Genomic DNA, 42,782 nt, shown 5'->3' on the forward strand with positions numbered 1-42,782 from the left:
CTTATCAATTAGATTTTTCCTAATGAGATTGATGTACAAGATGTAATAGTATAGAAGGTTCACGATCTTTGGACTTCTCTCGTGCATTCACAAACTCAATGATTGCCATGAATTCTTTTTGTATCTCTTTTGGACTACCCGTTAGATTGTAGAGTTCTAAACATAAATACTCAAACTCAGTAATATGAATTGTAGTCATACCCTCGTCTGGAAATCGTAAGCTAGACAAGCAATCAATCAAAGCATCTCCATTGCGACCATAGAAGTCAGGAAAGCCAAAAAGTGCTGATAAAGTATCATGAAATTGATCCTCAGTATTGATTTTTCTGAAATCAATTTTTAATTTTTTCATGTTCATCATCTTAGTGCGTATTTGAATTTTTAAAGTATTAAATTTAATATATAATTTTCAAAGAAAATTCCGTTTCAATAATGAAAATAATATTACATAAAATAAATTATTTTTGTAGGAGAAAAGAGCCCCAAATAACTTGAAAGATTAAAATGAAAGAAATAGTACATGAATACGGAGCAACATTAGATTGGGTAATCGATTTTGCTGAAAAATTTGGAGGGTATGTTGATGGTAATTATATTCGAGTCCCTGAAGATATTGATACAGGCATTCGGTATGTATTAAATATATTGCCTGGTATTACCGCGATGTATGTCAATATACACCAGTACAAAACGATTCATTTAAAACAACGAAATACAAGACACGATTTTGTAGGTGTATACTATAATATTACTGAAGGAAACGCAGTCATGATTCTGGATGATGTTGTAAATGAAATTGGACGATGGAATTATAGTCTAGCAACAGTAGATAGTGCATTGGACAATGATTTTGTGGTGAGTAGAGGAAGCGATGTCTTTGCAATCTGTATTTTTATCCATAAAAGTTTTTTGAAAGAATTTTTTAGAAATAATAAAGACCTAGCTCATATCGTCAATATCGCATTCGATAATAAACAAAATACAATCATTCGATACGATAGAATGAGTAATGAAAGTTGGAAATTAATTCAGGATTTTAAATCAGTTCCGGCTGAAGGCGCAGAATTCGATTTGATATTCAAAGGAACCGTTTTAATGCTATTAAATGAATATCTAAATAGTATAAATGATAGACAAATAGTATTAGAAAAAGTAGCTCCAGGCGACGTTAACGCTATTATAAAAATCATTACATATTTAGTAGAACATATAGAACTACCATTTATTGGAGTGGATGAACTGGCTCAAATGGCATTCATGTCACCGTCAAAGTTCAAGAAAATATTCAAGAAAATATGCGGAAGCACTGCCCATTCTTTTTTCATGACAAGTAAACTACAATTATCAAAAGAGATTTTAGAAAAAGGAGAACACACAGTTTCAGAAGTTTCAGATCGTTTTGGTTTCTCCAGCAGTTCCGATTTTTCTAAACAATTCAAAAAACACTTTGGAATATTACCAAAAGAATACATCAATCAATTAGAATAATTATGGAAGAAAGATTGGAATTTCACCATCACTTTACATTAACACCAGAATTTCAACAGCAATTTGTTGATTTTTTTGGAGCAACCTTAATTGATAATAGAATTCTATTATTACCCGATAATATAGGAACAGGTGGGTCTTATTTCTTAGAGTTAATACCAGGAGTCTCAGTTATGCTGGTCGATATGACCTTTAAGGTACCTGTGTCTTTTCATCGAGTAGCAGAACCTGAAGGGAGTTTTTGTATTTTTCATTATGATGTAAGTGATGAATATAGCACGTTTATACTAAAAGGAAGATCACAAGAAATTGGTTTTGATTCAAAATTAGGATTGAATATTATAGATTCATCAATTGAAGGAACCTATATCCCTAAAGTTGGAGAACGAATATTTCTCTTGCGATTATTTGTGTCAAAAGACTTTCTAAAAAGTACATTTAGAGGGATCAAATCTGAAAAGATGCGCAATAGAGCCTACGATAGTAAAAAGAATACTATTCTGTTTTATGATCATATTGAAAGTAAGACCAAAGTGATGCTCTATCAATTAAAAAATAAATCCTTTCAAGAAGAAGCCTATGATTTATTATTAGCAGGAGTATCCCTCAGCGCATTGGGATATGAATTATTACGCTATAAAAATTATAAGCCTGTAGTGTCCAAGTTAACAACAGTAGATACAGAAGGGATATTAATAACGAAAGATTACCTAATTGCAAATTTAATTTTAGAATTTCCGGGAGTCGAATTTTTAGCCCAAATGGCAGGGATGTCCGTTTCAAAATATAAAATACTTTTCAAAAAAATATTTAGAGATAGTCCCAATCAATATTTTAAAAATAACAAGCTTTCTTTAGCGAATGAATTACTTAAAAAGAATAATTATAAATCAGTAAGCGAACTGGCCTATGACTTAGGTTATGGGAAACCAAGTTATTTTGCTTCCCTTTATAAAAAACAATTTGGTGTTTCTCCAAGTGATATATTGAGCAATGATAAAGAAGATATAAAAATATAATATATCCTCTAGAAATTTTATAAACCTAGTTTTTCTATAATAAATATGGAAAATCTAGGTTTTTTTATGCCCATAAACCACTTATATAAAAATATCAATTGAAATAGAATTTATATATATATGCCTGTTTAATACTTAATATAGCTTCAATTTGAGTTATTAAACCCTATTATGATGTTTTTTTGTCTTTTTGTGGGTGTTGTCGATACACCATCAAAATATCTTTGCACCATACAAATTAATAGTATTGATTTACGTATTAATCGGTAGAGAGTAGGGATTAATTGTGGCTCCTAGTGGGATGGGAGTCACAATTGCCATTCTACAAAAATCAGAAGAGATAGAATTACAACAAGTGATTCATAAAAGCATATTTTGTCCTATTGTATAGTTTTAATGCCTTCTAGATATAATTTTTCTCTTTCGGTTTGTAGAAATTTGCACTAATGAAATTGTACCGTTTTAATAGTTTGATTAACACAGAAATATATACCTGAATAAACTAAGAACGATAGTAGATAACTAGAATGCTTAGTAAAAGGAGTGTTTATTTGATAAAAGAAAAATGATATGGAATTAGAAGTATTAAAAGTTGAAGTTTGCGAGTTGATTGTATTTGGAGTAATATCCGATTCTTCTAATGAAGAAGTATTGTCTAATGCTATGGTTACTGTTTATAATAGTAATAAAGTGATTGTTTCAAGAGAAATTACTGATGGATCTGGAGGTTACTTATTTAAAGTACCTTTAATAGATAACTATCGCGTTGTTTGCAAAAAACAAGGCTTTAAAAAACAAGAATTTTCTATCTCAGGTTTAGATCAAAATAGAAATCAAATTAATCAATTGAATATCAATTTTGAAAAAGAACACGAAAGTGATACTGTTGAGAAAAAGAGAAAACAATTATTGAAAACCAATAAATACTATGAATTAGTTTAAACCTAAAACTGATTTAATTTAAAATATGAATGAATGATTTTTATAAACGTATTATAAAGACCCTTTTTGCCCCAAGCATTTGTCATTCAAAATAACCGCCTAGACCATACTAAGGCGGTTTTTTTATAAAAATTAAAATAGCAGAACAATCAATGGAATCTTTAGTAGTTCTTAAATTAAACTTGCTAATCCAATTCATCTAAAATACTTACTTCGACCAGTGTTTCTCCTTTAATAAGGAGTAAAACCATTCTAAAATGACCATTGTAAATAATAATAAGAAGAAAAAAGATTTTATAATTCGGAAGAAATACAGCTTAAATAGCAGTTTTTTTGAATAAACAGTTTTTTTAAAGCTTTTTAATTCTTAAATTTTTAAAAGGCATGGAAAGGATTAAGAAGAATGCATTTTTTTTAAAAGAAAAGCATTAAATCTTTCTCAATTACATTCAACCCTGTACCTTTGCATGTCCAGAATAATTCAATATATATGAATAAACAAAGTAAAAGACGCGAAGCGCTATTATATCACGCAAAACCCACTCCGGGTAAAATTCAAGTAGTTCCAACTAAAAAATATGCAACACAAAGAGATTTGTCATTAGCCTATTCTCCAGGTGTAGCAGAACCTTGTTTAGAAATTGCAAAAGACATTAATAATGTATATAAATATACAGCAAAAGGAAATCTAGTTGCCGTTATTACAAACGGTACAGCAGTATTAGGTTTAGGAGATATAGGTCCTGAAGCTTCAAAGCCAGTAATGGAAGGAAAAGGCCTTTTATTTAAGATTTTTGCTGATATTGATGTTTTTGATATTGAAGTAGATGCACGCGACATTGATAAATTTGTTGAAACAGTAAAAGCAATTGCGCCAACCTTTGGTGGAATTAACTTAGAAGATATAAAAGCACCAGAATCTTTTGAAATAGAAAGAAGACTAGTAGAGGAATTAAATATTCCTGTAATGCATGATGATCAACACGGAACAGCAATAATCTCTTCAGCAGCTCTATTAAATGCCTTGGAATTGGCAGGGAAAAAGATTGAAGACGTGAAAATTGTTGTGTCAGGAGCAGGATCTGCAGCATTAGCTTGTGCAAACCTTTATGTGTTGCTTGGTGTTCAAGTGGAAAATATCATCATGTTTGATAAAGATGGTGTTTTAGCGAACTCAAGAGAAGACCTATCTCCATTACAAAGAAAATACGCGAAAGACTTAAAAGCAATTAGTCTTGCAGATGCCCTAGTTGGATCCGATGTATTCCTAGGATTATCAGCAGGAAATATATTATCCCCAGAAATGTTGCTTACAATGGCAAACGATCCAATCGTTTTTGCCATGGCAAACCCATTACCAGAAATCGATTACGATCTAGCCGTAGCAACACGATTAGATATTATCATGGCTACAGGAAGATCAGATCATCCTAACCAAGTGAATAATGTTCTAGGATTTCCTTATATTTTTAGAGGAGCACTTGATGTAAGAGCTACAAAAATTAATGAAGAGATGAAAATGGCTGCTGTAAAAGCATTAGCTTCATTAGCCAAAGAATCAGTTCCAGAACAAGTGAATATCGCTTATGGAGAAACGAAATTAATCTTTGGACGTGATTATATCATTCCAAAGCCATTTGATCCAAGATTAATTACTGTAGTGGCTCCAGCAGTTGCAAAAGCAGCAATTGAATCAGGTGTAGCATTACACCCTATCCAAGATTGGGATAAATATGGAGAAGAATTATTAGATCGTTTAGGGAATGATAATAAAATGGTTAGATTGTTAACGAACCGTGCCAAAACAAATCCAAAACGAGTAATTTTTGCAGAAGCAGATCATTTAGATGTATTAAAAGCAGCTCAAATTGTTTTAGAAGATGGAATTGGTTTCCCAATATTGTTAGGAAACAGAGAAATCATTTTAGAGCTGAAAGAAGAGTTAGGTTTTGATGCCGAAGTGCCAATTATTGATCCAAAAATTAAAGAAGAAGACGAGAGAAGAAATCGTTATGCACAAATTTACTGGGAATCAAGACAACGCAGAGGAATTACGTTATTAGATGCTCAAAAGTGGATGCGTGAACGCAACTATTTTGCAGCGATGATGGTGAATGAAGGAGAAGCAGATGCTTTGGTAACTGGTTATTCTAGAAGTTATCCATCTGTAGTGAAACCAATGATGCAACTAATTGGAAAAGCACCTGGTATTTCAAGAATTGCAACAGCAAACTTGATGATGACTCAACGTGGTCCAATGTTCTTATCAGATACAGCCATTAATCCAAACCCTACAGCAGACGATTTAGCAAAAATTGCTTTAATGACTGCAAAAACAGTGAAGATGTTTGGTATGGAACCGGTAATTGCAATGGTTTCGTATTCTAATTTTGGTTCTTCACCAAATGAAGGAGCAACGAAAGTTAGAGAAGCCGTTTCTTACTTACATAAATATTACCCAGAATTAATCATTGATGGTGAAGTACAAAGTGATTTTGCACTAAATCCAGAACTATTGAAAGATAAATTCCCATTCTCTAAATTAGCAGGAAAGAAAGTAAATACACTGATTTTCCCTAATCTAGAATCAGCAAATATCACGTATAAAATGCTGAAAGAATTGAATAAAGTAGATTCAATCGGGCCAATCATGTTAGGGATGAATAAACCCGTTCATATTTTCCAATTGGGAGCAAGTGTTGAAGAAATGGTAAACATGGCGGCAGTCGCTGTTGTGGATGCACAAGAAAAAGACAAACGAAATAAGCGCTAAAACATTAACTTATTTTATATACTAATTAACAAAATATTTAGTTTATAACGGTATTAAACTGTTTTGATTAAAGTTTTTTGTTACTTTTGGGATTAAGATAATGATATAATGATAGCACATATACAAGGTAAACTGGTAGAAAAAACACCCACCGAAGTCGTAATTGACTGCGGTGGTGTTGGTTACCATATTAATATCTCACTACATACCTATACTTTACTACCTGAGGTAGATAATATTAAATTATTCACATACCTCCAGATTAAAGAAGATTCGCATACTCTTTTTGGCTTTGTGGAAAAGTCTGAAAGAGAAATATTTAAATTGTTATTATCGGTTTCTGGCATTGGTGCCAATATCGCTAGAACAATGTTATCCTCAATTCCCCCGAAACAAATTATACACGCCATTGCAACAGGAGATGTTGCTACAATTCAATCCATTAAAGGAATTGGGAGTAAAACAGCGCAACGAGTTATTCTAGACTTAAAAGATAAAGTCTTGAAAGTGTATGATTTGGACGAAATTTCGATTTCTCAAGATAATAAGAAAAATAAAGACGAGGCATTGTCAGCACTGGAAGTATTAGGATTCCAGAGAAAAGCAGCTGAAAAGGTCGTTGAAAAAATCGTCCAACAAGATGCAAGCGCAAGTGTTGAAACTATTATTAAACAAGCATTAAAAAATTTATAATCTTTGGAAAAGTTTTATTTAATTGATAGTAAAAACATTAGGAGACTAAGTGTTTTTTTTCTTGTTCTTTTTTTTAATATCGGTGGTCTTCAAGCTCAAGAAGATGAAGAGGTTAAAGATACAATTAAACCAGGTTTTGATGTAGGTAAAGTAACATTAGGTAACCCGCCAAGTATTTTGGAGGCTTATACATACGATCCGGTAACAGATCGTTATATCTACACCTATACTTTTGAAGGATTTAATATTAATTACCCGATTATTCTTACACCAAAAGAATACGAAGAATTAGTATTAAGAGAATCTATGAGAAAATATTTCCGACAAAAATCGGATGCCATAGATGGGAAAAAAGAAGGTAGTGATAAAGATAAAAAAGACTTATTACCAAGATATTACGTTAATTCAGGATTTTTCGAATCCATATTTGGAGGAAATACAATTGATGTAAAACCTACCGGTTCCGTCGAAATGGATATTGGTATGCGTCATACCAAACAAGACAATCCATCCTTCTCGCCACGTAACAGAAAAACAACAACCTTTGATTTCGATCAGAGAATCAGTTTGAGTTTAATGGGGCAAGTGGGAACACGTTTAAAAGTAAATGCAAACTATGATACTGAATCTACATTTGCATTCCAAAACTTAATTAAATTAGAATACACACCGACAGAAGACGATATCCTTCAAAAAATTGAAGTGGGTAACGTGAGTTTGCCATTGAACAGTTCTCTTATTAGAGGAGCACAAAGTTTATTTGGGGTAAAAGCACAATTCCAGTTTGGTAAAACAACAATTACAGGGATTTTCTCAGAACAGAAATCACAAACCAAAACAGTTACAGCACAAGGTGGCGGAACAATTCAACAATTCGAATTATTTGGTTTAGACTATGATGCCGATCGTCATTTCTTTTTATCACAATACTTTAGAAATCAATATGATTTTGCTTTAAGAAGCTACCCATTTATTGACAGTAGAGTTCAGATTACAAGAATGGAGGTTTGGGTTACCAATAGACAAAACCGTGTAAGCACCAATGATAATAACCTTCGTAATATTATAGCATTACAAGATTTAGGTGAATCACAATTAACCTATTTACCCAATGGTGGTCAAGTGCCAAACACACAAGTAGTAGCATTAGATCCAGTTCCTGCTGGTTTCTTCGTGAATCCATCACCGAACATACCGTCAAATAATAAGAATAACAAATACGATCCAGGATTAATTACAACTGGTGGAGGTTTGTTAAATAACGCAATTCGTGAAATTGCAACAGCAGGTTCAGGTTTTACAGGAGTTACTCCAAGCGAAGGAACAGATTACTCCAAGTTGGAAAATGCTAGAAAATTAGCAACAAATGAATATACCTACCATCCACAATTAGGATATATTTCCCTAAACCAACGATTGTCAAATGATGAGGTTTTAGCGGTAGCTTACCAATATACTATCGGAGGAGAAGTGTATCAGGTAGGGGAATTTGGTACAGATGGAGTAGATGCAACAAACGTTGGGAATCCGAATCCAGTTACAGGACAACAACCGATTACGACACAAAGTTTGATCTTGAAAATGTTGAAGAGTAATCTAACCAGTGTGAATAAACCAGTTTGGAATTTGATGATGAAAAACGTTTATCAAATACCGGGAGCTTTTCAACTGGAAAAAGAAGACTTTAAATTTAATATCTTATATACAGATCCATCACCATTAAATTATATTTCGGCAGTACCGGGAAGTATTATACCACCGAGTGTTGCTGCAACAACATTCAATACGCCATTATTAAAAGTAATGAATGTAGATCGATTGAACTTTACAAATGACCCTCAAGAAGGAGGAGATGGTTTCTTCGATTTTATTCCAGGATTAACAGTCGATCAACAAAATGGACGAATCATCTTTACAACTGTAGAGCCTTTTGGTAGCCATTTGTTTAAAAAACTTTCAGCAAATAACTCGGAAAATTATGATGCACCAAGTAGTTATAACCCTGATCAAAACAAGTACGTGTTTAGAAGCATGTATAGAAGTACACAAGCAGGAGCATTACAAGACAGTCAGAAGAATAAATTCCAATTAAAAGGTAAATTCAAATCAACAAGCGGCGATGGAATTCCTATTGGAGCATTCAATGTACCACAAGGATCTGTTATTGTAACCGCAGGAGGTAGAGTGTTGTTAGAAGGAGTAGATTATACTGTAAACTATCAGTTAGGTAGAGTTCAGATTTTGGATCCATCATTACAAGCATCAGGTATTCCAATTGAAATTTCAGTAGAAAACAACTCTGTGTTTGGACAACAAACGAGAAGATTTGCCGGAGTAAATATTGAACATAAATTTTCAGATAAATTCTTAGTAGGAGCAACATTCCTTAAGATGACTGAAAGACCATTCACACAAAAATCAAATTACGGACAAGAATCAGTAAATAATACGATTTTCGGATTCAATACAAACTTCTCTACAGAGGTGCCGTTCTTAACAAGATTAGTGAATAAATTACCAAATATTGATACCGATGTACCATCAAATTTCTCTTTCAGAGGAGAGATCGCTTACCTAAAACCAGGTACACCAAAAGCAGATAAATTTGAAGGAGAATCTACGATTTATGTAGATGACTTTGAAGGATCACAAACAACAATTGACATGCGTTCTCCATTTGCTTGGAGTTTAGCGAGTGCACCAGTTGGATTTGGTGGCGAGATTGAAAATGGAAATTTAGATTATGGATTCAAAAGAGCGAAACTATCATGGTATACAATTGATCCTACATTCTATACAGGACAAAGACCATCGGGAATTTCAAACAATGATATCTCATTCAATAGAACCAGAAGAATATACAGTGAAGAGTTATATCCTGTTACAGATATTGCTGCAGGACAATCAACAGTAGTTTCAACACTAGATTTAACATACTATCCTGCAGAAAGAGGACCTTACAACTTTAATCCACTAGCAAATGGTGGAAATACATTACCCAATCCAGCCAACAACTGGGGTGGTATTATGCGTGCCGTAAACTCAACAAACTTTGAGCAAGCAAACGTAGAATACATTCAGTTTTGGGTATTAGATCCATATTTTGGAAATGCAAGTGACACTCCAAATCCATTAAATACAGGTAAAATTGTATTCAACTTAGGAGAAATTTCTGAAGATGTATTGAAAGACGGAAGAAAATTCTATGAAAATGGATTGCCAGTAGCAGGAGGAAACCAAAACGTTGTTACAACAGTTTGGGGTAAAGTACCGGTTTCACAATCATTAATTTATGCCTTTGATACAAATGAGGCCAATAGAACAGTTCAGGATTTAGGTTTAAACGGTCTAAACGATGCTGAAGAAAGAGCTTTATTTCCAGCATTCGCATCACTGGATGATCCAGCAGCAGATAATTATGAGTATTTCTTGAATGCTCAAGGAAATATTATCGAACGCTATAAACGCTACAATGGATTACAAGGGAATTCACCTGTAAACGTTACAAACAATAATAGAGGATATACAACATTACCAGATGTAGAAGATATCAACCGTGATAATACGATGAATACAATCAATGCGTATTATAAATTTAGTGTTGACATTACTCCAACAATGGGAATTGGACAACAATACGTATCCGACGTTAGAGTGACTTCGGTAAGCTTGCCAAATGGAACAACAACTGATGCGCGCTGGGTACAGTTCAAAATTCCAATTTTAGAGGCAACAGATGCCAACCGTGAAGGTGGAATTTCAGATTTCAGATCAATCCGTTTCATGAGAATGTTTATGACAGGATTTACAGATGAAACTACATTGCGTTTTGGGTCTTTGGATTTAGTAAGAGGAGAATGGAGAAGATATACGAATACATTACAACCATTAGATCCAGTGGTAGAAGATGATGATACAGGATTTGATGTATTGGCTGTGAATATTCAAGAGAATGGAAACAGAAGCCCAATAAAATATGTTACACCTCCGGGAGTTGTGAGAGAACAATTGTATAATAACAATACAATTATCAATCAAAATGAGCAATCATTATCTTTAAGAGTATATAAAAAATCACCAGCATCACCAGGATTAGGTGGTTTGGAACCAGAAGATTCAAGAGCAGTATTTAAAAATGTAAGTGTGGATATGCGTCAGTATAAAAAACTGAAAATGTTTTTACACGCTGAATCTTTACCATTAATGTCGCCAAACAGACCAAATGGAGAAACAAATCCATTATTAAACAATCAGATGATAGCATTCATCCGATTTGGTAATGACTTTACAGAAAACTTCTATCAAGTAGAGATTCCGTTAAAGGTAACAGCAGAAGGTGCTGCAATTCCAGAAGATATCTGGCCATTGGAGAATGAAATGGATTTATCACTGTCTTTATTAACACAATTAAAGATTTTGGCGATGAATCACGATTATCAACCGGGTGAGATTTTCTATAAAAATGAGGACGAATTAGATCCATCTGCGGCAAACAAACCAAACAAATTAAAAATCGGGGTAAGGGGTAATCCTAACTTTGGATATGTAAGAACGATTATGGTTGGTTTGAAAAACAACTATACCAATGATATTCGTGGAGAAGTATGGTTCAATGAGCTACGACTTTCAGATATGGACAATAAAGGAGGTATGGCAGCAGTGGCGAGTATTGATGCAAACTTAGCCGATTTTGCAACGATTTCTGCAACAGGTAGAATGAGTACTATTGGTTTTGGATCATTAGAACAAAGCCCGAATGAAAGAAGCCGTGAAGATGCAAAACAATACGATATTGTAACAAATATGAATTTAGGTAAGTTATTGCCTAAAAAGTGGGGTGTTAATTTACCATTCAACTATGCTGTTGGAGAGCAAATTATTACACCAGAATACGATCCATTCAACCAAGATATTAAATTGAAACAATTGATTGATGTAACAACAGATCAAGCGGAAAAAGACAATTTAAGAGATAGAGCGATAGATTATACGAAAAGAAAAAGTATCAACTTTATTGGGGTAAAGAAAGAAAGAGGAGCAGAGCAAAAGCAAAGAGTATATGATCCTGAGAATTTAACGCTTTCCTATTCTTTCAATCAGACAGAACACCATGATTACGAAATTGAAGAAATGTTAGATCAACAAGTACGTACAGCAGTTGATTATAACTTCAATTTCCAACCAAAAGTTGTGGAGCCATTCAAGAAAACGAAATTCATGAAGAAAAGTAGTTATTGGAAGCTTTTAAGTGATTTCAATTTCAATTATTTGCCTACTAATATTACATTCAGCTCAAATATTGTAAGACAATACAATATGCAGAAATTCAGACAAGTTGATGTAGAAGGTATTGGTCTAGATCCATTGTACAGAAGAAACTATATGTTTAATTATCAATATGGATTCAACTACAACTTAACCAAAGCGCTACGTTTCAGCTATACTGCATCAACAAGTAATATTGTAAGAAGTTATTTAGATGAAAATAGAAGACCAGTAGATAGTTATACAATCTGGGATGATTATTGGAATATTGGAGATCCAAATCAACACATGCAACAATTGGTAGTAAACTATGATTTACCAATTAATAAATTGCCAATGTTTAGTTTTGTGAAATCTACTTATTCATATACATCAGATTATAACTGGCAACGTTCATCAGATGCATTGTCAAGATTTGATGATGGAAACGGTACAGTATACAACTTAGGTAACACAATCCAGAATGCAAATTCACACCGATTGAATACCACGTTGAATATGGATTCCTTCTATAAGTATATTGGATTAACTAAATCTCCTAAGAAAGCAGGAGCGCGTAATTTAGATACAAAAGCAGCAACACAACCAGCGCCAGGACAAAAAATCACAAAAGATAAAATACAACCAGTTCGTGAAGGCAGTGTATTTATGGATGGATTAATTGGTGTTTTGACAAGTGTGAAGAATATTCAGATTAACTATACGCAGAATAACGGTACAGTGTTGCCAGGGTACTTACCAAGTATTGGATTCTTAGGGTCTTCAAGGCCAAGTATTGGATTTATATTAGGTAGCCAAGATGATGTGCGTTATAATGCAGCTCGTAACGGATGGTTGACAAACTATCCTGACTTTAATCAGAACTTTACACAAGTATCAACCAAGATGTTGAATCTAACTGCTGCAATCGATTTGTTTCCTGATTTCAAAATTGATTTGAATGCAGATCGTACACACACGAGTAACTATTCTGAGCAATACGATATCACGAATGGTGAATACAATTCAAGATCACCATACAGTTATGGAAACTTCTCAATCTCGACTGTAATGATTAAAACGTCATTCGGTAAGAGCGATGATATTTCGTCAGCAGCATTTGATGATTTTAGAAGTAATAGAATTACGGTTGCAAATCGTTTAGCGACGAGTTATTATGGTACGTCTAACTTCCCAACAGGGACAGATGGATTTCCAGTAGGATTTGGTAAGAACAGCCAAGCGGTATTATTACCATCGTTCTTAGCAGCCTATACAGGAGCCGACGCTTCAGGAGTTTCATTAGGTGCATTTAGAAATGTCCCAATTCCAAACTGGAGTATTAAGTATACAGGATTAATGCGTTATAAATTCTTTAAAGATAAATTCAAACGTTTCTCTTTACAGCACAATTATAGAGCATCTTATACGATTAACTCATTCCGTTCAAACTTAGATTACGATCGTAATCCAGGTGGAGTAGATGCAGGAGGAAATTTCTTTAATAAAATGGTTATTTCGAATATCAACTTAGTAGAACAATTCAATCCATTAATCAGAGTAGATTTTGAAATGAAAAACTCATTCAAAGTATTAGCGGAGATGAAAAAAGATAGAGCATTATCAATGAGTTTTGATAATAATTTATTGACTGAGGTAAAAGGAATTGAATATGTATTAGGACTTGGATACCGTTTCAAAGATGTGGTAATCAATTCAAGATTAGCAGACAATCCGACCAATACAATTAAGAGTGATATCAACTTAAGAGGAGATATCTCTTGGAGGAATAACGAAACGATTGTACGATATTTAGATTATGACAATAATCAATTAGCAGGAGGACAGAATATCTGGTCTGTGAAATTAACAGCAGATTATTCATTTAGTAAAAATCTAACCGCTATTTTCTATTATGACCATTCATTCTCTAAAGCTGTGATATCTACATCATTCCCATTAACAAATATTAGAGCAGGATTCACGCTTCGATATAACTTTGGAAATTAATGTAAAAACATTTTAAAAATATCTAAGGATACTATACATTTGCTAAAAAACAAAACACAATGAATATACCAGCCAATTTAAAGTACACAAAAGACCACGAGTGGGTTAGCATTGAAGGCGAAATTGCAACAATCGGTATTACTGATTTTGCACAAAAAGAATTAGGAGACATCGTTTATGTAGAAGTTGAAACGTTGGATCAAACATTAGATAAAGACGAAGTTTTCGGAACAGTTGAAGCTGTAAAAACAGTTTCAGATTTGTTTTTACCATTGTCTGGTGAAATCATTGAATTCAATGAAGATTTAGAAAGTACACCTGAAACAGTAAACTCTGATCCTTATGGAGCAGGATGGATGGTTAAAATAAAAATTTCTGATGCATCAGAAATTGAAGGGTTAATGTCTAGTGACGCATACAAAGAATTGATTGGGGCCTAAAAACATATTTTTTGGATTAGCCCTGTTTTGGACGATTTTCATTACCTTATTAAGCCTAATGCGTTTTAGTGAGGTTCCGAAGATAGAGGTCGAAAACGTTGATAAATACGTTCATTTTATCTTTTATTTCGGATTTACAATGTTGTGGTATTTAGGATTATCAACTAAATTTAATACTGTAAAGAAAGAAAAGATTGCCGCGATAGCGCTAGGAATAGCTGTTGTATACGGTATTATGATTGAAGTAATTCAAGGAATGTTTACAGTGTCTAGAAACGCAGATGTTTATGATGCAATAGCAAATACATGCGGAAGTATATTCGCTATTCTTGTTTTAGGTATTTATTACAAATTAAAAAAGAAGTAATAAGAACAAGGTGAAATTTCATTCAAGTTCAAAAGTTTTTATAAATAAAGATCCCGCTTCGGTGGGATTTTTTTATTTTTATACTATGGATATTAAACAATTTTTAGATTCTACCTATTTGAAAACAGCGGAGCAAGCAAAGTTGAGCGAAGCTGAGAATAGAGCGGTAGTGAAGCGTTTTGTAGAAGAAGCAATTGAAGAGCAGTTCAAATTGATTATGATTCGACCTGATATGGCTGAAATGTCTAAGAATATGATTCTTTCGGCAAGTTCAAAAGTTCTGGTTGGAACTGTGATTGATTTTCCTTTGGGGCAATCAACATTGGAGAGTAAATTGGAAGAAGCGGCACAAGCAGTTCGCAATGGAGCAGATGAATTGGATTTTGTGGTGAACTATGAAGCTTTTAAAGAAGGTGAAATTGATAAGGTTAAAACGGAAGTTTTAGAATGTACTCGTTTTGGATTGTCAAAACAAAAAGTGGTAAAATGGATTATTGAGGTAGCCGCATTAGAGCCACATCAGATTGTACAGTTGTCCGTTTTGATTAAAAATATAGTGATTACGAATTTTAAAGAAGATTGTTATGCTTCTGTTTTTGTAAAATCATCAACCGGATTTTATGAAACAAAAGATAATTTGCCAAATGGAGCAACCGTGCCGGCAATATTGCTAATGCTCGAAAATGCGTTTCCATTACCTGTTAAAGCAGCAGGAGGAGTACGTAATTATGAAGAAGCAGAAGTCATGATTCGATTAGGAGTCAAGAGAATAGGGACATCCGCTGCGAAAGCTATTGCGAGTGGACAAATCGCATCAGAAGGATATTAAAATTTATGATATTTTAGAGAAAAAGCCTGTTTTGTTTTTCATAAGAAAAGTAAAACAGGCTTTTTTAATGGAATGCGTATTTTTTAATTTAATAAAGTTTAACTTTTGAGGTGCAATAACATTTGACTAACGAAATTTTTTAAAGTATCTTTGCGCCAGTTTTGAAAATTTAAAAAAAGAGCATTGAGCGCTACTGCAAATACTTATACCGCAAAAAAAATCTTCACAGATTTTAAAGAAATCACAAAGGCTAGATTAGCTGTTAGTGTTGTTTTCTCCTCTATTGCAGGTTTTTTATTAGGAGTACCCGATTTACCTTCTTTAAGTTGGACTACATTATTGCTATTGGCAATAGGAGGTTATTGTATGGTTGGTGCTTCCAACGCATTCAATCAAATCATTGAAAAAGATTTGGATGTTTTAATGGATCGAACAAAAAATCGTCCAGTTCCAGCAAAAAGAATATCTAGTAATTCTGCTTTTTTAATCGCATCTGTTTTAACAATTCTTGGTTTAGGAATTTTATATAGTATCAATCCTAAAACAGCAATGTTTGGAGCGATATCAATCTTTTTATATACCAGTGTTTATACCCCTTTGAAAACGGTTACACCGCTAGCAGTTTTTGTAGGAGCAATACCTGGAGCAATTCCATTTATGTTAGGATGGGTAGCAGCAACAAACGATTTTAATATTGAAGCTGGTACACTGTTCATGATTCAGTTCTTTTGGCAGTTTCCTCATTTTTGGGCTATTGGTTGGTTTTTGTTTGAAGACTACGAAAAAGCAGGCTTCTTTATGTTGCCTACTGGTAAAAGAGATAAAGCGACTGCCTTGCAGATTATTTTATATACCGTGTGGTTAATTATAGTTTCAGTTTTCCCAGTTTTAGGTTTTACAGGAAGATTATATATTACGCCGGTATCAGCAGTTATTGTATTCTTATTAGGCTTATGGATGCTTTTCTATGGAGCGCGATTATATAAGCTAAGAACTGCAAAAGCGGCAAGAACCTTAATGCTTGTAAGTGTGTCTTATATAACACTCTTGCAAATTGTATATGTGTTAGATAAATTTTTACGATAATTATGGAAATGTCTCTTCAAGAACATTCAGAAAGAAAAGCAAGATCATATAAAATGATTTTATGGTTTGCGATGATTAGTATGGCAATGATGTTTGCTGGTTTGACAAGTGCTTATGTAGTGAGTAAATCGAGGCCAGACTGGTTGAAAGATTTCCAATTGCCAAGCGCTTTTTTAATGAGTACTATTGTTATTATTATCAGTAGTATTACGTTTCACGGAGCTAAAAAAGCAATTCAAAAAGATAATAGAAGTTTAACAACAACGTTGTTATTAGCTACATTTGCATTAGGCGTTTTATTTGTAGTGTTACAATTTGTAGGATTTGGACAAGTAATAGAAAGTGGTTATTTTTTCACGGGAAGTGAAAGTAATGTAACAACTTCTTTCTTGTATATTGTTACACTTGTACACTTGGCGCACCTATTTGCAGGGCTAATCGTGCTTTTAATTATAATTTATAATCATTTTAAACAAAAATACAATTCAGGTCAAACCCTTGGAATAGAGCTAGGTGTGATGTTTTGGCACTTTCTTGACTTCTTATGGGTATATTTGTTTTTGTTTTTATATTTCTTTAAATAAGAAAAAAACGTAAATTTGGGAACTTTTTAACTAATAACTTTTATGGGAGCGACAGTTACTACACTAGGTACTGAAGGTAAAACTTGGGGCGGAGCAAACGAACCGATGGGTGCAAGCTATGGTAAAATGATGATGTGGTTTTTCATCGTATCAGATGCTTTAACATTTTCTGGATTCTTAGCAGCCTATGGCTTTACAAGATTTAAATTTATCCAAAGTTGGCCAATAGCCGATGAGGTTTTTAACCATTTTCCATTTATGCATGGGGTAGATGCCCCGATGTACTATGTGGCATTAATGACGTTTATTCTTATCTTTTCATCTGTAACAATGGTTTTGGCTGTTGATGCAGGTCATCATTTAAAGAAAAACAAAGTTGTTCTTTATATGTTTTTAACCATTATTGGTGGTTTGATATTCTTGGGCTCACAAGCTTGGGAGTGGAAAAACTTCATTAAGGGAGAATATGGAGCAATCGAAACAAAAGGAGGAAGTATTCTTCAGTTTGTTAACGCAGAAGGAGAAAGAGTAGCACTAGCAGATTTTGCAGCTTCTATTCCTCATGAACGTGTAGCAGATACAAGAGACAAAGGACTTTGGTTTACAAGTGGACCTACTTTACCTACCTATACTGTTGAAGAAGTAGTAGAGGGTTTCAAAGCAAATCCGAATGTTTTAGTGAGAACTGAAATGTTGAACAAGGACAAGCAAAAAACATTATTAACAAGAGAAGAATCATTAGCAAGACTTACTGAGGCAAAATATGTTGTGGAAGGAGCTAATTTAATTAGAAATGAGTACGGTCATAGAACCTTTGCGAATTTCTTTTTCTTCATCACAGGTTTTCACGGATTCCACGTATTTACGGGAGTGTTAATCAACATTATTATTTTCTTTAATGTACTTATGGGTACATACGATAAGAGAAAAAGTTATGAGATGGTTGAAAAAGTTGGACTATATTGGCACTTTGTCGATTTAGTATGGGTATTCGTATTCACATTCTTCTACTTAGTATAATTTATTAAAAGCATAATATTATGGCACACGCACACGAATCTAATACCAAAAGAATTTGGTTTGTTTTTGGTCTTTTATCAGTAATTACAATTATAGAAGTAATATTTGGTATCTATAAGCCGGATTTCATGTTTATGCATTCATTTTTACATTTGAATTTACTAAACTGGTTCTTCATTATTTTGACAATAGTAAAAGCATATTATATTGTATGGGCTTTCATGCATTTAGAAGGAGAAAAGAATAATTTCAAATGGTCGATTGTTGGACCTTTGGTATTTTTAATTATCTATTTAGTGTTCATCTTACTAGTGGAAGGTAATTATATTTTTGATGTGTATAATCAGTCCTACTTTAAATGGATTTTTTAACAGCATATTAAATCACAAAAAAAGACGGTATTACACCGTCTTTTTTTATTTTTGCATAATAATATTATTCTCAAGAAATGAAAAAGTTTATTGTTCTATTCACCCTATTCATATTGCCTATTGTAGCCTATTTGTTTTTTGCAAGAGGAGTCGATAATTTTTCGAAACTGCCCATCGTAAAACCTCATATTGAAAACTTTGGAGAATGGAAATCTTTGTCTGGTGAGAAAGTATCATTAGATGGTAAAATTACTATTCTAGGATTCTCAGGGAAAGATATTGAAAAGAATAAAGGAAACTTTTTCAATCTAAATCAAAAAATTTATCAACGTTACCACGAATTCAAAGATCTTCAATTTGTTGTTATTGCACCACTAGGAACAGAAGGACAGGCAAAACGATTGTTAGATGAATTAGGAGCCTTTACAGATGTATCACAATGGTATTTTGTATTCGCAGAACCTGCAGCAATTCAAAAGTATTACGATGCTCTAGGGTTAGCAGGAAAGCTTGATGCAGGATTAGGTACTCCAAATGTTTATATTGTAGACAAGGAACGCAATCTAAGAGGACGTAAAGACAAAAAAGAATACAAAGAAGGATATAATACTTTCCATCCATCGGAATTAAGTAATGAGATGTTAGATGATTTCAAGATTGTTCTATATGAATATAGAGCTGCCTTGAAAAAGAATCATAATGCAGAGAGACAAATATAACTTCGAGAAACGATAAAAGAATAATTTTTAAAACATACATTTTGAAAAATAAATCATACATAGGAATTTCATTTATCATTTTGGTATTTGGAATTTGGGCAGTGCCAAAAATAGTAGCGAAATTTCAAAAATCGGACCTATATGAAGTTGGCCCAGCACCAAAGTTTGAACTGACGGATCAAAACAATAAGACGATTACCAATGAAGACTATAAAGGAAAAGTATATGTAGTTGAATTTTTCTTCTCTACATGTCCTAGTATCTGTCCGATCATGAATAAAAATATGATTGAATTACAGAAAGAATTTTATGGTAATCCTAAATTTGGAATTGCATCTTTTACAATCAATCCAGAAACAGATACGCCAGAAGTACTTAAAAAACATGCGGACGAATTAGGAGTGAAATCATACAATTGGCATTTTTTGACAGGAGACAAAGACTACATCTTTAATCTGGCTAATAAAGGATACAATCTATATGCGGGTCAGAACAGCAAAGTACCAGGAGGTTTTGAACACTCAGGATTATTTGCTTTAGTAGATAAACAAGGGAACATTAGATCAAGAATGGATGATAACGGTAATCCAATTGTTTATTATGATGGTTTAGAAAAACCAGGAATTGATATGCTGAAAAAAGATATTAAAATTTTATTAGAAGAATAAGAATGGAGAATTCATTAGAGAAAAAGTATAATAAATGGATTGTAATACTATCCGTTGTTATTCCGGTTGTAGTAGCAATTTTATTCAAGGTGAAATTAAATGATTTTGGTTTTGATGTAAAACCATTGAGTTTTTTGCCACCAATTTATGCAACGACCAATGGTATCACGGCTGTACTCTTAATAGCGGCATTGTGGGCTATTAAAAACGGAAAGAGAAAACTACATGAAAATCTAATGAAAACGGCAATAGGACTTTCTGTGGCGTTTTTAGTAATGTATGTGGCGTATCATATGACTTCAGAATCAACAGTGTTTGGTGGAGTAGGTACAATACGTTATATCTATATATTTATATTATTGACACATATCGTTTTGTCAGTGGTGATTATTCCATTAGTATTAATCACGTTTGTCAGAGCGCTGTCAGAACGCTTTGATAAACATAGAAAAATTGCTAGAATTACATTCCCATTGTGGTTATATGTTGCCATTACGGGAGTAGTAGTTTATATAATGATTTCACCATATTACGCATAAACTCTGGATCTGATTTAGGGTAATAATGAAGGATTATTTCCTTCAAAATATTTGAAAGAATGAAATATTATTTTTCGATACTGTTTTTTTTATTTGCGATAGCTACCAATGCACAATGCGCGATGTGTCGTGCGGTTTTGGAAACTGAAGAAGGAGGAATTAAAGCTGAAGCCGTTAATGACGGAATTGTGTATTTAATGGCAGTGCCTTATGTTTTAGTTGGAATCATTGGTATTGCAATCTATAGATTACGCAAAAAAAAGAAAGCAACAACAGTTTAAAGCAATATTGATGAGCAATTAAAGCCCATCAATATTTACTTTTATTTTTCCATTTACGGTTACAAAAGCCAGTATAGCGCTATTGGTCAATTGTATTTTCTTAAATACAATATCGTCCATATTACCATTGATGAATACACCAGGCATCGGAGAATAGTTATTTAGATACACTAACATTTTTTGTTTTCCTTCCTCAAGATTTGGCTGTATAGAATAACGACAACTTTCCTGAATTTTTCGTAAGATATAACCTTGTGCAAACCAGTTTGCCGTTTTGATTAAACGACTTTTAGTATCTAATACATAATCCAATTGATCAAAATAGATTTCTTTGGTTTGCTCATTGTATTGTGGATACCCCGATAAATATATAGTACCGTTTAGACTGCCTAATAAATCTAAGGCAATAATCATTTTACCCCCTTTTTGCCATAGAGCAACATTTTGAACCTTTACCTTTTTACTGCCAGAACCAAATTCCTGACCTTGGAAATTTTTATTTATAACCTTTGATGCATCCGCATAAGTAGAGATAGCTACAATATTAGCGGTTATCTTATCCGGCATTTTAGTAACTGGTTTCAACACAATTTTATCACGATCAAATGAATTTTTTGGTTTCTGACCAATAAAGGTTTCCATGTTGCATTTTAAGCCCATGTCCATAGTGATAACTTCCTTTTTCAATACGGCATTAGTCGCATACATTTCCAAAGGTACTACGCGCAACCAAGAATCATAAGCATTACTCATTTCCACAGGATTTGATATTTTATCCAAAGCATCTAAAACGTTTGGTTTAAAGTCAAGTGATTTCTTAATAGCATCATCTATACTTTTCTCAAGCTTAGATTTGAATAAACGGATAGCAGGATTAATCAGATAGGTAATGGTAACACTTTTTCCAGCAATGTTTACCGTTGGGCTTTCTTGCCAATCCAATGATTTTAATGTGGTATTCGTATTGAGTTTCCAGTTTGTTAAACCTACTTCACTAATTAAAGTAACGACACCGTTCATGTTTATTTCACGAGTATCAAACATAGATATTCCTAAAGCATCAGTGCCATAACGTACTTTGGCCTGAATCTTTAAAGGTAAAATGGTTTTTATTTTTCCATTTTCATCTTTGATTTGAATGGGGGCCTGTTTCCAGATTTTCATTTGAATATTATCATCCGTAATGGCGTTATCCTCGTAGATTACCCCGTTTAATATTTTATTAGTTTGCGTAGCAATGTCCTTGAGTTTGATTGCAACGGGAATACTGATGAAAGAAGTCTCAGATTCATATATAATAGCCGTTGATGTATCAGGCTCAGGTTTTAATGCTGCAATTTTTTGCGTTGGAGAACAACTGTAAACCAATAACAACGTACTGGTTATAACGAAATAAGATATGTTTTTAAACATAGGGAGAGAGCTAATTTTATCGGGTAAAAATAGTAAAAAATGCATTCCAAAAAAGCAGAGTGTAAAAATGACATTGAAGTATTGATAAGAAATTGGTATATACGTTAAAGTTTTATCTTATTAAGAGGTAATTTAGGGGTGATTTAATTTTTATAAAGTCCTAATTCGATGTGTAATACATTAAAAAAAGGCAATAGAAGTTATTGTTTAAAGGGTTATATGACGAATGGAGTTTGTATAAAATCTAGAAGATGCTTTTTTAGTAATCAATAAATACATTAATTTTAGATTTTTATATATGCAAAATATTGGTAAAAAGTGTAACAACTTTCTAAAAATAGAGTCTAACAACTAAGAAGAAGTTTGAATAATCAAGGAAATCCCCCATGGATTCTGCCTTTTTTTGTGCGAGAGCATGTAAAATAAGAACCATTATGATAGAAATAAAAGACTTAGAAAAGTCCTATAAAACAGGAAGTACAGCATTACATGTTCTTAAAGGAATAAATTTTAGTGTGAAAGAAGGTGAGCTGGTTTCTATTATGGGATCATCAGGTTCAGGAAAATCAACATTATTAAATATACTAGGAATATTAGATGAAGCCGATTCTGGGAGTTATGTTCTGGATGGAGTACCTATTAAAAATTTGAATGAAACGATTGCTTCCCGCTATCGCAATCAATTTTTAGGATTCATATTCCAATCCTTCAATCTAATTAACTATAAAAGCGCCTTGGATAATGTGGCAATGCCATTATATTATCAAGGAATAAAGAGAAAAGAGCGCAATGAAATTGCAATGCATTACTTGGAAAAAGTTGGTTTAGCACCTTGGTCACATCATTTACCAAATGAAATGTCGGGAGGACAAAAACAACGTGTAGCAATTGCAAGAGCACTAGCGTCCAATCCAAAAGTACTATTAGCCGATGAACCAACAGGAGCATTAGATACAAAAACATCATATGAAGTAATGGAACTTATCCAAGGAATCAATGATGAAGGGAAAACAATTCTTATCGTAACACACGAACCGGATATTGCTGAAATGACAAAACGTATCGTGAATCTAAAAGATGGATTGATTATCGATGACAGACCAGTAAATCAAATTAGAGCTTCATTATATGTTTGATTTAGAACGTTGGCAAGAAATATTTGAGGCAATCGCCAAGAATAAACTTCGAACTTTTTTAACAGGAGTCTCGGTCGCTTCGGGAATTTTTATCCTCGTAATTTTATTAGGAGCAGGTAGAGGTTTGCAAAACGGTATTGAAAATCAATTTGCAAATGATGCCGCAAATTTGGTTATGATATGGACTTCTCCAACAACCAAAGCTTATAAAGGTTTAAATGCAGGGAGACAAATACAACTTAAAAATCAAGATTTCGAACAATCATCAAGACAGTTTGAGAAAAATATTGATTTAAAATCACCTGTATATAATGTTTGGAGCGGAGTAGTATCATATGGGAAAGAAACGGGAACATACCGTATCAATGGTATCAATCCGGATTATCAGTTTATCGAAAATGCATCATTAGTTGAAGGACGATTTTTAAATCAACTCGACATTAAAAACTACGAGAAGACTGTATTGATTGGTAATAAAGTGAAAATGGACCTCTTCAAGAAAAAAGAAAATCCAATAGGAGCTTTAATCAATATTGCCGGTGGAGTATACAAAGTAATAGGCGTATTCACAGACCCAGGAGGGGAAAGAGAAGAAGCCAGAGTTTACTTACCACTGTCTACTGCACAGCGAGCTTTTAGTGGAGCTGACAAAGTAGGATCTTTGAATTTTACATTGAAGAAAAGAAAATCATTTGAAGATGTAGTTGCTGAATCGGAGTATTTTAAAAAAGGAGTAAGCGATTTATTGAAACAAAAAAATACAATTGCACCAGACGATACAGGAGGAATATTTGTATACAATACCTTAGAAGATGTAAAGAAGTTTTATGACTTAAACAATATGATCCGATGGTTCTTTTGGGGAGTGGGAATTTGTACCATTATCGCTGGAGTTGTAGGAGTAAGTAATATCATGTTGATTATTGTAAAAGAACGTACAAAGGAAATTGGAATTCGAAAAGCATTAGGAGCACCACCAATTTCAATTGTAACAATGATTTTGCATGAGTCAATTTTTGTAACAACTATAGCTGGATTTATAGGGTTAATTTCAAGTCTATTATTGCTAGAACTAATAGGTCCACAGATTAAAAGTGATTTCTTCATGAAGCCAGAAGTGGATTTTAATATAGCATTAACCACCTTAGTTATTTTGATTGTAGCAGGAGCCATAGCAGGGTTTTTCCCAGCCTATCGAGCAGCAAAAATTAAACCTATAATTGCATTAAGAGACGAATAGTATGTTTGATAGAGATAAATGGTTAGAAATATTTGAGGCATTAACAGCCAATACATTTAGAACTGCACTGACGGCTTTTGGGGTATTATGGGGGATTTTTATTCTTGTAATCTTATTAGCGGCAAGTAGCGGATTAGAAAATGGAGTGAAAAGAGGTTTTTCTGGAATGGCAACGAATTCAATGTTCATGTGGACAAATGCAACTTCGAAGCCTTATAAAGGATTGCCACAAGGAAGACGTTTTAATTTTAAAAATGTTGATGTAGAAGCAATTAAACGTGAAGTTCCGAATTTAAAATATGTTTCCCCAAGAAACGAATTAGAAGGTGGATACCAAGGCGCGAATAATGTAGTACGCGGTATCAAAACAGGAGCCTATACAATTTTAGGAGATTATCCAGAATTCATTTTACAATCACCAATGTTGATTCTGCAAGGGCGATTCATTAATTATGCGGATATCCAGCAAAAGAGAAAAGTTATTGTAATTGGAGAAGGAATAATCCAAGGACTTTACGATAAAAACGAAGAGGTATTGGGGTCCTACATTAAAGTAAGTGGAGTTAATTTTAAAGTTATTGGAGTATTCCGTAATAACTCTAAAATGGGAGGAAATCCTGAAGAAAACAGTAAACAAGCCTATATTCCATTTACAACATTCCAACAAGCCTTTAATTATGGTGAAACTGTAGGATGGATGGTAATCACGGCAAAAGATGGAACATCAATTAGTGACATCAAAAAAGATATTTTTGCTTTAATGAAATTGCGTAATAATGTTCATCCGGATGACGAAAGAGCCATAGGGAACTTTGATTTATATGAAGAGTTCAATAAAGTAAATGGATTGTTTGCCATACTTAAAGCAATTGCATATTTCGTTGGAGTATTAGTTTTACTATCGGGTATTATTGGGATTACCAATATCATGTTGATTGTAGTAAAAGAGCGTACAAAGGAAATCGGAATACGCAGAGCATTAGGAGCATCACCATGGGCGATACGATCTCAGATTTTAATGGAATCTATTGTGCTAACAATTGTAGCCGGAATGACAGGAATAGTATTAGCAACCGGTGTATTGTGGTTAGTAAACTATAAATTAAAAACAATGGATACGACAGGCGATATGATGTTTGTAAATCCGAGTGTAGATTTAGGAGTTGTTTTTGCCGCATTAATGATTTTGATTTTCTCAGGATTATTAGCCGGATTTATCCCAGCACAAACGGCAATTAAAGTCAAGCCAATAGATGCTTTAAGAACAGAATAAAAAAGAACAGAATAATAAAATAAAGAATAAAATATATCAATCATTCAATCATAAGTTTATGAAAAAAGGAGTTACCGTTGCGATTTTAATTTTATTAGTACTTGTATTTACAGGAGCACTATATTACTTGTATCAGAAAAATCAAGAATCACCGATTGTTTTCGAAACTGAAAAACCAGAAATTAAATCCATTGTCAAAAATACTGTAGCAACAGGAAGTATTGTTCCTAAAGATGAAGTTTTAATTAAACCGAATATCTCAGGAATTGTTGAAGAAGTATATGTGGTCGCTGGACAAAATGTAAAAGCAGGAGATTTATTAGCTCGAATTAGAGTAGTACCAAATGTATCAAATCTTAGTGGAGCACAAAATCAAGTAGAAAGCGCAAGAATTGATTTAGATAATCAAAAGAAGTTATACAGCCGTCAAAAGTCATTATTTGATAAAGGAGTAATTTCAGCCAATGAATTTGATACAGCAGAAGTAAAGTACAAACAAGCAGTACAAGCTTACAATTCTGCATTGCAGAATTCTGAAATTGTGAAAACGGGAACATCAAGAGCCCTTTCCAATGCAGCCAACACATTAATAAAATCTACAGTATCAGGAATGGTATTAGATGTGCCTATCAAAGTTGGTAACCAGGTGATTGAAAGTAATAACTTTAATGAAGGAACAACAATTGCTAGTTTAGCCGATGTAAATAAGATGATTTTCAAAGGAAAATTAGACGAGTCGGAAGTTGGGAAAATTAAATTAAATTTACCTTTAGAAATTACAGTAGGAGCAATTGAAAATAAAAAATTTGATGCAATTTTAGATTATATTGCACCAAAAGGAGTAGCAGAGAATGGTGCAGTACAATTTGAAATAAAAGGAACACTGAATAATCGTGACAATACCTTTATTCGTGCAGGCTTAAGTGCAAATGCATCTGTAATTCTTGCAAAAGTAGACAATGTTCTTGCGATTAAAGAAGCCTTAATCCAATTTGAAGAAAAAACACAAAAACCATTTGTTGAAGTAGAAGTTGGAGAGAAGAAATTTGAAAAGAGATCTGTAGAACTTGGTGTAAGTGATGGAATTTATGTAGAGATTAAAAAAGGAGTCTCTAAAGATGATAAAATAAAAGTGTGGAATCAATTGAAACCAGTAGAAGAGAAAAAACAATAATTTTATACTGATATTACATCAGCATCTAATCAATAATGATAAAATCAATGAACAAAACATTTGTATTAAAATCAGTTTTTGTATTGATGGCACTAGCGAGTTTTACTTCGTATGGTCAACAAAAAAAATGGACGCTTCAAGAATGTGTGAATTACGCTATTGAACACAATATATCCGTTAAACAATCAGCATTAGACAATCAATTAGCTGCAATTGATAAAAAAGGAGCTATTGGTAACTTTTTACCAAGTGTAAATATGAGTGCTTCTCATTCCTGGAATATTGGTTTGAATCAGAATATTACAACGGGTCTTTTGCAAAACCAAACGACTCAGTTTACATCAGCAGGAGCTTCAGTAGGGATTGATATCTATAAAGGATTACAAAACGTAAACACTTTAAATAAAGCAAGACTATCCGTAATTGCAGGACAATATAAATTATTGAAAATGCAGGAAGATGTGGCACTAAATGTGGCCAATGCATTTTTGCAAATACTATTCAATAAAGAAAATTTAAAAGTTCAAAACGAACAACTAGCAAGCAATAATCGCCAATTAGAACGTACAACAGAATTGGTTAATGCAGGAGTTGTCCCACGTGGTGATTTATTGGATATTAAAGCAACCGTTGCAGGAGATATGCAAAGAGTAATCAATGCAGAAAATGTACTATTGATTTCTAAATTAAGTTTGGCGCAATTATTACAATTAGAAGATTTTGAAAAATTTGATGTAGCCGATGATAAATACGATGCTGTTGCCAGTGCGACAATATTAGAAGAACCATCAGCAATCTATGCGAAAGCAAAAGAACAAAGAACAGAATTGAAAGTTGCTAAAGCAAATTTGGAAATCGCAGAGAAAGATGTTGCCATTGCAAAAGGAGCTTATCAACCAACGATTAGAGGTTTCTACGATTTTAATACCCGTGCTGCTTATGCAGATCAGGTGGTAGGAGCTGTGCCCAATACAGAAAATCCAACAACAACAATTGGTTACGTACAAGGGATGCCAAATCAAATGGTCGTAAGAGATAACTTTACTTCTGTTTTAGGGAAGCCAGATGCAATTTTTGATCAGTTTGATCGAAATAAAGGACAAACGTTTGGACTTTCACTAAATGTTCCTATATTTAATGGCTTTTCAGCCCGAAATAATGTAGCCCGTTCCAAAGTAGCATTAGATCGTTCTAAGATTGCTTATGCACAACAAGAACTAGATTTAGAGCGCAATGTGTACACTGCATTCACGGATGTTAAAGGATCAATGAAAGCTTATGATGCCGCAATTTCTGCTTTGGAAGCAAGAGAAGAAGCATTGCGTTATGCAAAAGAAAGATACGATGTAGGTATGATGAATGCTTTCGATTTTAATCAGGCACAAACACTATATGTTAATGCACAATCAGAAGTTTTAAGAACAAAATACGATTACATTTTTAGAGTTAAGATTTTAGATTTTTATTTTGGAATTCCTATTATTCAAAAGAACTAGCCCCTATGTCAAAAAAAACAATTTATTATTTATTAGGCAGTGTGACTGTAATAATTATTCTTTTACTCGTTCTCTCTAAAACAGGAGTTATAGGTAATAAGAATAAAGGCAAAGAAGTTGAAGTCGCCGAAGTAAATGAGATTACAATTGTTGAAAGTGTATCTGCTACAGGTAAAATACAACCTGAAATTGAGGTGAAAATTTCTTCGGAAGTATCCGGTGAAATTATTGAATTGCCAATCAAAGAAGGACAAGTTGTGAAAAAAGGAGACCTGTTGGTACGTGTAAACCCCGATTTATATCAATCTGGATTAAATAGATCAGCAGCAAGTTTATCTAATACAAAAGCAGGATTAAGCCAGACAGATGCCCAATTAAAAGAAGCAAAAGCAAATTACGAGAGAAATAAAAAACTATTTGATAAAGGCATTATCTCAAAATCAGAATGGGATAAAGTAATATCAGCCTATGAAGTAGCTCAAGCAGCTAAACAATCCGCTTACTTTAATGTTCAAAGTGCATCGGCAACAGTAAATGAAGCCAAAGACAACTTGAGAAGAACAACAATTTATGCACCTGTTGATGGAACAATTTCCAGATTAGATGCAGAACTTGGAGAAAGAGTGGTAGGAACACAACAAATGACAGGTACAGAAATATTAAGAGTAGCAAACCTTAATAATATGGAAGTGGAAGTTGATGTGAACGAGAATGATATTGTAAAGGTAAATGTTGGAGATTCTGCAGTAGTAGAAGTAGATGCTTACTTGAAGAAAAAATTTAAAGGAATCGTTACAAGCATTTCGAATTCAGCGAGTAGTGATTTAACAGCAGATCAAGTAACAAATTTTAAAGTAAAAGTTCGTATTTTAAAAGAATCCTATTTAGATTTGTTGGCTGGTAAACCAAGTAATTTTTCTCCCTTTAGACCAGGTATGACCGCTACGGTTGATATCATTACAAAAAGAAAAGAAAAAGTTCTGGCTGTACCAATTAGTGCAGTAATTGTTAAAACAGATACGTCTGCTACGCCAAAAGCACCAATCGATAAAGAAAACTTGAAGACTACAAAAAAAGAACAAAAATTCGAATGTGTTTTTGTTAAGGTAGATGGAAAAGCAAAATTAAGAGTAGTGAAAACAGGTATTCAGGACGATACAAATATCGAAGTGATTACTGGATTGAAAAAATCAGATGTGGTTATTATAGGTCCTTATACTACGGTAACAAAGGAACTAAATACGGATGATGAAGTATATGTTGCCACAGCATCAGATAAATCGAAACAAAAAGAAAAATAATGCCCTATATTCTCAATATTGAAACTGCAACCAAGAATTGTTCTATAACTATTGCAAAAGAAGGTAAGACGCTATTATGTAAAGAAGTTGCAGATTTAAATTATTCACATGCAGAGAAATTACATGTGTTTATTGAAGAAGCCTTACAAGAATTAAAAATCACCTACAAGGATTTAGCAGCCATCGCGGTTAGCCAAGGCCCAGGATCTTATACAGGTTTACGTATTGGAGTGTCTGCAGCAAAAGGATTATGCTACGCTTTAGATATTCCGCTATTAGCCTTAGATACATTAGAAGTACTAGCAGCACAAGTGAAAATTACTGAAGGATTAATTATGCCAATGATTGATGCCCGAAGAATGGAAGTATTTAGTGCGCTATTTACAGCAAAATTAGAAAAGATTAGAGCCGTTGAAGCCGAAATTATAACAGAAGAATCTTTCTTAGATTTAGAAGAAAAAGTATACTTTATTGGAGATGGAGCTTCAAAATGTAAAACGGTTTTAACAAAAGACAACTTTGTTTTTGTAGATGAAATAATATACCCGTCTGCAAAAGAAATGAGCAGCATGAGTTATGCTAAATACTTAAAGAAAGACTTTGTAGATGTAGCTTATTTTGAACCTTACTACTTGAAAGATTTTATGATAACAACAAAAAAAACAGCCTAAAGAAATTCTTTAGGTTGTTTTTTTTATTACTGAAAAACTACATTTTCAGATATTTATTTAATTCATTTCTAATAGTATTACTTTTCGGATCAGGGGCATTTGTATGAATCAATTCTCCATTTTTATTGTATATTAAATAACGAGGAATAGTTTGTAATTGAAGTTCTTTATAAAATAATGCTTTAGGATAATTAATGGCTAAAAAATTATTTTCATCGAACCATAAACCTTCTTTTTGTGAAGCAATTCTCCATTTTTCATAATCGTTATCGATAGATATATATACAAAAACTACATTTTGGTCTTTATATTCTTCATGGAGTTTTTTAGAATAAGGCATGGCAGAAAGACATGGCTGGCACCAACTAGCCCAAAAATCAATGAATATTACTTTTCCTTTATTTTTAGAAAGAATATCATTGATTTTAAATTGTTGTTTTTTTTCATTGATAAAAATTACATCATGAGTAATTGTTTTTAGATTTCCATAATCCAAAAGGTAAGTGTTTTTAATAAATTCAATAATTTTGTCATTATGAACATCATTTTCAAACTTTAAGAAGTAGTTATTCAAATCATCATTCGAATTATTTTCAGCAATTTTATTTATTGAATTAAATAGTAAGTATTCTTTTATCTCTTGAGAAAAAATGAGGCTAGACCTTATTTTATCATAGAGTTCTCGATAATCATAAGTATAATCGTTCAGTTTTTTTATATCGTATTTTCTAATAGCAAAATTATCTAAGAAATATCGATATGTTTTTAAGTATAATAAATTGTCATTGTTTAAATCGGATGGTTGAATACTATTGATATTAAATAGATTCTTGTTTAAGTTTAATTCATAGTATTTTATTCTTCCTTTGTGTAAATCCAATACACTTTTACAAATGAGTTTTTTATAAAAAAGGCTATCAAGAATTCGAGTAGTTTTTATGGAATAATCTTTTAGTTCATTTAAATAATTTTGTTTTTCAGAAGAGTTTCTAATCCTTTTAAATTTTGCTAAGAATTCAAAATCTTCTAAAGGTTTATTTGCATTAAAATCTACTTGAAAATTTAAATCATATTTAAAGACCTTTCTATTAAGAATTTCGGCATAAGGGATGTTTTTTGAATAATCAAAAACTACAGTGTCACCTTTTTGAAATTCATAAATGTAAGTAGTGTAACCCTTGAAGTTATGAGTCAGACATATTTTGTCTTTAATTGAAAGTAATTTTATTGTATCATTTTTTGTCGTATTATTTATCGTTAAGTCATTAGATAAATAGTTATTGTTCTCTGAAAAATAGATTCCACTTTGGAATTGACTACTTGTATCCAAAGCATTATTTTCTTTGAAAATCAGAACAATTTCATTTTTTATATTTGATGTTTTTACGGTAATGCTTTTGCTATTTTTATTACAGGACATATGGAATAAAAATGGAATAAATAAAAGATATTTTGAAAAGTGTGAAAACATAATATTTATAAAGATTTTAATGACAAACTATATGGACTATTTTAGTCCATATAGTTTACTTAAGTTAACAAATGTTACATGAATTTATCCATGATGCGCTATTACAACTTTTGCAGCACCATTTATTACCTCCACCATTACCTCCAGCAGCAGTGATCTCTGCTAGAGTACCGTGCATAACTAATATTTCTCCATCGCCACTTGTCATCATTACTGCACAGCTTCCATTTCTACCACCACTAATACTTCTTTGTTGTATTTTGTTTAAGGTTATAATACCATCTAAATTTGAAATGCTTTTTAACATACAATATATTTTAAATTAATTTTACTCAAACACTTAATGACACTTGAGTTTGTGTCCATTCTTGCAAGAATATTTTTTTAGCTTTTTTCTTTTTCAAGCAGTATATCATTAACAAATAATAATAGATCATTTATATTGTATTGCTTAGGGTAATAAGATGTTTCTAAAATTGTTATAGGTGTATAATGAACATTATTAACCGTCAACCAATTTTGTTGGGTTTTTAATATACTGAAAATTCTTTCTTCTCTTTTTAATGGTAGTTTGTAGGTGTTTTTCCATTTTTCAATAGCTCTTTCCTTATACCACTCATTAAGGGCAATTAATGCTTTTTCTTTGTTTTTATTTAAGTAGATGTCTAAAACTGTAATTACAATCTGTGTAGATAAGTCATTTTTATTTTCAAAAGGAATATTGAAAATAAAATTAATTTGGACACTTGGAAAAGTTTCTAATATTTTGAAGTATATCTGAAAAGATTCTACACAAAAACCACATAAAGGATTAGTAATTGCAGTAATTGCAAGTGATGGGTTTTCAGAACCAAAAGTGATTTTGTTTTCAAATGGTATTATATTGTTATTAATTAATTTGTCTTTATTTAGTAAAGTTTGGAAAAGAGATTTATCTCTTTTGAATTTTAAGAAATCAGATTCGATGATTGCTAATTTTAAATTGCTTATTAATAATGATTTTATGCTAAGCCAAATCGTTATTACTAAAAATGAGATTAAAAGGTATTTTGATATATATGGTAAATCAATATTTAGTTTCTCAAAATTTATTATTAAAATAATGAATTGGAACAGCAAAATAGTTGAAATTATTAAACATAATGTGCACCATTGCTTAATGATAAATTTTTGATAATAAATAGAAAATAAGACAACAAAGATGCTAAGGATAGAAATAAAAAATATTAAGGTGAAGTTGAATCCAATTATGACAAATGATATGAAATTGATTGAAAAATAGATAATAGGAGCATCACTTAGAGAAATGATATCAAATAGATTACCTCTTTTATCATTTATAACATTATTGCAACTATTTGCTTTTGAAATTGCCTCACATATTTTTTCAATTTTATTATTATGTATCCCTAAAACTTCCTTAATTATGAAATAACTTATTGATAATCCGATTAATGAAATTATAACATATATACTGATCTCAATACTATTGAATAATAGATTTAAGAAAATAATGGTGCTCAGGATTATTATACTTACTGTTTTAAAACTGGAATGTAAATTGAAGTTTTGTGAATTATTTTCAATCACTATAATAGTATTGTCCCAGCCTTTTTTAAATTCGGTAATACTTATTTTCTCTCTCTTTAAGTCTTCATAAGTAATAAGGATATACCCTTTGTGTTTTTTAATTAAAACCAATTTTAAACCATTATTGCTTTTATAAAGCGTTATAAAGGGCTTGGGGATTTGTTCTAGAGCATTTTTTGGGATTCTTGCAATTAAGTTTTCAATTTTAAAATAATCTAAAGTATCAGAAATAGATTTAAAACTAGGATATTCGGGATGTGTTTCTAATTGTAGAGCAAACGTTTTCCGATCAATCTGATAATTTGATGATTTTAAGTATTGATTGATAATATTTATTGTTTCGGCTTTCAATATATCTTAATTTAGAGAAGCTACTGGTAGAAAAAATATAAGTTTTTATCTTAAGTAGTTTTATTGATGACTTTATTGTGAAAATTAAGTATCAAATATATTTTTTTAACACTTTGGAAGATGTTATTATAAGCCATCAAAACATCAAAATAAGACTAAATGCGTTTTGTATGATGATAAATGAAAAGTTGTAAAATGACAAAGAGCGCATAAAAGCGCTCTTTGTTGTATAAATATTTTGGTACTTGTTATTGATGGATTTTTAAGCTGTAGGTAGCGGAGTAATCCTCTTTATATTAATGTCGCTTTGGGGAAAGGGAATTTCAATTCCGGCTTTATCATAAGCATCTTTAATTTGCTCCAGAATTTCTGAATTAACCGTAACAAAATCAGCATTATTTGCCCAAGGACGAATACCTAAGTCAACGGAACTAGCCGCTAAGTTTCTAACAATTACAGAAGGTTCAGGTGTTTTTAATACCAAAGGATTGTCTCGCATTACTTTTAGGGCAATCTCTTTTGCGACTTTAATATTAGAACTATAGGAAATCCCAACTGTTAAATCAGCTCTTCTATATCCCTGTAAAGTATAGTTGATAATAGTTCCATTGGATAATACTCCATTAGGAATGAAAACAGTTTGATTGTTAGCCGTCAATAATTTAGTTGTAAAAATTTCGATCTCCAAAACGGTTCCAATGATGTTCTGTGTTTCGATAGTTTCTCCAACTCTAAAAGGCTTAAAAAGTATAATTAGAACCCCTCCAGCAAAATTGGATAAGGAACCTTGTAAAGATAAACCAACAGCTAAACTGGCGGCTCCTAATATGGCTACAAAAGAAGAGGTCTCGACACCAAGTCTTGAAATAAAAGTTACAAAAAGTAATATTCTTAAGGCCCAAACTAAAAGATCCATTAGGAAATTTGTTAAGGTCGGTTCCATATTACGTTTCACCATAATTTTGGTGATTAGCCTTTTTATAAACTTAATAGCCCATAATCCGATAAATAATATTAGAAAAGCGGAAATTAATCTTGGCGAATATTCAATTAAAGCATCTAGAAATGTACTTAAATAGTCATTCAAATTCTTCATAGGTAATCTTTTTTTTTAAAATAATTTTAATTGATTTAATGCTTCCGAAAATGTCGTAACGGGCAAATTACAATTCCTGTTTTGGCATACAAAGAACATTAATTTATCTTTAACAAAACGATTTTTAAGAAATGGAATTTCAGAAACTTTCGTAGAACCCGCAAGAATCACGTGAGGTAAAAACATAGAATTTATTTTATGAACTTGACCTAGAGCCTCTTGACCGCATATTGCTAATTCACGTGATTGCTCCGAATAATGCAAGAAAACCTGTAACCAATTAGCAAAAGCAGATGGATAATCAATGGAAGGAATTACACTCTCAAGCATTTGTTCAACTGTTTTTTCATAAAATGAATTCTCAAAATAAATGCTCAATTTGTACAAATTATTTGCCATAACTGAATTCGATGCAGAAATTACATTATCTTCAATTTCATAATGTTTTGCAATTAAAGCATCATCCTGATCCGAAGTGAATGAAAAGAATGGAGTCGAATTATCATGGAAATGTTCAAAACAATAATCCGTAAGTTGTTTCGCATGTTGCAACCACTCTTCATTTAATGTAACTTCATATAAGGCAATGAAGGCATCAATTACAAAACAATAATCCTCAAGATAACCATTTATAGTACTCTTTCCTCCTTTATAATTATGAAGCAAATTTCCCTCACTGGTCCATAGATAATCTAATATAAAATGAGCATTACGCAAGGCAATTTCTAAATAATGAGTGTTTTGAAGCGCTTTGTAAGCATCAACATGACCTTTTAACATAATTGCATTCCAGGAAGTTAAACATTTATCATCTAGTCTTGGAGCACTTCTCTTGGCGCGTTCTTTATAAAGAAGCTCTTCCCATTGTTTCTTTTTTTGTTCTAATTCAAGTGTTGGGATTTTGTGGGTTTCAGCAATAATTTCTAATGGAAGATTTTGAATCAGTACATAATTCTCATGCTCCCAATAGCCAAATTCATTAATGTTAAAAACAACACTAAATAAATCAAAATCACCTTTCAATAAGGTTTTCAATTCTTCAATGGTCCAAACATAAAAAGCTCCTTCTTCAAGATGCCCTTCTTTATTAAGGCTATCTGCATCGAGTGCACAATAAAATCCACCAAGTTCATTTGTTAGATCAGTAGCTATGAAGGATAAGGTTTTGTCGATTACTTCTTTATAAAGAGGATTTTGCGTTAATTTATAAGCAGAAGCATATAAACTAACCAGCTGACCATTATCATAAAGCATTTTTTCAAAATGAGGTACATGCCACTTCATATCCACAGAATAACGTGAAAAACCACCAGCAATGGGATCGAAAAGTCCTCCGTAAGCCATTTTGGTTAAGGTCAGATTAACGAATTCTAATAATGTGTCATTCTGGGTTTGATACCCATATTGTAATAAGAAATTATAATTGTTAGGCATCATGAATTTGGGTGCTCGCATATAACCACCAAATTCCCAATCGAAACTTTTGGACCATTTTTCAACAAGAGGTTTAAGCAAATCCTGATGTAAAACTCGATCAGTATTCTTCTCTATCAATGCTAATCCTTCAATTCCTTGGTGCAATTTTTCGGCATAATCAATCATCTTTTCCGGTTGAGTATCATACAACTGCTGTAATTGAGTCAATGTTTCAATCCATTCTCTCTTTTTGAAATAAGTCCCACCCCATACAGGTCTACCATCAGGTAAGGTTACTACATTGAGTGGCCATCCACCACGTCCTGTCATAATTTGTATAGCCTTCATATAGACAGCATCGACATCCGGTCGTTCTTCTCGATCTACTTTAATATTGATAAAATGCTCATTCATTACATCAGCAACTTCTGCATCCTCAAAACTTTCATGTTCCATAACATGGCACCAATGGCAAGCAGAATAACCAATGCTTACTATAATTAGTTTATTCGATTCTTTTGCTTCCAGTAGAGAAGTAGGATTCCAAGCTTTCCAAAAAACTGGATTTTCAGCATGTTGTAAAAGATAAGGACTAGTTTCTAAATGGAGTTCATTACGTTGTTTCATGAGAATAAAAATCAAAATTGGAATATTCAAAAGTACGATTTTTAAATTTTTAAAAAGAGACTAAAAAAAGGATTTAGTTCTTGTTCTATAGCTAGTAAAAAAATATAGTACCAATGTTTTTAAGGTGTTTCAGAGTGCAATAGTGATTCATAACATTAACTTAACGTAGTTTTAAAATAGTTAAAGGAATTTTGCAATTATAAAAGAACACAATTTTCATGGAGCAAGTATACGTTCTAATGCTTTTGGCATTGGTTATTTTAGCCGTAATTGATTTATCTGTAGGAGTCGCAAATGATGCAGTAAATTTTCTGAATTCTGCGATAGGTTCAAAAGCAGTTTCATTCAAAATGATAATGATTGTTGCGAGCATCGGGGTAGCCGTAGGAGCTACTTTTTCTGGAGGAATGATGGAAATTGCTCGTAGTGGAATTTTTGTACCTAGTCTTTTTAGCTTTAATGATGTAATGATCATTTTTATGGCTGTTATGATTACCGACATTCTACTATTAGATGTATTCAATTCTTTAGGCCTACCGACATCCACCACAGTATCTGTTATTTTTAGCTTATTAGGAGCTTCGGTTTGTTTAGCGATATTCAAGATCGTAAAAGAAGAAGATAGTATGGATTTACTATCGGCTTATATCAATACTAAAAAAGCATCCGAAATTGTTTACAGTATTCTATTGTCAGTATTACTTTCATTCTCAATAGGAGCAGTAGTTCAATACATTGCAAGGATAATATTTACTTTTCAGATAGAGAAGAGAATGCGATATGTTGGAGCCATTTTTGGTGGGTTAGCAATATCAGCCATTACCTTTTTTATCATTTTTAAAGGGTTAAAAGACGCTTCCTTTGTAAATGCAGAAATGAAAGTGTGGTTAAATTCCCATCAATTGACAATCATTGGTGTAAATCTGATTTTCTGGACGATAGCTTCACAACTTATCATGACAGTATTCAAAACGAATATTTTCAGGGTTATTATTGTGATCGGAACATTTGCCTTGGCCTTAGCTTTTGCGGGAAATGACTTAGTGAATTTTATTGGTGTCCCAATTGCGGCATGGCAATCCTATGGAATTTATACAGCAGCAGGCGGAGTAGATGATACCATGCTTATGGGAGCATTAGCGTCTGGTGAAATGGTAGCTCCATTTTATCTTTTATTACTGGCGGGAATCGTAATGATTTTTACACTTTGGACTTCGAAAAAAGCCAGAAATGTAATTGAAACAGAAATGAGTTTAACGCGCCAAGGAGAAGGAGTAGAGAAATTCGCACCGAATACATTATCCCGTATTATCGTTAGAGGAACAATGTATATTGGAATTGGAGTGAATTATTTTTTGCCGAAATCATTGCAATTAAAAATAGACAAGCGTTTTGAGAAAATAGAAACTTTAGGGAAAAGTGTAGATGAACCTGTATTTGACATGGTTCGTGCTTCCGTGAATTTAATGGTAGCTAGTATATTGATTGCAATAGGAACTTCTATGAAATTACCACTGTCAACGACCTATGTAACTTTTATGGTGGCAATGGGATCTTCCTTTGCAGACAGGGCGTGGGATAGAGAAAGCGCTGTATATAGAGTAGCGGGAGTTTTTAATGTAATTGGAGGATGGTTTGTAACAGCAATTATAGCATTCCTTTCCTCAGCACTTATTGCATCCATCATGCATTTCGGAAAAGTAGTTGGTTTAGTAGCCTTATTAATACTAGTAGCAATTTTACTGTTTAAAAGCGCAAAAGCACATGCGAAAAAAGTTAAAAGAGAAGAAGATCGAGTTAAGCTAAAACGCGAAGATATTGTTACCATTCATGAGGTAATACAAGAAAGTTCAAATCAGATTTCAAATGTGATTAGTAATTCGAATAAATTATACAGCGATGTAATTGATAATTTGGGACTACAAGATTTAGCCAAATTAAATAAGAATAAGAAACAATTAAAAAAGATTGAAAAGGAAGTAGATGAATTAAAAAGTAACGTGTATTATTTCATTAGAAATTTAGATGAAACTTCATTAGAAGGAAGTAAATTCTATGTGCTAATACTAGGTTATTTACAAGATATGGTTCAGTCTATTGGATATATTACACAGAATAGTTTTGTCCATGTAGATAATAATCACAAGAAGCTAAAATTCAATCAAATTAGAGATTTAAAAAGTATTGATAATGAATTAAGCAATCTGTTTGATACTTTAGAAGATACTTTTGAAAGTAAAAAGTTTGAAAAAATTGAAGGGATATTAGCGCAAAAGAATTTGCTGTTGGATAATGTTTCAATTCTAATTCAAAAGCAAATTACCCGAATAAGAACAACAGAAACGAGTCCAAAAAATAGTAAATTGTATTTTGCCCTTCTTTTGGAAACAAATGATTTAATAAAAGCAACAATGAATTTATTAGAGTTATTTAAAGAATTTAATGCCCATGTAAATAGCTCAAGAAAATAATAAAAAAGCCGATTGAAATTTCAATCGGCTTTTTTTATAGATTATGCGTTTATAGCTTCTACTTTAATATCTTGATCATTCAACATATCCTTTAGCATGTTTTCAATACCATTCTTTAAGGTGAATGTGGAAGAAGGGCAACCACTACAAGCACCTTGCAGAATTACTTTTACTCTTTTATCCTCTTCATTATAAGAATCAAATATAATATTACCACCATCACTAGCAACAGCTGGTTTAACATACTCTTCTAGTATATTGATGATTTGTTGTGAAGTAACATCTAAAGTATCGAAATGTTGGTCTTGTTGCTTTTCCTGTTGAGGAGTTGCGACAATAAGACTTTCATCAATAATTGTTTTTCCTTCCTCAATATATTGCTTTAAGAAAGTGCGTAATTCAAGTGTTACTTCCTGCCATTCATTCACAGCATATTTAGTAATAGAAATGTAATTCTCATCCATAAAAACTTCTTTGACAAAAGGGAACTTGAAAAGTTCTTTTGCTAAAGGAGAAGATTGAGTTTCATCAATATTTTTAAATTCAACAGTAGTTTTGGTTAAAGCCTTGTTTGCAACAAACTTTAAAACAGCAGGATTAGGAGTACTTTCAGCATAAATGGTAACAGGCTGTTTTTTTGTACTAGTTTCTTTGTGTTTAATAACTTCACCACCACCATTAATGAATTTTTGAATTTGTTCAGAAACAGCGTCCTGAACATCACTCCACTCCACGATATTATAACGTTCGATTGCAATAAAGTTTCCAGAAATGTACACGGTCTTCACAAAAGGTAAGTAAAATAATTGCTGACTTAATGGAGAATCGCTAGCCTCATCTATGTTTTTAAACTCAAAACTCTCATTTTTAGTTATAAAATCAGATAATTCAAATTTTATTATGGCAGGGTTCTGTGTCTCCCTAATTATAACGGTTATCATATTTTTTGTAATTTTTTACAAATTTAACGAAGTTATTTTCTATGAAATACTATATTTGGCTTTTTAAACAATAAATTAACATTAATTTACGACTGGGATAAGTTTTTTTTATTTATTAAGACTTAAAGTAGTAAAAAACAAATAATAACCCCATTTCTGTATGAAAAAAATATTACTTGTATTATGTTTACTTTTTGCTGTAAAAGGCTTTTCACAAGGGATTACTGTAAATACCACAACTTACACCGTAGACCAATTAATTAAAGATGTATTAATCGATACACCCTGTGCACAGGTTTCCAATATTGTTGGAGTGACAGGAACAAATTATGGAGATGTAAACGGAATTGGGTATTTTACAAATACAAATCCTAATTTTCCTATTGCAAAAGGAGTTATTTTGAGTACTGGAAATGTGAATTTAGCACCCGGACCTAACTTAACGACACAAGGAGTAGGAGGTAATGGTTGGCCTGGGGATCCTGATTTAGCAGCTATTATCCTTGCTGCAACAGGAAATGCAATGAATCCTAAAAATGCTTCTTATATTGAATTTGATTTCAAACCCTTAACAGATACAATTAGTTTTAATTTCTTATTTGCTTCAGAAGAATACGGTACTTACCAATGTAGTTTTTCTGATGCTTTTGCTTTTATATTAACCAATACAGTTACTGGAGTACAGTCAAATTTAGCTGTAATCCCTGGGACTAATGTACCAGTATCAGTTGTTACAATTCGAGATGCTTTATATAATGCCGCTTGTGCCTCTGTGAATCCAACTTTCTTTGCCGCTTATTATGGAGCAGGAGGATTGAATCCAAATTTAGCAGCTATAAATTTCAACGGACAGACTGTTTTAATGAACGCAATGTCGCCCGTTACGCCCAATGTATTATACCATATTAAGTTAGTTGTCGCCGATAGAAATGATACGAACATGGATTCGGCCGTTTTTATTGAAGCAGGGAGTTTTAACGTGGGATCAGCCGATTTAGGTTTTGACTTAGTTGGTGGAGCAGCATTATGTCCAGAGAAAACAAAAGTATTAAGTATCGTTGGAGGAGAAGACTTAGTGTACGTATGGACATTAAATGGAGTTGCAATTCCAGGTGCTACCGGACCTACTTATGAAGTTACTGCACCAGGAACGTATGGTGTTATTGCAAGTTATCCTGGAACAACATGTCAGTTAACAGATCAGATTGTTGTGGAATATTTACCACCATTTTCTGGAACTCAAGCTACAAATCTAACAGTTTGTGATAATGGAACACCTTTACAGTCGTATAATTTAACATTGAATAATGCGGCAGCACTTAACGTGGATCCGAATCTTTATGATATAAATTATTTTGCTACTGAAGCAGCTATGAACGCTGGATTTCCAACAATTCCAACTGTTCAGTTAACAAATTACCAAAGTCCAGGAAACGGAGAAACCATATATATTAAGATTGAAGATATTGCTTCAGGTACAGGTTGTACATTCGTTAGAACCTTTACTTTAAATAAAAGTGCTGTTGTTTTAGGGCAACCAGCTAATTTATCAGCATGTGAGCTACCGGTAGGTTCAGGTACTGCAACCTTTGATTTAACAACACAAGAAAGTATAATTCTAGATGGCGCAGGTCCTGTAGGATATACAATTACCTACCATACAAACGCTGCCGATGGAGCTACTGGAGCCAATCCAATACCAACCCCATCAGTTTACACAGGTCCTAGTGGAACAATTTATGTTCACGTGGTTAATACAGCTGGCGACGGATGTTTTGCAAACACAAGTTTCACTGTAACGGTTCACCCACAACCTGTTGTTGCGCCAGTTGCCGATGTATCGGCATGTGGAAGTTATGTTTTACCAGCTTTAACAGTAGGGGGATACTTTACTGGAACAGGGGGAACAGGAACGCCATTAGCAGCAGGAGCAACACTCACTACTACGCAAACCGTGTATGTTTATGCTCAATCTGGGACTACCCCAAATTGTACAGACGAGAAAAGTTTTGTAGTAACAATTAATGCGATTCCAGTTGTTG

At 32.7% G+C, this 42,782-nt stretch carries 35 protein-coding genes (1 of these 35 running past the window's edge); 27 read left to right on the forward strand and 8 right to left on the reverse strand.

Annotated elements, in window-relative coordinates:
- Nucleotides 1–12 carry the end of a hypothetical protein gene (locus P6733_RS13485; RefSeq protein ID WP_306353429.1) on the forward strand. Its footprint begins 399 nt before the window's first position, so only the last 12 of its 411 coding nucleotides appear in the window; its start codon lies beyond the left edge, outside the window; it ends in the stop codon at nucleotides 10–12.
- Nucleotides 13–19: 7 nt separating this feature from the next.
- On the opposite strand, the gene P6733_RS13490 is transcribed toward P6733_RS13485, so the two are convergent.
- Nucleotides 20–352, reverse strand: a complete 333-nt coding sequence (locus P6733_RS13490) for a barstar family protein (RefSeq protein ID WP_306353430.1) — start codon at nucleotides 350–352, stop codon at nucleotides 20–22.
- A gap of 152 nt (nucleotides 353–504) precedes the next feature.
- On the opposite strand from P6733_RS13490, the gene P6733_RS13495 reads away from it, so the two are divergent.
- The 17 genes from P6733_RS13495 (at nucleotide 505) to P6733_RS13575 (ending at nucleotide 21,073) form a co-directional block, all read left to right on the forward strand.
- Nucleotides 505–1,488 (forward strand): helix-turn-helix domain-containing protein, encoded by a 984-nt coding sequence (locus P6733_RS13495; protein ID WP_306353431.1) that lies wholly within the window; start codon nucleotides 505–507, stop codon nucleotides 1,486–1,488.
- A gap of 2 nt (nucleotides 1,489–1,490) precedes the next feature.
- Nucleotides 1,491–2,507, forward strand: a complete 1,017-nt coding sequence (locus P6733_RS13500) for a helix-turn-helix domain-containing protein (RefSeq protein WP_306353432.1) — start codon at nucleotides 1,491–1,493, stop codon at nucleotides 2,505–2,507.
- Between the two features lie 570 nt (nucleotides 2,508–3,077).
- The gene (locus tag P6733_RS13505) at nucleotides 3,078–3,449 is read left to right on the forward strand and encodes a carboxypeptidase-like regulatory domain-containing protein (RefSeq protein ID WP_306353433.1); all 372 of its coding nucleotides are present in this window, start codon (nucleotides 3,078–3,080) and stop codon (nucleotides 3,447–3,449) included.
- Nucleotides 3,450–3,939: 490 nt separating this feature from the next.
- Entirely contained in the window at nucleotides 3,940–6,222 is a 2,283-nt protein-coding gene (locus tag P6733_RS13510) for an NADP-dependent malic enzyme (RefSeq protein ID WP_306353435.1), read from the forward strand.
- 108 nt (nucleotides 6,223–6,330) lie between these two features.
- Nucleotides 6,331–6,915 carry a Holliday junction branch migration protein RuvA gene (gene ruvA, locus P6733_RS13515; RefSeq protein ID WP_306353436.1) on the forward strand — a complete coding sequence of 195 codons (585 nt, stop codon included), beginning with the start codon at nucleotides 6,331–6,333 and terminating at the stop codon, nucleotides 6,913–6,915.
- 36 nt (nucleotides 6,916–6,951) lie between these two features.
- Nucleotides 6,952–14,169, forward strand: coding sequence for a T9SS outer membrane translocon Sov/SprA (gene sov, locus P6733_RS13520; RefSeq protein ID WP_306353471.1), 7,218 nt, complete (start codon nucleotides 6,952–6,954; stop codon nucleotides 14,167–14,169).
- 59 nt (nucleotides 14,170–14,228) lie between these two features.
- Complete coding sequence (gene gcvH / locus P6733_RS13525; protein WP_306353437.1) at nucleotides 14,229–14,609, forward strand: glycine cleavage system protein GcvH; 381 nt, start codon at nucleotides 14,229–14,231, stop codon at nucleotides 14,607–14,609.
- On the forward strand, nucleotides 14,599–14,976 hold the full coding sequence (locus P6733_RS13530; RefSeq protein WP_306353438.1) for a VanZ family protein: 378 nt from the start codon (nucleotides 14,599–14,601) through the stop codon (nucleotides 14,974–14,976). Before gcvH ends, P6733_RS13530 begins: the two co-directional genes overlap by 11 nt.
- A gap of 85 nt (nucleotides 14,977–15,061) precedes the next feature.
- A complete protein-coding gene (deoC, locus tag P6733_RS13535; protein WP_306353439.1) occupies nucleotides 15,062–15,805 on the forward strand; it encodes a deoxyribose-phosphate aldolase in 744 nt (247 codons plus the stop codon).
- Between the two features lie 183 nt (nucleotides 15,806–15,988).
- Nucleotides 15,989–16,891, forward strand: coding sequence for a heme o synthase (gene cyoE, locus P6733_RS13540; RefSeq protein WP_306353440.1), 903 nt, complete (start codon nucleotides 15,989–15,991; stop codon nucleotides 16,889–16,891).
- 2 nt (nucleotides 16,892–16,893) lie between these two features.
- Nucleotides 16,894–17,475: a cytochrome c oxidase subunit 3 gene (locus P6733_RS13545; protein WP_306353441.1), complete on the forward strand. Its 582-nt coding sequence runs from the start codon at nucleotides 16,894–16,896 to the stop codon at nucleotides 17,473–17,475.
- Nucleotides 17,476–17,517: 42 nt separating this feature from the next.
- Nucleotides 17,518–18,495: a cytochrome c oxidase subunit 3 gene (locus P6733_RS13550; RefSeq protein ID WP_306353442.1), complete on the forward strand. Its 978-nt coding sequence runs from the start codon at nucleotides 17,518–17,520 to the stop codon at nucleotides 18,493–18,495.
- A 20-nt stretch (nucleotides 18,496–18,515) separates the two neighbouring features.
- A complete protein-coding gene (locus P6733_RS13555; RefSeq protein WP_306353443.1) occupies nucleotides 18,516–18,866 on the forward strand; it encodes a cytochrome C oxidase subunit IV family protein in 351 nt (116 codons plus the stop codon).
- Nucleotides 18,867–18,943: 77 nt separating this feature from the next.
- A complete protein-coding gene (locus P6733_RS13560) occupies nucleotides 18,944–19,585 on the forward strand; it encodes a hypothetical protein (protein WP_306353444.1) in 642 nt (213 codons plus the stop codon).
- A 41-nt stretch (nucleotides 19,586–19,626) separates the two neighbouring features.
- On the forward strand, nucleotides 19,627–20,253 hold the full coding sequence (locus P6733_RS13565) for an SCO family protein (protein ID WP_306353445.1): 627 nt from the start codon (nucleotides 19,627–19,629) through the stop codon (nucleotides 20,251–20,253).
- 2 nt (nucleotides 20,254–20,255) lie between these two features.
- Nucleotides 20,256–20,792, forward strand: a complete 537-nt coding sequence (locus P6733_RS13570; protein ID WP_306353446.1) for a DUF420 domain-containing protein — start codon at nucleotides 20,256–20,258, stop codon at nucleotides 20,790–20,792.
- 59 nt (nucleotides 20,793–20,851) lie between these two features.
- Nucleotides 20,852–21,073: a hypothetical protein gene (locus tag P6733_RS13575; protein WP_306353447.1), complete on the forward strand. Its 222-nt coding sequence runs from the start codon at nucleotides 20,852–20,854 to the stop codon at nucleotides 21,071–21,073.
- Nucleotides 21,074–21,091: 18 nt separating this feature from the next.
- Here P6733_RS13575 and P6733_RS13580 read toward each other — a convergent pair whose 3' ends face one another.
- Complete coding sequence (locus P6733_RS13580) at nucleotides 21,092–22,486, reverse strand: DUF4403 family protein (RefSeq protein WP_306353448.1); 1,395 nt, start codon at nucleotides 22,484–22,486, stop codon at nucleotides 21,092–21,094.
- Nucleotides 22,487–22,920: 434 nt separating this feature from the next.
- On the opposite strand from P6733_RS13580, the gene P6733_RS13585 reads away from it, so the two are divergent.
- From P6733_RS13585 to tsaB, 7 genes are read left to right on the forward strand one after another with little or no spacing between them, the layout of a single operon-like run.
- Nucleotides 22,921–23,622 (forward strand): ABC transporter ATP-binding protein, encoded by a 702-nt coding sequence (locus P6733_RS13585; RefSeq protein WP_306353449.1) that lies wholly within the window; start codon nucleotides 22,921–22,923, stop codon nucleotides 23,620–23,622.
- Nucleotides 23,615–24,862 carry an ABC transporter permease gene (locus P6733_RS13590; RefSeq protein WP_306353450.1) on the forward strand — a complete coding sequence of 416 codons (1,248 nt, stop codon included), beginning with the start codon at nucleotides 23,615–23,617 and terminating at the stop codon, nucleotides 24,860–24,862. Before P6733_RS13585 ends, P6733_RS13590 begins: the two co-directional genes overlap by 8 nt.
- 1 nt (nucleotide 24,863) lies before the next feature.
- Nucleotides 24,864–26,135, forward strand: a complete 1,272-nt coding sequence (locus tag P6733_RS13595; RefSeq protein ID WP_306353452.1) for an ABC transporter permease — start codon at nucleotides 24,864–24,866, stop codon at nucleotides 26,133–26,135.
- A 58-nt stretch (nucleotides 26,136–26,193) separates the two neighbouring features.
- On the forward strand, nucleotides 26,194–27,309 hold the full coding sequence (locus P6733_RS13600; RefSeq protein WP_306353453.1) for an efflux RND transporter periplasmic adaptor subunit: 1,116 nt from the start codon (nucleotides 26,194–26,196) through the stop codon (nucleotides 27,307–27,309).
- Between the two features lie 47 nt (nucleotides 27,310–27,356).
- Nucleotides 27,357–28,805, forward strand: coding sequence for a TolC family protein (locus P6733_RS13605; protein ID WP_306353454.1), 1,449 nt, complete (start codon nucleotides 27,357–27,359; stop codon nucleotides 28,803–28,805).
- Between the two features lie 5 nt (nucleotides 28,806–28,810).
- Nucleotides 28,811–30,106 (forward strand): efflux RND transporter periplasmic adaptor subunit, encoded by a 1,296-nt coding sequence (locus tag P6733_RS13610; protein WP_306353455.1) that lies wholly within the window; start codon nucleotides 28,811–28,813, stop codon nucleotides 30,104–30,106.
- Nucleotides 30,106–30,777: a tRNA (adenosine(37)-N6)-threonylcarbamoyltransferase complex dimerization subunit type 1 TsaB gene (gene tsaB, locus P6733_RS13615; protein WP_306353456.1), complete on the forward strand. Its 672-nt coding sequence runs from the start codon at nucleotides 30,106–30,108 to the stop codon at nucleotides 30,775–30,777. Before P6733_RS13610 ends, tsaB begins: the two co-directional genes overlap by 1 nt.
- Before the next feature lie 37 nt (nucleotides 30,778–30,814).
- Here tsaB and P6733_RS13620 read toward each other — a convergent pair whose 3' ends face one another.
- The 5 genes from P6733_RS13620 to P6733_RS13640 form a co-directional block, all read right to left on the reverse strand.
- A complete protein-coding gene (locus P6733_RS13620; RefSeq protein WP_306353458.1) occupies nucleotides 30,815–32,248 on the reverse strand; it encodes a TlpA family protein disulfide reductase in 1,434 nt (477 codons plus the stop codon).
- A 64-nt stretch (nucleotides 32,249–32,312) separates the two neighbouring features.
- Nucleotides 32,313–32,555: a hypothetical protein gene (locus tag P6733_RS13625; RefSeq protein ID WP_306353459.1), complete on the reverse strand. Its 243-nt coding sequence runs from the start codon at nucleotides 32,553–32,555 to the stop codon at nucleotides 32,313–32,315.
- A gap of 77 nt (nucleotides 32,556–32,632) precedes the next feature.
- Complete coding sequence (locus P6733_RS13630; protein WP_306353460.1) at nucleotides 32,633–34,189, reverse strand: vitamin K epoxide reductase family protein; 1,557 nt, start codon at nucleotides 34,187–34,189, stop codon at nucleotides 32,633–32,635.
- Nucleotides 34,190–34,451: 262 nt separating this feature from the next.
- Nucleotides 34,452–35,285 carry a mechanosensitive ion channel family protein gene (locus P6733_RS13635; RefSeq protein WP_306353462.1) on the reverse strand — a complete coding sequence of 278 codons (834 nt, stop codon included), beginning with the start codon at nucleotides 35,283–35,285 and terminating at the stop codon, nucleotides 34,452–34,454.
- Nucleotides 35,286–35,300: 15 nt separating this feature from the next.
- On the reverse strand, nucleotides 35,301–37,328 hold the full coding sequence (locus P6733_RS13640; RefSeq protein ID WP_306353463.1) for a thioredoxin domain-containing protein: 2,028 nt from the start codon (nucleotides 37,326–37,328) through the stop codon (nucleotides 35,301–35,303).
- A gap of 218 nt (nucleotides 37,329–37,546) precedes the next feature.
- On the opposite strand from P6733_RS13640, the gene P6733_RS13645 reads away from it, so the two are divergent.
- The gene (locus P6733_RS13645) at nucleotides 37,547–39,799 is read left to right on the forward strand and encodes an inorganic phosphate transporter (RefSeq protein WP_306353464.1); all 2,253 of its coding nucleotides are present in this window, start codon (nucleotides 37,547–37,549) and stop codon (nucleotides 39,797–39,799) included.
- 41 nt (nucleotides 39,800–39,840) lie between these two features.
- Here P6733_RS13645 and P6733_RS13650 read toward each other — a convergent pair whose 3' ends face one another.
- Nucleotides 39,841–40,740 carry a NifU family protein gene (locus tag P6733_RS13650; protein WP_306353465.1) on the reverse strand — a complete coding sequence of 300 codons (900 nt, stop codon included), beginning with the start codon at nucleotides 40,738–40,740 and terminating at the stop codon, nucleotides 39,841–39,843.
- A 160-nt stretch (nucleotides 40,741–40,900) separates the two neighbouring features.
- Here P6733_RS13650 and P6733_RS13655 point away from each other — a divergent pair.
- A partial coding sequence (locus tag P6733_RS13655; RefSeq protein WP_306353466.1) for a choice-of-anchor L domain-containing protein occupies nucleotides 40,901–42,782 on the forward strand: 1,882 nt, incomplete at its 3' end.

The sequence above is a fragment of the Flavobacterium aerium genome, from assembly GCF_030766725.1.
Classification (GTDB): domain Bacteria; phylum Bacteroidota; class Bacteroidia; order Flavobacteriales; family Flavobacteriaceae; genus Flavobacterium; species Flavobacterium aerium.

What these genes read in the sequence shown, in the direction of transcription:
- P6733_RS13490 (WP_306353430.1), bottom strand. Translation starts at nt 352, where the DNA reads ATGAAAAAATTAAAAATTGATTTCAGAAAAATCAATACTGAGGATCAA.
- P6733_RS13495 (WP_306353431.1), top strand. Translation starts at nt 505, where the DNA reads ATGAAAGAAATAGTACATGAATACGGAGCAACATTAGATTGGGTAATC.
- P6733_RS13500 (WP_306353432.1), top strand. Translation starts at nt 1,491, where the DNA reads ATGGAAGAAAGATTGGAATTTCACCATCACTTTACATTAACACCAGAA.
- P6733_RS13505 (WP_306353433.1), top strand. Translation starts at nt 3,078, where the DNA reads ATGGAATTAGAAGTATTAAAAGTTGAAGTTTGCGAGTTGATTGTATTT.
- P6733_RS13510 (WP_306353435.1), top strand. Translation starts at nt 3,940, where the DNA reads ATGAATAAACAAAGTAAAAGACGCGAAGCGCTATTATATCACGCAAAA.
- ruvA (WP_306353436.1), top strand. Translation starts at nt 6,331, where the DNA reads ATGATAGCACATATACAAGGTAAACTGGTAGAAAAAACACCCACCGAA.
- gcvH (WP_306353437.1), top strand. Translation starts at nt 14,229, where the DNA reads ATGAATATACCAGCCAATTTAAAGTACACAAAAGACCACGAGTGGGTT.
- deoC (WP_306353439.1), top strand. Translation starts at nt 15,062, where the DNA reads ATGGATATTAAACAATTTTTAGATTCTACCTATTTGAAAACAGCGGAG.
- P6733_RS13545 (WP_306353441.1), top strand. Translation starts at nt 16,894, where the DNA reads ATGGAAATGTCTCTTCAAGAACATTCAGAAAGAAAAGCAAGATCATAT.
- P6733_RS13550 (WP_306353442.1), top strand. Translation starts at nt 17,518, where the DNA reads ATGGGAGCGACAGTTACTACACTAGGTACTGAAGGTAAAACTTGGGGC.
- P6733_RS13555 (WP_306353443.1), top strand. Translation starts at nt 18,516, where the DNA reads ATGGCACACGCACACGAATCTAATACCAAAAGAATTTGGTTTGTTTTT.
- P6733_RS13560 (WP_306353444.1), top strand. Translation starts at nt 18,944, where the DNA reads ATGAAAAAGTTTATTGTTCTATTCACCCTATTCATATTGCCTATTGTA.
- P6733_RS13570 (WP_306353446.1), top strand. Translation starts at nt 20,256, where the DNA reads ATGGAGAATTCATTAGAGAAAAAGTATAATAAATGGATTGTAATACTA.
- P6733_RS13575 (WP_306353447.1), top strand. Translation starts at nt 20,852, where the DNA reads ATGAAATATTATTTTTCGATACTGTTTTTTTTATTTGCGATAGCTACC.
- P6733_RS13580 (WP_306353448.1), bottom strand. Translation starts at nt 22,486, where the DNA reads ATGTTTAAAAACATATCTTATTTCGTTATAACCAGTACGTTGTTATTG.
- P6733_RS13585 (WP_306353449.1), top strand. Translation starts at nt 22,921, where the DNA reads ATGATAGAAATAAAAGACTTAGAAAAGTCCTATAAAACAGGAAGTACA.
- P6733_RS13590 (WP_306353450.1), top strand. Translation starts at nt 23,615, where the DNA reads ATGTTTGATTTAGAACGTTGGCAAGAAATATTTGAGGCAATCGCCAAG.
- P6733_RS13595 (WP_306353452.1), top strand. Translation starts at nt 24,864, where the DNA reads ATGTTTGATAGAGATAAATGGTTAGAAATATTTGAGGCATTAACAGCC.
- P6733_RS13600 (WP_306353453.1), top strand. Translation starts at nt 26,194, where the DNA reads ATGAAAAAAGGAGTTACCGTTGCGATTTTAATTTTATTAGTACTTGTA.
- P6733_RS13605 (WP_306353454.1), top strand. Translation starts at nt 27,357, where the DNA reads ATGAACAAAACATTTGTATTAAAATCAGTTTTTGTATTGATGGCACTA.
- P6733_RS13610 (WP_306353455.1), top strand. Translation starts at nt 28,811, where the DNA reads ATGTCAAAAAAAACAATTTATTATTTATTAGGCAGTGTGACTGTAATA.
- tsaB (WP_306353456.1), top strand. Translation starts at nt 30,106, where the DNA reads ATGCCCTATATTCTCAATATTGAAACTGCAACCAAGAATTGTTCTATA.
- P6733_RS13620 (WP_306353458.1), bottom strand. Translation starts at nt 32,248, where the DNA reads ATGTTTTCACACTTTTCAAAATATCTTTTATTTATTCCATTTTTATTC.
- P6733_RS13625 (WP_306353459.1), bottom strand. Translation starts at nt 32,555, where the DNA reads ATGTTAAAAAGCATTTCAAATTTAGATGGTATTATAACCTTAAACAAA.
- P6733_RS13635 (WP_306353462.1), bottom strand. Translation starts at nt 35,285, where the DNA reads ATGAAGAATTTGAATGACTATTTAAGTACATTTCTAGATGCTTTAATT.
- P6733_RS13640 (WP_306353463.1), bottom strand. Translation starts at nt 37,328, where the DNA reads ATGAAACAACGTAATGAACTCCATTTAGAAACTAGTCCTTATCTTTTA.
- P6733_RS13645 (WP_306353464.1), top strand. Translation starts at nt 37,547, where the DNA reads ATGGAGCAAGTATACGTTCTAATGCTTTTGGCATTGGTTATTTTAGCC.
- P6733_RS13650 (WP_306353465.1), bottom strand. Translation starts at nt 40,740, where the DNA reads ATGATAACCGTTATAATTAGGGAGACACAGAACCCTGCCATAATAAAA.